Below are 55,921 nucleotides of genomic sequence, written 5' to 3' on the forward strand. Positions count from 1 at the left end.
CGGGTAACCTGGCCAGGTGACAGGCGTGGAAGAACCCCCGATGACCGGCCCGGACGAACCCACCGCGTTCCGGCTCGCCTACGTCCCGGGAGCGACGCCCGCGAAGTGGGTGCGGATCTGGCACGAACGGTTCCCGGACCTCCCGCTCACCCTCCTCCAGCTCCCCGGGGCCGAGGCGACCGCCGCCCTGCGGGGCGGGTCCGCGGATGCCGGCCTCGTACGGCTGCCGGTCGACCGTATGTTCTTCAGCGCCATCCCCCTCTACACCGAGACCACGGTCGTCGTCGTCCCCAAGGACCACGTCATCGCCGCGGTCGAAGAGGTGACCCTGGAGGATCTGGCCGACGAGACCGTGCTGCACCCCCTGGACGACGTCTTCGACTGGGAGCGGCCACCGGGCGAGCCCGCGTTCGAGCGCCCCGCGACGACCGAGGACGCGATCGAGCTGGTCGCGGCCGGTATCGGGGTGCTCGTCGTCCCCCAGTCGCTGGCCCGCCTGTACCACCGCAGGGACCTCACCTACCGGCCGGTCACGGACGCCCCCGAGTCCTCCGTCGCCCTGTCGTGGCCGGAGGAGGCGACCACGGACCTGGTCGAGGACTTCATCGGCATCGTCCGCGGTCGCACCGTCAACAGCACACGGGGCCGGACCGCCTCCCAGGACGAGGCCAAGGCGAAGACCAAGGCCAAGGCCGAGCCGAAGAAGCAGCAGCCCAGGCGCTCCGACGCGGCCGGCGGGCGACGAAAGCCGCCCGCCGCCAAGAAGGCCCAGGCCGCCCGGCGAGGCAAGCCCCGGCGCCGCTCGTAGGGCGGGTCCGGCGGGTCAGGACACGTGGGTCGCCTGCCCCGCCGCGCTGATCACTTTCTGTCCCGCGGCCTGGGAGAGCGGCTCGGGCGGACTGAGTGCAACCAGGCGCTCAGTCGCATCACCGCCACCCGCGGACCTCCCACGCCACCTCCAGCACCTCAGGCGCCCCGTGCAGCGCGGAGGTCACCTGCCCCGACTCCAGGTGAACCAGCAGCAGCTCGCCCTCGAAGAAGTGCCCACCGTCGTACGAACCCGTGCCGATGGCCACGAGCGGCACCTTCGGATGGAAGGCCACGCAGTGCGCGGGCCCCGCCGGTGCCGTCCCAGGACCACTGGAGGTACCCGGCGGCCGAGGGCTTCCCGATCTCGGCGCAGGGGCGGTCGCCGAGGACACGGCGGACGGACACCGGTGCGGACATGGGGTCGTCCTCGCTGATCAGACCACCCGCGTGACACCTTCCTGCCGGCCCCCGCCTAGGGTGCGGACATGACCACGCAGCCGTACCTCACCGAACTGTTCTCCCTCCAAGACCGCGTCGCCCTCGTCACCGGCGGCAGCTCGGGCATCGGCCGGGCCGTCGCGGGTGCCCTGGCCCGCGCCGGGGCGAGCGTCGTGGTGGTGGCCCGCACGGAGGCGGAGCTGGCGGTGACCGTCGACGAGCTGACCGCGGACGGCTGCCGGGCCGCCTGGGTCAGCGCCGACCTCGGCACCCGCGACGGGGTGCGCGCGGCGGCCGAGGAGGCCGTGCGGGCCTTCGGGGAGCCCGACATCCTCGTCAACTCCGCCGGGATCAACCTGCGGCCCCCGATGAGCGAGCTGACCGAGGAGGTGTGGGACACGACGATGGCCGTCAACCTGGAGGCACCCTTCCTGCTGGGGCAGCGTTTCGGTCCCGGCATGGCCGAGCGGGGCTTCGGACGGATCATCCACATCACGTCCCAGCAGGCGCACCGCGCCTTCGTGCAGAGCGGTGCCTACGGCGTCTCCAAGGGCGGCCTGGAGTCGCTCGCCCGGTCGCAGGCGGAGGCCTGGTCGCCGTACGGCGTCACCTGCAACACGCTCGTGCCGGGCTTCGTGATGACACCGCTGAACGCACGCCTCGCGAACGACCCCGCGAAGGTCGAGGCGCTCGCCGCCCGCACGATGGTCGGGCGCAACGGACTGGCCGAGGACTTCGAGGGCGCGGCGGTGTTCCTCGCGAGCCGCGCCTCCGCGTACATCACCGGCCAGTCGGTCTTCGTCGACGGCGGGCTGTCCGTGCACTAGCCCCCGGAACGTCCGCTACACGTCGAAATACAGCTCGAACTCATGCGGATGCGGGCGCAGTTGCAGCGGTGCGATCTCGTTCGTGCGCTTGAGGTCGATCCATGTCTCGATCAGGTCCGGGGTGAAGACATCACCTTGGAGGAGGTAGTCGTGGTCGGCCTCCAGGGCGTTGAGGACCGCCGGGAGGTCGGTCGGCACCTGAGGCACGCTCGCGTGCTCCTCGGGGGCGAGTTCGTAGAGGTCCTTGTCGACCGGTTCCGCCGGTTCCGTCTTGTTGCGGATGCCGTCCAGGCCGGCCAACAGCATGGCGGAGAAGGCGAGATACGGGTTGCAGGACGGGTCCGGGGCGCGGAACTCCAGACGTTTGGCCCGGGGGTCGGCGCCCGTGATGGGGATGCGGATGCAGGCGGAGCGGTTGCGCTGCGAGTAGACCAGGTTGACCGGCGCCTCGAAGCCGGGGACCAGACGGTGGTACGAGTTGACCGTCGGGTTGGTGAACGCCAGCAGGGACGGAGCGTGTTTGAGCAGACCGCCGATGTAGTGGCGGGCCGACTCGGACAGCCCGGCGTAGCCCTCCTCGTCGTAGAAGAGCGGACTGCCGCCCTGCCACAGGGACTGGTGGGTGTGCATGCCGGAGCCGTTGTCACCGAAGATCGGCTTCGGCATGAAGGTGGCGGTCTTGCCGTTCCGCCAGGCGACGTTCTTGACGATGTACTTGTACAGCTGGAGATCGTCCGCGGCGTGCAGCAGGGTGTTGAACCGGTAGTTGATCTCCGCCTGCCCGGCGGTGCCGACCTCGTGGTGCTGCTTCTCCACCAGGATGTGGCACTTGATGAGTTCGAGGGTCATCTCCGCGCGCAGGTCGGCGAAGTGGTCGACCGGCGGGGTCGGGAAGTAGCCGCCCTTGTAACGCACCTTGTAGCCGCGGTTGTCCTCCAGCGCACCGGTGTTCCAGGCGCCCGCCTCCGAGTCGATGTGGTAGAGAGCCTCGTTCTCCGAGGTCTTGAAGCGGGCGCTGTCGAAAACGTAGAACTCCGCCTCCGGGCCGAAGTACGCGGCGTCCGCGATGCCCGTCGACACCAGGTACGTCTCCGCCTTGCGCGCCACGTTGCGCGGGTCACGGCTGTACTGCTCGCCGGTCACCGGGTCGTGGATGAAGAAGTTGACGATCAGGGTCGCGTCCTTGCGGAACGGGTCGAGACGCGCCGTCGCCAGATCGGCGCGCAGCGCCATGTCGGACTCGTGGATGGCCTGGAAGCCCCTGATCGACGAGCCGTCGAAGGCCAGCTCCTCCTCGAAGTCGAAGATCTCCACCGGCACCGTGAAGTGCTGCATGATGCCCGGCAGATCACAGAAGCGCACATCCACGAACCTGACGTCCACGTCCGAGATGAACTTCCTGGCTTCCTCGACGTTCTGGAACATGCGACTCACCCTTCGCGGCGGATACGGCCGGGTGCCCTGCTGCGCACTGTAGGCACCGGAAGATGAGGGCGGAAGGCGCGCGGCGAATGGCACAATCGGCCCGTGGATCGGTGGATCCTCGAACGCGAGCCCGAGCTGACGCGACTGGCCGCGGCCGCCCGGGAGGCGGCAGCCGGTGCCGGTTCGGTGGCGCTCGTCCTCGGTGAGGCGGGCATCGGCAAGTCCAGCCTGGTGCGGGCCATGCCGGAGCGGCTGCCCGCGCACGCCCGGGTCCTCGTCGGCCAGTGCGACGACCTCGCCACCCGCCGCCCCCTCGGCCCGTTCCGCGACCTCGTCGGCAGCGTCGGAGCCGACCTCGCCCGGGCCGTCATGGAGGGCGGCGACCGCCACCGTGTCTACGAGGCCCTGTACGGCGAACTCGCCGGCACCCCGCACCCCGCGGTTCTCGTCGTCGAGGACGTCCACTGGGCCGACGAGGCCTCCCTGGACGCCCTGCGCTTCCTGGTCCGCCGCATCGAGGGACTGCCCGCGCTGCTCGTCCTGACCTACCGTGACGACGAGTTGAGCCGCGAACACCCCCTGCGCCACCTGCTGGGCCAAATCTCCCGTACGTCCCGCGTGCACCGGCTGCCCCTCGCCCGGCTGTCCCTGGACGCGGTGCGCGCCCTCAGCGCCTCCCGCCGGCTCGATCCCGCCCAGGTGTACGAAGTGACGTCGGGCAACCCCTTCTTCGTCGCCGAGATCGTGGCCGCGGGCGGCACCGGGGGAGTGCCCCCGACCGTCGTGGACGCCGTCCTGGCCCGGCTGCGCGGCCTGGACCCGGTCACGGTGGACGCGCTGGAACAGCTCGCCGTGGTGCCCTCCGCGGTCGAACGCCCCCTGGTCGACGCGCTGTTCAGGGACGGAGTCGCCGTACTGGCCGGCGCCGAGCAGCGCGGACTGCTCACGGTGGAGCCGGAACGGGTGGCGTTCCGCCACGAGTTGATCCGGCGGGCCGTCGCCGACTCCCTGCCCGCCGCCCGCCGCATCGACCTCAACCGCACCGTCCTCGCCGCGCTCGTCGCCCGGCCCGGCTGCGACGCCGCCCGCATCGTCCACCACGCCGACCAGGCCGGCGATCAGGACGCCATCGCCCGCTATGGGCCCGACGCCGCCCAGGATGCCGCCGATGCCGGCGCCCACCGCGAGGCCGCCGCCCAACTCCGGCTCGTGCTGCGCCAACGCGGCCGCTACGGCCCGGCCGACCTCGCCGACCTGCTCGAACGCTACGCCGTGGAGAGCTACACCATCGCCGACTCGGCCGCCGCCGTCACCGCCCAGCACGAGGCCGTCGCCCTGCGCCGCTCCCTGGGCGACATCCTCGGTCTCGGCGCCGACCTGCGCTGGCTGTCCCGCATCCACTGGTGGGCAGGCGACGCCGACCGGGCCCAGGAGGCCGCCCGCGAAGCCGTCGCCGTGCTGGAACACGCGGGCGACGACCGGCTCCTCGCCCTCGCCGTCAGCAACACCGCCCAGCTGCGCATGCTCTCCGACCGCTACGCCGAAGCCGTCGAACTCGGCGAGCGGGCCATCGCCCTGGCCCGCAAGGCAGACGACGCCGCGATCCTCTCCCACGCCCTGAACAACGTCGGCACGGCCCGCTGGCGCGGGGGCGACGCCGGCGGGCGGCGGCAACTGGAGGAGAGCCTGAAGGTGGCGCTCGCCGCGGGGGAGGTGGAACACGCCTGCCGCTCCTACGCCAACCTCATCTGGAACCTCCTCGACAACCTCCAGTACGCCGAAGCCGACCTGTTCCTGCCCCCGGCGATGGACCTCGCCGACCGCGCCGAACACCTCGGTTTCCTCACCTACCTCCAGGTCGAGCTGGCCGTACGGCGCCTGGCCGCCGCCGACTGGGAGGCCGCCGAGAAGCACGCCGAGTACGGCATGCACGACTTCGTGCCCGCCCGCTGCCCCGCCCTCACCGTCCTCGCCCGGGTCCGCGTCCGCTGCGGACGCCCCGGCGCGGGTGAACTCCTCGCCGAGGCCCGCCGGATCGCCGTACGCACCAGGGAACTCCAGCGCACCGGGCCCGTCGCCGCGGCCCTCGCCGAGGCGGCCTGGCTGCGCGGCGACCTCGCGGCCGTCACGGCGGCCGCGGCACCCGTCCACGCGCAGGCCGACCACCTGACCGGCATTCCCTACCGCGCCGAACTCGGCTACTGGCTCACCAAGGCCGGCCACCGGGTCCGGCTCGACGACTCGGAGCATCCCTACGCCCTCCAGGCCCGCGGCCTCTGGCGGCAGGCCGCCACCCGCTGGCTGGCGGTCGGCTGCCCCTACGAGCACGCCGTCGCGCTCGCCGAGAGTCCCGACCCCGCCGACAAGCTCACCGCGCTCACCAGCCTCGACGCCCTCGGCGCCGAGCCGCGGGCCCGGCTGCTCCGTACCGAGCTGCGCCGGATCGGCGTACGGCACGTCCCCCGCGGCCCGCTCGCCGCGACCCGGGAGAACCCCGCCGGGCTCACCCGGCGCCAGCTCCAGGGCATGCGGCTGCTGGCGGACGGCCTGACCAACGCCGAGATCGCGGCCCGGCTCGTGGTGTCGGTGCGGACCGTCGACAACCACGTGCGGGCCGTTCTCGACAAACTGGACGCCCCCACGCGACGGCACGCGGCCGACCGGGCGGCGCGGCTCGGACTGCTGGCGGAACACGAGGCGCCACCGCGTCCGGAGTGCGAAGCGCCGCCGCTTCCGGAGCGCGAGGGGCCGCTTCCGCACGCCGAAACCTAGGTACCCGGCGGACCCGAGCTGGGTGACGCACACGGATGTCCGGTCGATTGTGATGCGAGTAGAACGGGCGAATCGACCGGAAATTCCGAAACGGGGGATCGCATGTCCAGCACCGTCGCCCGCGCGGCACGCACCGAACTCACCGAACTCACCGGCTTCAAGGGTCAGTTGATCGGACCCGACGACACCGGCTACCCACCGGCCCGAAGCGTCTACAACGCGATGATCGACCGTCGGCCCGCCCTCGTGGCCCGCTGCGCCGACGCGGACGCCGTCGCCCGCGTCATCGGCTTCGCCCGCACCCACGACCTGCCCCTCGCCGTGCGGGGCGGCGGCCATCACGGCGCCGGTCTGGGCACCGTCGACGACGGCGTGGTCCTCGACCTGTCACCGCTGAAGACCATCGAGGTCGACCCCGACTCCCGCACCGTGCGCGTCGACGGCGGGTGCCTGTGGGGCGAGGTCGACCGCGCCACCAACGCCCACGGCCTCGCCACCCCCAGCGGCATCATCTCCACCACCGGCGTCGGCGGTCTCGCCACCGGCGGCGGACTCGGCCACCTCACCCGCAAGTGCGGGCTGACCATCGACAACCTGCTGGAGGTCGAGATCGTCCTCGCCGACGGGGAGAAGGTCGTCGCCAGCGGCTACGAGAACAGCGACCTGTTCTGGGCGGTCCGTGGCGGCGGCGGCAACTTCGGCGTCGTCACCTCGTTCCTGTTCCGGCTGCACGAGATCGGCACGGTGGTCGCCGGGCCCACCTTCTGGCCGGTCGAGAACAGCGCCGAAGTCCTCACCGCCTACCGGGACTTCATCCTGAACGCTCCGCGCGAGCTCAACGGCTTCTTCCTGCACGGCACCGTGCCGCCCGCTCCGCCGTTCCCCGAGGAGATCCAGCTCCGCAAGACCGCCGGCATCGTCTGGTGCCACACCGGCGGCGACCCCGAGGACGCCGCCCGCGAGATGGCGCCGCTGCTCGACGCGCTGCCCGCGCCGCTGCTGCACGCCCCCATGGTGCTGCAACACCCTGAACTCCAGTCGATGTTCGACGGGCTCTACCCGCCCGGCCACCAGTGGTACTGGCGCGCCGACTTCGTCGAGACCATCCCCGACGACGCCGTCGCCCTCCACGCCAAGTTCGGCGCCGAAGTCCCCACCATGCAGTCGACCATGCACCTCTACCCGATCGACGGCGCCGCCCACGACGTCGGCCAGGAGGAGACCCCGTGGGCCTACCGGCACGCCAACTGGGCGTCCGTGTACGCGGGAGTCGACCCCGACCCCGCCAACGCCGAGCTGATCAAACGCTGGACGGTGGACTACTTCGACGCGCTGCACCCGTTTTCGGCGGGCGGCGCCTACGTGAACATGATGATGGACGAAGGCCAGGAACGCGTCCGGGCCAGCTACCGCGGCAACTACGACCGCCTGGCCCGCATCAAGGCCGCCCACGATCCGGACAACGTCTTCCGCCTCAACCAGAACATCCAGCCGGCCCCGAAGCCGACGCACGAGGCGCGGCCGTAATCCGCGCGTCGGAGGCGGACCCGGGGTCCGGTGCGGTGCCCCGGCTGCGGGACGGGGCACCGCGTCGAGCTTGGCTGCGGGATGGGGCACGGCGTCGAGCCCTGGCTGCGGGAGGGGGCACCGTCGTGCCCGGGGTTCGCGTCCGGACGGGTCAGGACGTCCCGGACGAACGCGTCAGCCAGTCGTAGGCGGCCCGTGCCGTGAACTCCGCCTGGCCGCCGCGCAGGAGCAGTGAGGCGGTGGCGAACTCCGGGGCGTCGGCCTGGGCGGCGACGTAGGGGACGGCGATGCAGCGCATCCCGGCCGCGTGCGCGGCGGCGGCGCCCGGGGCCGCGTCCTCCAGGACCACGCAGTCGGCCGGAGCCGCGCCGAGCCGGCGGGCCGCCTCCAGGAAGACGTCCGGTGCGGGCTTGCCGCGCTCGACCTCGTCGGCGGAGACCACGGTGTGCAGGAACGCGCCCAGGCCGGTGCCGGCCAGGATCGCCTCGATGGCCTCCGGCGACGACCCCGAGGCCACGGCCATCGGGACCCCTTCGGTCGCCAGCAGCTCCACGAACTTGCGCATCTCGGGATACGCGGGCGTGGCGGCGCGTGCCAGCTCCAGGTAGCGGCGGTTCTTGGCGTCGAACACCTCCTCGACGGAGGCCGCGAGACCGTACTCCCGCTTCCAGATCCCGACCGTCTCCAGGGTGCTGATCCCGACGTACCGCTCGTGGTCCGCCCAGGTGTAGCCGGGGACGCCGTACTCGGCGAGGACCTGACGGCCGGCTTCGTAGTAGTTCGGCTCGCTGTCCACGAGCGTGCCGTCGAGATCGAAGATGACCGAGGTCGGGCCGAGCTTGCTCATGTCGCCCAGGATGCCAAAGATCAGCTCCGGGTCGCGCGGCCGATCGACTCCACCAGCGGCAGCAGCCGGTACGGCACCCGCTCGCGCAGCGCCACCTCGGTGCGGGTACGGACCACGCCCGGCAGGCTGATCACCTTCTGGATCACGTCCTCCAGATGCGCGTTGTCCCGCGCCACCACCCGCGTCAGCAGATCCCCGCCGCCCGCGATCGAGAAGGCCTCGACGATCTCCGGCACGGCGGCCAGCGCGTCGCCCACATCGTCGAGCCGTCCCTGGGTGACCTCGATGTGGACGAACGCCAGCACCGGGTGGCCGAGGGCGGCGGGAGACAGCGAGGGCCCCGTGCCGGTGATCACACCGTCCCGTTCCAGCCGGTCCAGGCGCGCCTGGAGGGTGCCGCGCGCGACGCCGAGAATGCGGGCGTACTCGCGCACGCTCGTACGCGGCTGCTCCAGCAGCAGCCGCAGGATGCGGGTGTCGAGCTCGTCCACGGCCATGCCGTCCGGCCTCCTGGTCTGTGGTCCGTTGGCCTGCCGCTGGACGGCGGCAGCCCTGGATGACTGTGCCAATGGCCCAGCATATGCGAGGCGACTTGAGCCAGTCGCGGGGCTGATGCTGCAATGAACCCGTCGATGGCGCTGCGGACCCCGCGGCGCCTTTTTCATGCCGGTATCCGAGAACGAAGAGACGCAGGGGGCGGGAAGCAGTGCTGAAGAGGGTGTTCGTGGCTCCGGACCCGGGCCGGGTGCGGCTGCGCTTCGCGGTGCGGGCCGTCGTCGGCATCGGGCTCGCGGTCGTCGTGTGCGGACTCGCCGGGCACTCCCTCGTCGGCGCCGTCACCGGCGGGCTCGCCGCGCTCCTCGCCCTGTTCACGGTCACCGACGCCACGGTCCGCGGCCAGGCGGTCACCACCGCGCTGCTGCCGGTCGTGGGCCTGCCGGTGCTCTCCGCCGCGGCCGCACTGCACGGCCACCCCGTCGCCCGTGACATCACCTTCCTGGCCGTGACCGGCGCCGGCGTGTACGCGCGCCGCTGGGGCCCGCGCGGGCACAGCCTCGGCGTGTTCGCGTTCATGACCTTCTTCGTCGCCCAGTTCCTGCGGGCCGGTACCGACCGGCTGCCCGAGCTGTACGCCGCCGTCCTGCTCTCCGTGGCCGTCGCGGCGGCCGTGCGCTTCGGCCTGTGGTGCTACGAGCGCCGGCTGCCCCCGCCCGCCGTGCCCGCCCCGCCCGCCGGGACCGGCCTCGCCCGGGTGACCACCCGCCAGGCCGTCCAGGCGACCGTCGGCGCGGCCTTCGCGCTCGTCGTGGGCCAGCTGGTGTCCGGGGACCGCTGGTACTGGGCCGTCGGCGCCACCTGGTGGGTCTTCGTCAACACCAGCTCGCGCGGCGAGACGCTAGTCCGCGGCTTCCGCCGGGTCCTGGGCACCGTGATCGGCATCGGCATCGGCCTGCTCGTCGCCGTTCCGCTGGACGGAGCGGGACTCCCGACGGCCGTGCTCCTCGCCGCCTGTGTCTTCGGGATCTTCTACACGGCCGCGGTCTCGTACACCTGGATGATGCTCTGCGTCACCGTCCTCGCCGAACTGCTCTACGGCCTCCTCGGCGTCCTCACCCCCGGACTGCTCGCGCTGCGCCTGGCGGAGACCGGCATCGGGGCGCTCGGCGCGGCCCTCGCCGTGCTGTTCGTGCTGCCCGTCACCACGCACACCACGACCGACGCCTGGATCCAGCGCGCCCTGCGCTGCGTCCACGCCTGCACCGCCGAGGCCGCCGCCCGGCTCGCCGGCACCCCGGACGCCGATCCGGCCCCGCGCGTAACCGAACTGGAGCAGCTGCTGGCCCGGGTACGGCTCTCCGTCGCCCCGCTGGTGCACCCGCTGAACCCGATGCTCGGCCGCAAGCGGCGCGCCCGCAGGGTCCTCGCTCTCCTCGACGACTGCGCCCGCGAGATCCGCGGCCTGGTGGCCGTCGCCGCCGATCCCGAGGCGTCCCACGACGCCCGCCTCGCCGCCGCCTGCTGGCGGGTGGAGGCCGCGGTGGAAGCCCTCACAGGCGGCGCGCACGGAACCCTGACGGTCACGGACCAGCCACCCGCCGAGGAACCGGCCCTGGCCCACCTGCACGGCCTGGAGCGAGCCCTCACCGCCCTGGCGACACCGCTGCGCACACCACCGGGTTCACGCCTGGTCGGAACCTGACGACGACCCCACCCCCGAGTGACGACCGCCCCGTCCCCGCCCCCGGCACCCCGACGACCGCCGCCACATCCAGCCGCACAGCGACTCCGCCCCGCTCCCGCGGGGGCGTAGCATCGTCCCCCTCCCGGGCGGATGTGGCGCTGCGGTCCGGTCGCGGGCGGGTGTGGCGCTGCGGTCCCGGTCCCAGGCGGGCGACGCCATGCTCGTCTGTCTCCGGGGCGCGGTCTATTGCTCGTCTGTCTCCGGGGTGCGGTCTGCGCCTGTGCGTCACCGGGGTGTGGTCCGCGCTCGCCCGTCACCCGGCCCCGCTCCACGCTCGCCCGTCGCCGGAGCGCGGCGCCGCGCCCGCCCTTCACCGGCCCGCCGCCTCCCGTCCCCCGCCGCGCCTCAGAAACCCGGAAGCACCCACCCCCGCGTACGCTGACCGCCCGACCTCCTCGCGTTCCCGCTCGTGCGCGCGCAGCGACACCGCTGCCGCGCCCCGCCGTGGCGGGGTGAAACCTTCGCCGGATGGTCTAGACCGCTGCTACCGTCACCTCCAACGGCTCGGGACCGAGAGGGGACAGCGGTGGCAGACGGTGACGGACGGCAGCGGAGGGCCTTCATCGGGTCGTTCACGGCGGCCGGAGGCCCCGGCATCGTGACGGCGGCGGTGGCCCCGGTAACCGGCGCGCTCACACTCCTGGGCAGCCTCGACGACCTCCCCGACCCCTCGTACCTGGCCCTGGCACCGGACGGGAACACGCTCTACGCGGTCAGCGAGACGGCCGAGGGCGCGGTGGCCGCCTACCGCGTCACCGGCAAGCGCCCCGAGCCCGCCGGACGCCCGGTACCGGTCGGCGCCGGCCCCACCCACCTCGGCCTCTACGACGGTCACGTGCTGACCGCCGACTACGGCTCCGGCAGCGTCACCGCCGTTCCGCTCCGCCCCGACGGCACCCTCGCCGGCCCCGCCTCCGGCGTCCTGCGGCACAGCGGCTCGGGCCCGCACACCCTGCGCCAGCAGGGCCCGCACGCCCACCAGGTGCAGGCCGACCCGAGCGGGCGGTGGGCCGTCAGCGTCGACCTCGGGACCGACTCGGTCCATGTGTGCACGCTGACCGACGGAACGCCCCACCCGCACCGCACGATCGCCCTGCGCCCCGGCTCCGGCCCACGCCACCTCGCCTTCCACCCGGACGGCACGCACGCCTACGTCCTCAACGAACTCACCCCGAGCCTCACCGTCTGCCGCTGGGACGCCGCGGAGGGCCTGCTGAAGCCGCTGACCGAGGTCCAGGTCCTGCCGGCCGCCCCGGCCGGGGACGCCTACCCCTCCGGGGTCGTCGTCTCGCCCGACGGCCGCTTCGTGTGGACCGCCACCCGCGGCGAGGACGTCCTGTCCACGTTCGCCGTCACCGGGGACGCGCTGCGGCTGGTCGCCACCGTGCCGTGCGGCGGCCACTGGCCGCGGGCGATCGCCGAGGCGGACGGGTTCCTGTACGCCGCCAACGAGCGCTCCGGCGACGTGACCTGGTTCGCCCTGGACCAGGAGACGGGCCTCCCGCGCCGGGCCGGTGCGGTACGGGTGCCCGCGGCATCCTGCGTGGTGTTCGCCTGAGGCCCCAGGCCCCAGGCAGCAGGCCCCCGCCCGCCGCCCCCACCTGGGCGTCCCGCATGCCGAAGGGCCCGCCTCCCGTGCCGGGAGCGGGCCCTTCGGCGGTGCCTGCGTCTGTCGTGCGCGCGCCTCAGCGCGTCGGAGCGCCCTGCGGCTGCTGCGGGGCGATGCCCAGCGCCGTCGTGTACTTCGCCAGCGCGAGCTTGCCGATCGCCGGGTAGGGGCCGAGCGCCTCGGCGGCGGAGCAGCCCGCCTCCTTGGCCGCCTCCTCGATCAGGCCCGGGTCGATCTCCGGCCCTATCAGGTACGGCGCCAGCGCCAGCTGCTGCGAACCCGAGGCCCGCAGCTGCTCGGCCACGGAGGCGATCGAACCCTCCTGGTCGAGGGCCGCCGCCATCACCGGCACGGCGAGGCGCGCGGCGAGCAGCATGCCGGTGATCCCGGCCGCCTGTACCGCCTCGTCACCGCCCACGGAGGCCAGGATGATGCCGTCCGCGGCGGTCGCCACGGTGAACAGCCGGGCCCGGTCGGCACGGGCCAGACCGGCCTCGGAGAGCCGCACGTGCAGCGCCTCGGCGAGCAGCGGGTGCGGGCCGAGCACATCGGTCAGGTCGGCCGCGACACGGCTGTCCATCACGGCCTGGCGGACCACCCGCAGCAGCGCGCTGTCCGGACCGGCCAGCAGCGGCACGACGACGGCGACGGGGCCCTCGGGCTCCTTGACCTCGACCCCCGCGGCCTTGGCCTGCTCGTAGCGGGCGGTGCGCTCCTCGGCGGCGTGCGTGAGCACGGTCTGGAGCGTGGGGAACTCCGCGTCGTCCCCGTCGAGGTAGCCGATGCGCGCGTCGAGGCCGGGGAGCTCGGAGCGGGCGATGCTCACGACCTCCTCGGCGAGGCCGCGCGTGGCGGCGCTCGGCGTGCCCGGTACCGCGAGGACGAGCGCGGGCGCGCCCTCGGGAGCCGCCAGCGGCTCGGGACGGCGGTGCCGTCCGGGCTGGCGGGGGCGCGGCATTCGTACTGGCAGGCCGGCGGGCCCAGTGGGGGAGCTCATGGCGCCGCATGTTACTGGCTAACTGGGCTTCCCTGTTCGGGGAGGGTGCAGGTGAGCGGTATCCGTCCGGTTTTGTCTGATGAGTTACGTACGGATCGGAAGCGGGCGCCGTGTCGGGATCAGTCGCCCGTTCCGGTCGTCACGTGCACCATCGACGCATCACTCGGCAGAGTGAGCGCCCCGGTCGCCAGGTCCGTCGCGATCCGCACCGCACCCTGCAAGGGGTCCCCGGCGGCCGTGACCCGGCGCGCGTGCGGCAGGCGTTTGGCCAACTCCTCCTCCAGGGGTACGAGGAGCGGGGCGCCCATCTTGAACAGCCCACCGGTGACCGCCACATGCGGTTCTCCGGTCGGCGGGCAGACCGCGGCGGCCGACTCGGCCATGTGGCGGGCCGCCGCGTGCAGGATGCCGGCGGCCACCGGGTCGCCGTCCGCGCAGGCGGCGACATGCGGCGCGAACGAGGCGAGGACGGCGGGCCGGTCGGGGCGCGGATAGAGCCGTCCCGGCAGCCCGGGCATGGGGCCGAACTCGCCCTCGGCGCGGGCCAGCAGCCCGGCGGAACCACCCTCTCGCCCGTCGTACGCCCGCAGGGCCGCCTCCAGCCCCGCCCGGCCGATCCAGGCACCGCCGCCGCAGTCGCCCAGCAGATGACCCCAGCCGTCCGCGCGACGCCAGCCCGTCAGATCCGTGCCCACGGCGATGAGTCCCGTACCGCCCGCGACCACGGCGCCCGGCCGCGGCCCGAGGGCGCCGACATAGGCGGTGACGGCGTCGGCGGCGAGCACGAGCGACACGACCCCGAACTCTCGCCGCAGCGCGCCCGGGAGTTCGGCGCGCAGGCCGTCACCGAGGCTGGACAGCCCGGCGGCCCCGACCACGGCCGTGCCCGGCCGGGCCACCCCCGTCTCGGCGGCCAACTCGCGCACCATCGGTACCAGTTGTTCCATCAGATGCGCGGCGTCGATGCCCCGCGCACCGGTCCGCACCGGCATCCGTGACTCCCGCACCCCCAGCACACCGCGCTCCGCCGTGCCGACGACGGCCCGCAGGCCGGAGCCGCCCGAGTCGACGGCGAGGATTCCGTGGGCGCCCGCGCCTGTGCCCGTCACGGCAGGCGCCAGTCCACCGGTTGCCCTCCCTGCCGGACCAGCAGGTCGTTGGCGCGGCTGAAGGGACGCGAGCCGAAGAAGCCGCGGTCCGCCGACATGGGGGAGGGGTGGGCCGACTCCACGGACGGCAGGTCGCCGAGGAGCGGACGCAGATTGCGGGCGTCGCGGCCCCAGAGAATCGACACCAGCGGCTTGCCCCGCCCGGCGAGCGCCCGTATCGCCTGCTCGGTGACCTCCTCCCAGCCCTTGCCCCGGTGTGCGCCCGGCTTGCGCGGGGCGGTGGTGAGCGCTCTGTTGAGCAGCAGCACGCCCTGCTGGGTCCATGGCGTCAGATCGCCGTTGGAGGGCTGGGGCAGACCCAGGTCGGTGTTCAACTCGCGGTAGATGTTGATCAGGCTGCCGGGCAGCGGACGCACCTCCGGCGCGACCGAGAACGACAACCCCACCGCGTGTCCGGGCGTCGGGTAGGGATCCTGTCCGACGATCAGGACGCGAACCTCGTCGAAGGGCTGCTGGAAGGCCCGCAGGACGTTGGGCCCGGCCGGGAGATAGGTGCGTCCCGCGGCGATCTCCGTGCGCAGGAAGTCGCCCATCTCGGCGATCCGTCCGGCGACGGGTTCCAGGGCCTTCGCCCAGCCCGGTTCGACGATTTCATGCAAGGGTCGTGGTGCCACGGGCGTCACCCTACTGCCGTACGGGCAGCGGCGATCAACCGGTGGCCAAGGCCCGGCGGTCCCCCCTCGTGGCTCATCCGATCACCGCGGCCCGCACACACAGCACGTCCGGCAGATGAGCGGCCAACTGCTGCCAGGTGTCACCGTCGTCGGCCGAGGCGAACACCTCTCCGTTGCGGTTGCCGAAGTACACGCCGGCCGGGTCCGCGTCATCGGTGCAGAGCGCGTCGCGCAGCACGGTGCCGTAGTGGTCGCCCTGCGGCAGTCCCGCGGACAGCGGCTCCCAGCTCTTGCCCGCGTCCGTCGTACGGAACACCCGGCACCGGCGGTCGGCGGGCACGCGGTCCGCGTCGGCGTTGATCGGGAAGACGTACGCCGTGTCGCCGCGGCGCGGGTGGGTGGCCATCGCGAAGCCGAAGGTGGACGGCAGACCTTCACCGATGTCGGTCCAGTGCGCGCCCGCGTCGTCACTGCGGTAGACGCCCCAGTGATTCTGCAGATACAGCCGGTCGGGCGTGGCCGGGTCCTGGGCGACCTTGTGCACGCACTGGCCGAACTCCGGGTCGGGATCGGGCAGGAACACCGCGGAGACACCGGAGTTGGAGGGCGCCCAGCTCGCGCCGCCGTCGGACGTCCGGAACACCCCGGCCGTCGACACGGCGACCGTGACGGCCCCGGGATCGCGCTTGTCGGTGACCACCGTGTGCAGCCCCTCCCCGCCGCCGCCCGGCACCCACTTGGACCGGGTCGGGTGCTCCCACAGCGGACGGACCAGCGTGAACGACTCCCCACGGTCCTCGGAGCGGTACAGCGCGGCCGGTTCCGTGCCCGCGTACACCACGTCCGGTTCCGCGGCCGCCGGATGCAGCTGCCACACCCGCTCCAGTGAAGCCCCGGTGTCCTTGGGGAACTTGACGGCGGGCTGAGCCGGTTCGGTCCAGGTGCGGCCGAGATCGTCGGAGTGGAACACCGACGGCCCCCAGTGCGCACTGTCGCCGCCCGCGAGCAGCCGCGGCCGCTCGCTCCGGGTGTCGATCGCCACCGAGTACACGGCCTGCGCGTTGAAATACGGACTCTCGTCGAACTCCCAGGTGCCACCCCGCCTGCGTCCGATGAACAGGCCCTTGCGGGTCCCTACGGCGAGCAGTACTTCGGCCATGCCGGCCACCTCCGCGACGTCGTCGTCCCAGATATGTCTCAGATATCGGCCAGTCTGCACCCAGCCACTGACAGTCACCCCTGGAATGGGCTCCGCCGCAGGTCAGGGCGGTGATGGTAGCTCGTGCCGGCGATCCGTGGGCCGCTTTCGCGAAGACCGGGCCGAGTGCGCGGGGTGCGTGCGACGGTCGGGTCGGGGCATTCGCCGTGAGTACCTCGGAGGCGATCCCCGTATGGAAGGGCGGCCCGGCATGTTCGTGCGTTCATGAGGAGGAAGCCTTCGATGGCGTTCCGTGGACCGAAGGTGTGGCTGTGGCGTTGGCGGCGCAATCCGCTGCGGCGTCGCGCCGACAAGGTGGAGGCCTGGCTCGTGCTCGGTGCCTGGCTGCTCACCGTCCTCGCGGGAGTGTCCGCCGGACTGGCGGCGAGCCGGTCCGTCGAGGGCACCCTCGCCCGGGAGCGCGTCGAGTGGCGGCAGGTGGAGGCCCTGCTCGTGGCGAAGGCGCCCGGCACCTTCGCCGGACAGACCGGGACCGCGAGCAGCGACCAGGTGTGGGCGAAGGTGCGCTGGGCGGCCCCCGACGGCTCCTCGCGCACCGGTCAGGTGCGCGTCCGTCCCGGCAGCGCCGCCGGCACCCCGGTCGCCGTCTGGACCGACACGGAGGGCCGCCTCGTCACCCGCCCCGCCACCGCGGCCCAGGCCCACCTGCGGGCCGCGCTGATCGGGGCCCTCGTGGGCGTGAGCGCGGCGATCGTGCCGTTCGTCGCCGGCCGCACGCTCTGCGGACGCCTGGAACGCCGACGGATCGACCAGTGGGACGCGGAGTGGGCACGGTTCGGACAGCAACGGGGACGGACGGCGGGCTGAGCCGCGGGCGCCCGCGGCACACCACAGGCGGTGCGGCGCGCGCACGGCACGCGCCCGAGGTGCCGCCGGCTTGCCGCGACGCCTTGGGTGCGTGCCGTGCAGGCGGCGCGCCACCTTCGGTGTGAGCCGCGAGCTCGCCGCGCCACCCTCGGTGTGAGCCGTGCGCGTGCCGCGCCACCCTCGGTGCGTGCCGCGGGCGCCCCGTTGATGCCCTCGGCGGTCAGTCGGTGCCGTGCGCGAGTACCTCCCGGCAGGTTCGCAGCAGCCGCTCGTCGGAGAGGATCGCCAGGGGTGCGTACCCCTCGGACGGGGCCGTGTGCCGCTGCGGGGCGGCAAGCTCCGCCCGGAGCAGGTCGTGCAGCGGCGCGCCCGTCGGCCCCATGGCCGCGACGCACTCGGCGACGGGCTGCCGGAGGGCCGGTGTCCCCGTCCAGGCGTCGCGCAGCAGCGGAACCACCAGGTCCGCCTCCCGCTCGCCGCCGATCCGCCACAGGGCACACGCCGCCGTTGTCCGCCCCCATACGTTCGGCTGCCCGGCCAGGCGCCGGAGCCCGGCGACCGCCGGCGTGCCCGCCGCCCCGAGACGGGCCAGCACCTCGGCCGCACCCCGCTGCGCGACGACGTCGCCGTCGGCCGTCAGCAGCACGCGGAGGACCGCATCGGCGTCAGCCGCCAGCGTCCAGAGCGCCGCCGCCGCCTCGACCGCGTTCTCCCCGTCCAACAGCCCCCGCACCACGGGGATCGCCTCCACGGCCGCGGCGCCGAACGCGCCGAGCGCGCGCAGGGCCGCACCGATGACGACGGACCGCATCCGGTGCTCCGGCAGACCGGCCGGCAACCGCAGGATCAGCGGCACGCTCTCCGTGTCGCCCAGCTCCGCGAGCGCCGACAGCAGCGCCACCGCGCGGTTGTGCACGTCGGGAGCGTCGAGGGCAAGGCCCGCGAGACTGTCCCGCAGCGCGGGGGCCAGCGGCGCGGCGGCCGCCCCCAGGTGGACCACGACCTGCCCCAGGTCATAGGGAGCGCCTGGGACGGCAAGGAGTTCCGCCAGGACCGGCACCGCGCGCGGATCGCCGCTTCTGGCCAGTGCGCGGAGCGGATCGCCCAGGGTCGGAGCGCCGTGCTCCCAGCGCCGCACCCACAGGTCGGGGCGGGACGTCACCAGGGCGTGCAGATCGTCGGAGGCGGGCGCGGCCAGGTGGTGGAGGTCCTCCAGGACCGAGGTCGCGGCATGCCGCAACTGGTCCTCCTCTGCAGCCAGTTGGGCGCCGATGAGGGCAACGGACGTGCTGTAGTCGGCCCGCCAGTCGCGGAACAGGCTCGCGGACATCCACAGCGCGTTGCACCGGTCGGTCGGGTCCGCGCTCGTCAACTGCCCGTTCAGCAGGGCGATCCGGTCGGTCACCCGGCCGCCGAGCGAGGTGTGCAGCGTCCGCAGCAGCTGGGAACCCTCCTCGTCCGACGGGCGCAGTCGACGCAGCCGGCCGACCAGCGTGTTCGTGTCCGGACGGCCGGGTTCGCACACGGGGCCGCGGCGGTGCTCGGAACGCTCCCGCAGCAGTCCGACGACCGTGCCCACCAGGTCGGCGGGCAGCCGGTCCGGTGCGCAGCCCGCCAACTGCCCCAGCGCGGCCAGTCGTTGACCGGGGCCGTGGGGTGCGGCACCGAGGGCCGTGAGAAGCTCCACCGCCTCCGCCGCGGGTCCGGGACGGCGGCGGGCCAGGAAGCCGAGGGCCTCGGTCAGCGCGAGCAGGACCCGGTCGTCCCGCTCCACCGCGATCCGCTCGCGCAGCAGACCGAGCACCCGCTCCGGCCGGTCGAGGAACCGCACGACGGCGCCGGCGGCGGTCCGGCGTACCCCGGGGTCCGGGTCCCCGGTCAGCCGGGCGAAGGCCTCTGCGCCGGCACGGACCGCTACCCGCGCCATGGCGTAACGTCCGTCCGGGCCTTCGTACGCCTCCCCGTCGCCGCCGATGCTGGCGAGGAGTTCCACGATTCCGCCCCGCTCGCGCACCTCTTCGCGCTCGGCGAGCGCGAAGAGAAACGGAACGCAGGCGAGCGTCGAGTCGTACACATCCCCCTGGTGGTGCACGGCGCCGTACATCCCGTCGAGCGCGATCTCCCGCTCGGCGGGGTCCGCGGAGGCCAGCCCCCGCAGGAGGCCGGGAACGTCCTCCGCGCTCCCGTAGGCATGCCGCATCGAAGCCCAGTCGACCTCGTCGATCCCCGTGAACACGCTGCCCTCCCCAGGCGTAGTGCCAAGTGATCCCGAGTCTGCACCACGGCACTGACAACGAAGAGGAATCACAGGGTGACGGTCTGTCGGCCATGCCGACATTGGCCGATCAACGGCTCCCGGCAGTCGGCCGAGGACGCGCGATCAGCCGGGAACACGCAATGAATCGCGAGGTCGTGCGCTCGGCAGGGAACACGGGAACACGCGATCAGCCAAGAACTGGCGGTCAGTCGAGAACACGGGATCAGCCGAGAACTGGCGATCAGCCAGGAACACGCGATCAAGCAAGGGCGTGCACTCAGCGAGGCCGGTCAGCTGGCACCGGGCAGCGCCCGCTCCAGGATCGCCCCCAGGTCCGCCGAGTCGGGCAGCGTGCCGAAGGCGTGCCCCCAGTCGCCGCCCAGCCGGGTCGCGCAGAAGGCGTCGGCGATCGCGGGCGGGGCGTGCCGGACCAGGAGGGAGGCCTGGAGGGTGAGCGCCATCTGCTCCACCAGTCGCCGCGCCCCGGTCTCGGAGCCGCCCCGCACCAGGTCCTCGAGCCGGCTCACCGCGGCGTCCAGTCGCGGGTCCGCCCCCTGCGCCAGGGCCAGTTCGCCGAAGAACGCCTCGGCGGTCCCGGGCTCCCGCGTCAACGCGCGCAGCACATCGAGGGCGTTGACGTTCCCCGAGCCCTCCCAGATGGACAGCAGGGGGGCCTCGCGGTAGTGCCGGGGCATGCCGGAGTCCTCGACATAGCCGTTGCCGCCGAGGCATTCCAGCGCCTCCGCGGTGAAGGCCGGGCCCCGCTTGGTCACCCAGTACTTGCCGACCGCGGTGGCGATCCGCCGGAACGCCTGCTCACCGGCGTCCCCGCGCACCGCCCGGTCGGCCGCGCCGGCCAGCCGCAGGGTCAGGGTGGTGGCGGCCTCCGACTCCAGGGCGAGATCGGCGAGAACGTTGCGCATCAGCGGCTGATCGACCAGCCGGGCCCCGAACGCGCTGCGGTGCCGGGCGTGGTGGCCCGCCTCGACGAGCGTCTTGCGCATCAGCGCGGCCGACATCATCACGCAGTCGAGCCGGGTGCAGTTGACCATCTCGATGATGGTCTTCACGCCCCGCCCCTCCGGCCCGACCAGCCAGGCCACGGTCCCGTCGAACTCCGGCTCCGAGGAGGCGTTCGACCGGTTGCCGAGCTTGTCCTTGAGCCGCTGGATGCGGAAGGCGTTGCGGCTGCCGTCGGGCAGGACGCGCGGCACCAGGAAGCAGGACAGCCCGCCTTTGTCCCCGTGAGGGGCTGCCTGCGCCAGCACCAGGAACACGTCGCACATCGGCGCCGACGTGAACCACTTGTGCCCGCGCAGTGTGTGGACGCCCGGCTCGGCGGTGGGCGTGGCGGTGGTCGAGTTGGTGCGGACGTCGGACCCGCCCTGCTTCTCGGTCATCCCCATGCCCGCCAGCAGACCGCGCTTCCGCGTGGGCACGCGCAGGCCGGGGTCGTACTCCCGGCCGGTCAGCAGCGGTTCGTAGACCTTCGCGAGGTCCGGCTGGTGACGCAGCGCCGGGACGGCGGCATAGGTCATCGAGGTGGGGCAGCCGTGCCCGGCGTCCGTGTGGCCCCACGCCAGCCCGCCCGCCGTACGCGCGACATGGGCACCGGGCCGGGCGTCCGCCCAGGGTGCGCCGGCCAGTCCCTCGGCGACCGCGGTCCGCATCAGGTGGTGCCAGCTCGGATGGAACTCCACCTCGTCGACGCGGTGGCCGTACCGGTCGTGCGTGCGCAGCTCGGGCTCGTGGCGGTTGGCGAGCTCGGCCCACTCCTGCGCCTCGGCGCTTCCGGCCAGCCGTCCGAGCCGTCGTACGTCCTCCTCGGCCCAGTCGGCGCCCTCGCGGCGCAGCCCCTCCAGCAGGGCCGTGTCGTCGGAAGCGTCGTACGGGGCCAGGGGCGGGGGCTGGTTGATCACGTCGTGCGTCGCGTGTGTGGAGGCCATGGACCGAGTGTTGCACTATTCCTGCGGTCGCAGCAATCATGCAATACGACATACAGTACGTGACCATGCGGACGAACACGACGGCTCGAGCCGAGGGGCCGCCCGAGGAGCCGCCCGAGGAGCTGGAACTGCGCCCGCTGTCCGCGCGCTCGGTCGTCCTGAGCCTGCTGCTGGGGGCGCATCCGCCCGAGCTGCCGGTGAAGGAACTGGTGCGCCGCGTGGAGCCGTTCGGCGTCGGCGGCTCCACCGCGCGGGCCGCGCTCAGCCGGATGGTGGCCGCCGGCGACCTGCGGCGCACGGACGCCGTCTACCGGCTCAGCGACCGGCTCCTGGAGCGGCAGCGGCGCCAGGACGACGCCGTACATCCCCGCACGCGCGCGTGGGACGGCGACTGGGAGATGCTCGTCGTCACCGCGACGAGCCGTGGCCCCGCCGAACGGGCCGACCTGCGCACCCGTCTGACCGCCCTGCGGCTGGCCGAGCTGCGCGAGGGCGTCTGGCTGCGCCCCGCCAACCTGTGCCGTCCGCTGCCGGCCGACCTGGACCGGCTGGCCGAGCGCTGCACCGCCCGCCCCGCCCGCCCCGCGGGTGAACTGGCCGCGTCCCTGTGGCCGCTCGACGCCTGGGCCGCCACCGGAAGGGCCCTGCTCGCCCACGCCTCGCGCGCGGATCGCCCCGCGGAGCTCTTCACCGCCTTCGCGGCGGTCGTACGGCACCTGCTCGCCGACCCCGTCCTGCCTGCCGGGCTGCTGCCGGGGGACTGGCCGGGACAGGCGCTGCGGGCCGCCTACGCCGACTACCGCCGCGGGCTGGGCACATGATGCGGCGGCCGTGCGAAGCGCCGTGCGGGGACGCTTCGTACGGCCGCCTTCACCGTGGGGGGACTACTTGTAGGTGATGTCGGACGTCGCGTACTTGCAGTACGTGCCGTCGGGACCGGAGCCGTTGGTGGTCGGCTCCTTGCCCGTGTTGTTGCCGATGTACTTCTGGCAGGGGACGATCTTCTTGCTGGAGTCTCCGACGATCGTGATGCCCCTCAGGGTCGCGCTGTCGCCGTAGTTGGTGTTGATGCCGACGAGCTTGCCGCCCTTGTAGGTCGCCTCGATGGTGTTGAGGTTGATCGTCCGCTTGTACTGCGTCGAGCAGTTGCCGCACGAGCGCACGAACGTACCGAAGTTCTTCACCGCGAAGTTGGAGACGTTGAGCGTCCCGGCGCCGTTGAACTGGAACACCTTGTCGCTGGCTTCCTTCGCGCCGCCACCGGAGATGGTGTAGACGTTCGACGAGGAGGAGCCGCGGAACGTCGCCGCGTCCTCGCCGACGTCCTCCCACCAGACGTTCTGCAGCGTGCAGCTGCCCTCGCAGTGGATGCCGTCCGCCGCGGGTGCGCCGATGATGACGTTCTTCAGAACGGTGCCGGCGGCCAGCTTCAGGATCGGGCCCTGGTCCTCGTCCTGGTTGTCGCTGCCCAGGTCGCCCGTGCCGTAGAGGCGCTTCATCCCGTAGTCCTTGGTGCCGGACAGGGAGATGGTGGAGGAGACCGCCTGGCTGCCGTTGGCCGTGGGCCAGGTCGCGGCACTCGCCGTCGGCGTATTGAGTGCCATGATCATGCCAATCGAGAGGCCGAGTGCGGCCGTGGCGCCGGTCAGGGCGCGTCCGCGGGTGCGGGGAGGTGGTGAAGAAGTCATGTCCCGATTCCTTCTTCCTGTTGGGGGGTGGTCGCGAACATGTACATGAATGACGTTCGTCATTCAGAACAGAGTGCGCGTACATCGTGACCTTTTGTGCGGCTGGCCGCATCAGTCGGTCACGCTGCTGAACGGAACGTAGGGGGCAAGCGCTTTCTAGTCAACGCTTTGCGCAGAAGAGATCCGGGTGCCGCTGGTCGTGGCCCGGATCGCCGCGCGGAAAGCGTGGGAGCGCTTCCATGACGGCCATGTGCATGCCACCATTCCTGTTGCTCCCCTCAGCGATGCCCCCACGAGCCGTCATCACGAAGGGACCCACCGTGTCCGCCACTGTCGGCACCATCGCGAGGAGACCGCTGCGCGCGGTCCTTGTCGCGCTCCACGGAATGCTGGTGGCCTTGCTCGCCGCAGCGCTCCTCACCGCACCTCCGGCCGCCGCGAAGGAGGCCGCTCCGACCGCCACGCTCACCGAGATCACGAACTTCGGTGCGAACCCCAGCAACCTGCAGATGTACCTGTACGTCCCGGCGACCGTCACCGCCGACCCGGCCGTCCTGGTGGCCGTTCACTACTGCACCGGCTCCGGCCCGGCGATGTACTCCGGCACCGAGTACGCCTCGCTGGCGGACCAGTACGGGTTCATCGTCGTGTACCCGTCCGTCACCCGGGCCAGCAAGTGCTTCGACGTCGCCTCGCCGCAGGCGCTCAAACGCGGCGGCGGCAGCGATCCGGTCGGCATCAAGTCGATGGTCGACTGGACGGTCGCCACCTACCACGCCGACACCAGCCGCATCTTCGCCACCGGCATCTCCTCCGGCGCGATGATGACCAACGTCCTGCTCGGCGACTACCCGGACGTCTTCGCGGCGGGCGCGGCCTTCTCGGGCGTGCCGTTCGGCTGCTTCGCCACCACTGACGGCTCCGAGTGGAACAGTGCCTGCGCGCAGGGCACGGTCAGCCACACCGCGCAGGAGTGGGGCGACATCGCCCGCGCCGCCTACCCCGGTTACAGCGGCCCCCGGCCACGCATGCAGCTGTGGCACGGCACCGCCGACGACACGCTGCGCTATCCCAACTTCGGCGAGGAGATCAAGCAGTGGACCAATGTGCTCGGGGTGAGCCAGACTCCGGCCGCCACCGACTCGCCCCGGTCCGGCTGGACCCGCACCCGCTACGGCGGCACCGGTGACCGTGCCCCCGTGGAGGCGATCAGCCTCCAGGGCGTCGGCCACAACCTGTACAGCTACGGCGTGATGGGGCCGATGGCCGTGCACTTCTTCGGCCTCGACGGCGGTGGCACCGTGCCCCAGCCGCCCGCGGGTCCCTGCAAGGTGACCGTGACGACCAACGCCTGGAGCACCGGTCTGACCGCCTCCGTGACCGTCACCAACACCGGCACGACCACGGTCGACGGCTGGCAGCTCGCCTTCACGCTGCCCGGCGGGCAGACGATCACCAACGGCTGGAACGCCACGTACGCGCCGAGTTCCGGCCCGGTGACGGCGACGAACGCCTCGTACAACGCGACGCTCGCCCCGAACGCGAGCGTCAGCATCGGTTACCAGGCGACGCACACCGGGAACAGTGCGGCGCCGGGCTCCTTCAGTCTCAACGGAACGGCCTGCACGGTCGGTTGACGCATTCCGGCCGCAGGCGCCGTCAGTACGGCAGCAGTCGCCCCGACGGTGTCCTGCGGTCGATCGTCTCGTCCCGGCGCGGGGCGGGCCGGCGGATGACTCGGATGCGGGTCTGACCCTTCATGACGCCCTCCTCATGCCTGATACCAACAGCCTCGCTGTCGCGGGCGCCCGGCACATCGTGCCTGGGAAGGCATTACCCCTGACCTCGGGGGAGCAACCGCGGCGGTCGCGCTACTTCTCCGGGACGACCGGACGGCACCGGGACCTACGCCTGAGGTCCCGGTCCTCCCGGTGCGCGGCCCGAGGTCTCAGACCGACCGGTGGTACTGGTCCGGCACGTGCACGTCCCCGCCCAGCCGGCGCGCGGCCTGCCGCGCCCAGGACGGGTTGCGCAGCAGTTCACGGCCCAGCAGTACGGCGTCCGCCTCGCCGTTGACCAGGATCTTCTCGGCCTGTTCGGGCTCGGTGATCAGACCGACCGCGGCGACCGGCAGCGTGGTCTCGGCCTTGACGCGGGCCGCGAAGGGCACCTGGTAGCCGGGGCCGATCGGCATCCGGACGCCGGCGGCGTTGCCGCCGGTGGAGACGTCGAGCAGGTCGATGCCATGGGCCTGGAGATCGGCGGCGAACCGGACGGTGTCGTCCGGCGTCCAGCCGCCCTCCTCCAGCCAGTCCGTCGCCGAGATGCGGAAGAACAGCGGCTTGTCGTCCGGCCACACCTCCCGTACGGCGTCCACGACTTCGAGCGCGAAGCGGGTGCGGTTCTCGTACGAGCCGCCGTAGGCGTCGGTGCGGTGGTTGGAGTGCGGGGAGAGGAAGTTGCCGATCAAGTAGCCGTGGGCGCCGTGGATTTCGGCGATCTCGAAGCCGGCCGCGAGGGCCCGGCGGGCGGCGTCCGCGAACTGGCCGACGACCTGCTGGATCTGAGTGACCGTCAACTCGGCGGGTACGGGGTGCTGGTCGTCGAACGCCACCGGGCTCGGCGCGGACGGCTGCCAGCCGAGCCCCTCCGGCCCGACCGGCGCGCCGCCCTTCCAGGGCCGCTCGGTCGACGCCTTGCGCCCGGCGTGCGCGAGCTGGATGCCCGGGACGGTGCCCTGCCCCACCAGGAAGCGGGTGATCCGGCGGAACGCCTCGACCTGGGTGTCGTTCCAGATGCCGAGGTCGTACGGCGAGATCCGGCCCTCCGGGCTCACCCCCGTGGCCTCGACGATGACCAGGCCGGTGCCGCCCGCCGCCCGCGCCGCGTAGTGCGCGAAGTGCCAGTCGTTGGGCGCCCCGGTGTCCGGGCCCTCGGGTGCCGCGGAGTACTGGCACATCGGCGGCATCCACACGCGGTTCGGGATCGTCAGGTCGCGCAGGGTGTAGGGCTCGAAGAGTGCGCTCACGGCGGGCTCCATTCGTCACGGGACCGGTGGTCGACTCGTACGATAGGCATCGTAGTACGGCGGATGTCAAACTACGAAGGGTTTCGTACAATGGGGTTTCCCGAACGCTTCCCGAAGAGGTGGAACCGCCGTGACCTCGCCCGCCGCCGTCAGCAGCCGCGACCTCCCGCATCCGGCCCGGGACGAGATCCGGCTGGAGCCGATCCTGCACGCGCTCTCCGACCCGATGCGCCTGGCGATCGTGCGTGAGCTCGCCGCCGTCGGTGACGAGCTGACGTGTTCGCAGTTCGAGCTGCCGGTCACCAAGTCCACCACCACGCACCACTTCCGGGTGCTGCGCGAGGCGGGGGTGATCCGGCAGATCTACCGGGGTACGTCGAAGATGAACGGACTGCGCAAGGACGACCTAGACGACCTCTTCCCGGGACTGCTCGACGCCCTGCTCGGTGCCGCCGACCGGCAGGCCGTCCGTCTCGGCTGACGCGGGCGGCCCGGCCGGACCGGCGGCGGACCCGGCGGGCTCGGCGGAAGCGGACTTCGACGGCAGGTGGTTGAAGAGCAGGTTCAGCACGATCGCGGTCAGGCAGCCCGCGCTGATGCCGCTGTTCATCACGGTCTGGAACCAGTCGGGGAACTTCTCGTAGACCGCCGGCACACCGACCGGGAGCATGCCCATCGCCACCGAGACGGCCACCACCGTCAGGTTGTTGTTGCCCTTGAAGTCGACGGTCGCGAGGGTCCTGAGACCGCTCGCGGCCACCGTCCCGAACATCACCAGACCCGCACCGCCGAGCACCGGCGCCGGTATCGCCGCCACCACCGCGCCCAGCTTGGGCAGCAGGCCGAGGAGCACGAGGATGCCTCCCGCCGCGGCGACCACCCAGCGGCTGCGCACCCGGGTCATGCCGACGAGGCCCACGTTCTGCGCGTACGCCGTGTAGGGGAAGGTGTTGAAGACACCACCGAGGACGGTGGACAGACCGTCGGCGCGCAGACCGTCCGCGAGGGCGCGCGGCTCGACCCTGCGGTCGGTCATCTCCCCGACCGCGATCAGGTCACCGGTCGTCTCCGTCATCGTCACCAGCGCCACCACCAGCATCGACGCGATCGCGGACGCCTCGAAGGCCGGCGCCCCGAAGTGGAACGGCGTGCTGATCCCGAGCCAGTCGGCGTCCCCGACCCCGTCGAAGTCCGTGAACCCGAACGGCACCGCCACCGCGAGTCCCACCACGATGCCGATCAGTACCGCGATCCGGCTGAGGAAGGCGGGCGCGAACCGCTGCACGCCCAGCACCACCAGTAGCACGAACAAGGCCAGGCCGAGATTCTTCGGCTCCCCGAAGTCCGCCGAACCGGCTCCGCCCGCGGCCCAGTTGCCGGCCACCGGCAGCAGCGAGAGGCCGATGATCAGGATCACGGTGCCCGTGACGAGCGGCGGGAAGAAGCGGAGCAGCCGGCCGAAGACGGGTGCGAGCAGCATGATCGCCAGCCCCGCGACGATCACCGACCCGTAGATCGCGGGGAGACCGCCGCCGGTCGTGCCGATGAGCACCATGGGGGAGACGGCGGCGAACGTGCAGCCCTGCATGATCGGCAGACGCACACCGAAGCGCCAGAAGCCGATGCACTGGATGAGGGTCGCGACGCCGCACACCAGGAGGTCGGCGGTGATCAGATAGGCCAGATCCGCGGGCGACAGTTTCATCGCGCTGCCGACGATCAGGGGGACGGCGACGGCGCCCGCGTACATGGCGAGCACGTGCTGGAGGCCGAAGGCGAGAAGGTGACGGGTGGGTGGGACTTCGTCGACAGGGTGCGTGGTCATGGGTGGGACCGTAGGCTCCTTGAACAGATTGTTGATTTCGGGGGTGTTGCGGGTTCGTTTCCCGGTGCGGGCCGGATGCGGCCGGCCGCGCCCACGCGGCGGAGCGGCACAGCGATACGGCCCCGCGCGCCTCAGCGGACGATGCCGTGCGCGGCGTTCAGGAGTGACTGCCAGTCCGGGAGCTTCACCGTCGCGCGTCCCAGAGACGCACCCAGTGCCGCCTCCGCCCGCTCGATCGACTGCCAGCCCGCCCACTCCACCGGCTCCGCCCCCTCGGCTCGCATCGCCGCCAGCGGATCCTCCCGCCGCTCCTCCCGGGCGAGCGCGTCCGCGTCTTCCAGCAGCGACGTCACCGTCTCCTTCGCGCACGGCCGGTTCGTGCCGATGACCCCCGTGGGGCCCCGCTTGATCCAGCCCGCCACGTACTCGCCGGGCGCCACCACGCCCTCGCGCAGCACGCGCCCGGCGAGATGCGGCACCGTGTCGCGTTCCGTGTCGAACGGCAGGCCCTCCAGCGGTACTCCGCGATAGCCCACCGAACGCAGCACCAACTGGGCCTCGATGACCTCGTACCGCCCCGTGCCGGTCACGCCGCCGCTCCCGTCCGGGACCGTCCGCTCGAAGCGCACCGCGCCCACCCGCCCCGCGTCGGCGAGGAGTTGGACGGGGCGCAGGAAGAAGCGCAGACGGATGCGGCGCGGGGCAGGGCTCGCCGGTGCCCCGGCCCAGCCGCGCAGCACCTCCACGTTGCGGCGCTGGGCGGCGGGCAGCGACGAGGGGTCCAGGTAGGCCGGATCGAGCGCCAACTCGTCCTGATCCACGGTGGCTTGCGCCCCCGGGAGTCCGCCCAGCTCGCGCAGCTCCTTGGTGGTGAACCGGGCCTGCGAGGGGCCGCGGCGGCCCACCATGTGGACGTCCGTCACCCGGCTCGCGGCCAGCGCGGTGAGGGCCGGCTGCGGCATGTCCGTCGGGCTGAGCTCGGCGGCTCCCCGGGCCAGCATCCGCGTCACGTCGACCGCGACGTTTCCCACGCCGATCACCACGGCCGAGCGGGCCGCGCGGACGAAACCGTCGTCGACGGCGTCCGGATGGGCGCTGTACCAGGAGACGAACTGGGTCGCCGAGAAGCTGCCCGGCAGCTCCTCGCCGGGAATCCCCAGGTGGCGGTCGGTGGCGGCGCCCACGCAGTACACGACGGCGTGGTACAGCTCCCGCAGCCGGCTGGTCGGCACTCCTCCGGCGCCGATCCTGACCCCGCCGAGGAAGCGGATCCGGTCGTGCTCCAGGACCGTGCGCAGGTTGTTCTGGAGGGACTTGATCTTCTCGTGGTCGGGTGCCACGCCGTAGCGGACGAGTCCGTAGGGGCACGGCAGACGGTCCAGGACGTCGACGTACACCGCGGGGTCGAGCTGGACGAGACTCTGGGCGGTGTAGCACCCGCTCGGCCCGGAGCCGACGACGGCGACACGAAGCACGGCGGTACTCCTTACCCGTGGGGTCAGAGCAGATCGCTGATGTCTCCAGCATCGCACCGTCGCTGCTGCGCTGACAGGGTGCTGTACGCGCCAGGGGGCGCGTGTCCGTTGGTATGGAAAGTGATCATGCGGTTACGTTGCGTATGTGCTAGAAGCATCGTTTCTTAATCTTTCTGATCGTTGTCCGACGGACGGTGCGGTGTCCGTGTGGCCCGCGTGGGAAGTGCAGGAGGCCGACGGCGCCACCGCGTGGTTCCACGTCCGGCTCGCGTTCACCGATGGAGCCCGGGTCGACGTGCTGGCCGTGGTGTGCGACGGCTGTGCCTCGCTGGAGGACGTGCGGGCCCAGCCGGCGCTGTCCCTGGACGACCTGGCGGTCCTCGCCGACTGGATCGAGGGCCCGCTCTTCGAGGCGTGCGGCATCGAACCCGAGCCCGAGGAGGGTGAGCCGGCCGTCTCGCGGCGGGCCCGGCCCGCCTGGCCGCGGGGTGTCGAGGGGCGGTGGCTGATCGCGCAGGAGTACCGGGCCGCTCAGGAGGAGGGCGTCGACCCGGTGCTCGCGGTGATGTGCGCGACCGGGCGCAGCCGCCGCAAGTCGCTCAGGATGATTGCGCAGGCGCGTGACGCCGGATACCTGACACCACGTCACGCGCGGCGCTGAGCACGCCTGTACGGTTCTACAGCAGGTCCCGCATCCGGGAGATCTCGCTCGTCTGCTGGGCGACCACGTCGTCGGCCATCTCCTCGATGCGGATGTTGTTGCCCTGTCCCTTCACGTCCGTGGCCATGGTGAGCGCCCCTTCATGATGGGTGATCATCAGGGTGAGGAAGAGCTGGTCGAAGGCTTTGCCCTCGGCCGCCTCCAGCTTCTTCAGCTGCGCCTCGGTGGCCATGCCCGGCATCGAGGCGTGGTCGTGCGTCCCGGCCTTCGGGTCCTTGCCGTACGACGTCAGCCAGCTCTCCATGGCCTCGATCTCCGGCCCCTGGGCCGCCGCGATGCGCTCGGCCAGCTTCTTGACCTTGCCGGACCCGGCGCGGTCCGGGACGAGTTCGGTCATCTCCAGGGCCTGGGTGTGGTGCACGATCATCATCCGGGCGTACGAGACGTCCGCCGCGTTGGGGGAGTCGTCCTCGGCGCGCTGGTCCGCGGCCTCCTCGGCGGACAGGGTGCGGTTCACCTCGCCGGGCTCGCCCGGCGCGATCACCGAAGGGCCGGTCGCCGCAGCCGACTTGGTGTCCGAGTCGGAGTCGCAGGCCGCGAGGCCGAGCATCACCAGAACGGTCACCGTGGCGACGGACGCGCGGCGGATGAGCACAACGACCTCCTGTGGCAGGCGTGGTGAGGGGCACCTTGTGAGTGCCGTGACTGTCCTAGCACGCTTCCGCGGATTATCGAGCAGAAAACTTCATTGCGATTCTGTTGCCCCCTGTTGGTGTGTGCATGGTCAAGACCATACTTCGGTGGTGTGTGAACCGTTCCGAGGCGAACGGCACCAGGGAGGAAACAGTGATCCTGAAAGATCCCCGAACCCGACACAGACGCCTGGGAGTTGTCGCCGCCGCGACCGGACTCCTCGCGGCCCTGCTGACGGCGGTCCCGGCGGCCGCCACCCCCGACCCCGGGGACGGCACGGCGGCTTCCGGCAAGGAGGTGTCCCGGAGCACCGAGGCCCAGGTGCGGGCCGCGATCGCCGACGGCGCGATACCCGGACAGGACGAGGTCGTCCACTCCGACAACATCGAGCACCTCGTCAACGTCCCCAAGGACGCGCTGCCCGGCACCAATTCGGACCTGGCCTTCCAGGGCCGGTACGCCTTCGCGGGCAACTACGACGGCTTCCGCATCTTCGACATCAGCAACCCGAAGGCGCCGAAGACCGTCGCGCAGGTCCTGTGCCCAGGCTCGCAGAACGACGTCTCCGTCTCCGGCAACCTGCTGTTCCTGTCGACCGACTCCTCGCGCAGCGACAGCAGTTGCAACAGCACCACACAGCCCGCGACCGAGAAGTCCTCCTGGGAGGGCATGAAGGTCTTCGACATCAGCGACAAGACCAACCCCAAGTACGTCGCCGCCGTCGAGACCGCCTGCGGCTCGCACACCCACACGCTCGTGCCCGAGCGCAAGAACGTCTACATCTACGTCTCCTCGTACTCGCCCAACGCCGCCTACCCCGACTGCCAGCCGCCGCACGACGGCATCTCCGTCATCAAGGTGCCGCGCAACGCCCCCGAGAAGGCGGCGGTCGTGGGCTTCCCGGTGCTGTTCCCGGGGGAGGGCCCGGACGGCGGCGGCAACCCGGGCGCACCCACCAACCCCGGCGTGTCCAAGACCACCGGCTGCCACGACATCACCGTCCTGCCCTCGAAGGACCTCGCGGCGGGCGCCTGCATGGGCGACGGCATCCTGTTCTCCATCGCGGACCCGGAGCACCCGAAGGTCATCGACCAGGTGCAGGACAATGTGAACTTCGCGTTCTGGCACTCGGCGACCTTCAACCAGAAGGCCGACAAGGTCGTCTTCACCGACGAGCTGGGCGGCGGCGTCGGAGCCACCTGCAACGCCACGGTCGGCCCGAACCGCGGCGCCGACGGCATCTACGACATCGTCGGCAAGGGTGACAAGCGCAAGCTCGTCTTCCGCAGCTACTTCAAGATCCCGCGCCACCAGGCCGACACCGAGAACTGCGTCGCCCACAACGGCTCGCTGATCCCGGTCAAGGGCAAGGACATCATGGTCCAGGCCTGGTACCAGGGCGGCGTCTCCGTCTGGGAGTTCACCGACTCCTCGAAGCCCAGGGAGATCGGCTACTTCGAGCGCGGCCCGCTGACCACCGACACGCTCACCGTCGGCGGCTCCTGGTCGGCGTACTACTACAACGGCTACATCTACTCGAACGACATCGCCAAGGGCTTCGACGTCCTGAAGCTGAGCGACCGGCGCACCGACCCCGCGAAGTGGGTCCGCCTCCCGGAGCTCAACACCCAGACGCAGCCCGACTACTTCGACTGACCGCCAGGGCCGTGCTCCGGTGCGGCCCCGGTCGCGAAGAACCGCGACAGATCCGTGTCGCCCGTCCCGCCGGACGCCGCCCCGGTGTCCGGCGGGGCACCCGACTCCCAGTCCAGCCGGTAGCGTTTGAACAGTTCGGCGCGCAGCACCGGCAGCGGCATCGGCACGCCCGGCACCAGCGCGGCGTAGACCGAGCCCATCAACAGGGCCCGCAGCATGGGGTAGTCGGCCTCGGGGTCCTGCGAGCCGTTGCGTACGACGGTGTCCCGCAGCAGTTCGGCCAGGCGCCGCTGCTCCGGACAGGGCAGAAATCCCTCGGCCTGGAGCAGCCCCGCCATGTGCTGGCGCATCAGCACCGGCCGGTCCCGGGCCAGGCCCAGGATCGCGTCGATGGCCCGCGCCAGCCGCTCCCGGCCGTCCTCGGTGCGCGGCTCCCGCTCCAGCGCCTCCTCCAGCGTGCGGTGCATCAGCCGGTGCACCGCGGACTGCACCAGCTGGCGCTTGCCGGGAAAGTAGTACGACACCAGTCCGCGTGCGGAGCCTGCCCGGTCCGCGATGGCGCCGAGGGTCGTCGCCTCGTACCCGTGCTCGCTGACCACCTCGACCGCCGCCTGGAGCAGCCGCTCGCGGGATCGTCGCCGCAATTCTTCATTGACCGAGGCGCTGCGCGGGGACATGCTTAACTCCTGCGTTGACTGGCTGCCAGCCAACTATACTCAGCGCGTCCGGTTCGGCCGCTGAAACGGCTGGTCAGGGCTGCCGTCTGTCTCGGGCGACGCGGGGGATCGTCCGAGACGGACGGCTCTTTTCGACCCAGTGGTGGCCTGAGGCTACTTACTGGCCGGTCGTTCCGCCGACTTTCCGGGCGTTCCCGCCCCTGTCCACGAGATCCAGCACCGGCAGCAGCCCGTCCGGCCGCTCGGTCACCGGCAGATGATCCACGAAGTGCACGGCACACCCCAGGGCGGCGGCCCCGCCGTCCGCCCGCCGGTCGTCGCCGACCATGAGCGTCCCGCGCGGGTCGGCCCCGAGGTGGGCGCAGGCGGCTGCGAACAGCCGGGTGTCGGGCTTCTGGACGCCGTGCTCGTACGACAGGACGTAGGCGTCGATGTAGGGATCGAGGCCGTGCTCCCGGAACACCGGCCGCAGATCCCACCCGATGTTGCTGACGACCCCGATGCCGATGCCGCGCTCGCGCAGTGCCCGCAGCACCTTGCCGGCGTCGGGGTAGGGCCGCCAGGCGGCCGGAGACATGTGGCGGTCGTAGAGCCGGTCGTGCAGCGCCGGGTCCGGCAGCGGCACCTGCCGCGACAGCCCGGTGTACGCGGCCCGGTGCAGCTCGGCACTCTGGTCCCGCGTCCGCCACGCCTCGGTCATGTCCTCCGGCACCCGCACCGGAGCCGCGCCACCGGGCAGCGCCCCCGCCGCCTCCAGGGCCCGCGCCGCCGTGACGACCTCCGACTCGGGCAACGCGATCCCGGCCTCGGCGAGCCCGCCCCGCAACCAGGACTCGGCGGACTCGATACGGAAGAGGGTCCCGGAGAAATCGAACAGTACGGCGATCATGCGGAAGATCCTACGAGCCGACGTTCCACTCCAGGGGCAGATCGCCGCCGCAGAACACACAGACGAAATCGCTCTCGCGCACGACGGAACACGCGCGGCAGCCCTCGTAGCGCCGGAAGACCACCTCGTGGGTGAAGCCACCGGGACGCCCTGCACCCGCCCCGTCCAGCGCGCGGGCGACCGCCTGCCATGACTCCAGGTCCGGGCAGTAACCGGTCGTCTGGTTACTGACCTCGCCCACGTGGGGCCGTCCGGGCGTATCTCACGCCGGTCGGCGCCCGTGCACCAGTACCGCCACCGCCACCAGCAGCGCCCCGAGCAGCCAGCCGCCGACGACGTCCGAGGCCCAGTGGACGCCCAGCCAGATGCGGGTGAGGCCGACGCCCAGGACGGAGACGACGGAGAGCGTGACGGTCGTGCGCCACAGGGCGCGGCCCGCGCCGTGGTGGTGCAGCAGCCACAGGAGCAGGCCCAGCACGACCGTGGCGGTCATGGCGTGCCCCGAGGGGTAGGCCGCGAAGTGGGCGGAGTCGACCGGGTCCGGCCAGACCGGGCGGGGGCGGTCCACCGCCGCCTTGAGCACCTGCTGGACCGCCGTCCCGAGCGCGGACATGACCGCCAGCCACCCCGCCGTCCACCACGCCGACCGCCGCCACACCAGCCACACCACGACCACCGCGCACAGCAACCGCATGGTCCACGGGTCCCACACCCAGTCCGTGAGGATGCGGAACGCGTGTGTCAGCTCGGGTTCGTCGACCGCCCACCGGTGCGTCGTGTCGGCGATGTCGCCGTCGAGGCTCATCAGAGGGTGCCAGCGCACCGCGACCAGCGTGAGGAGCAGTACGGAGCACACGGCCAGGACTCCGGCCGCGCGGACGGTGATGCGGTGGTCCGGCGGGCTGGGCGGGGCGTCGACGGGCGGGGAGTGCATACTGCGATCCTCGCCGACCAGTGGGGCCGGAGGCCAATCCCGCTTCTCCGGGGGTCGGTCAGCCCAGGGCCCGCAGCGCCGGTACGAACGCCACCAGCAGCGGCACCACCGGAACCAGCGCCGCCGTGGCCGTCAGCCCCAGCCGCCGCGCCGCCGTCAGCCGGTCCGGGGGAGTGAGGAGGCGGCGGACGCGCTGCGGCACGTGGGCGTGCGGGGCCGGGCCGGGGCCGAACACGCCCCGGTCCTCGTTGAGTTCCACCAGCGCGAGCGCCGTCGTCAGCCGCCCGAAGCGGCGCGATGCCATGTCGTCCGCGGCGAGTTCGACCAGCCGGTGCATCTCGTCGCGGAACGCGGCGAAGACCGGCACCTGCGGAAACCCGCCCGCCAGCGCCGAGGAGCAGTGCAGCAGCCAGTCGTGCCGGGCCTGCGCGTGCCCCTCCTCATGGGCCAGCAGCGCATCGAGCTGCCGGCCCTTCAAGCGCCGCAACGCGGCCGTGGTGACGACCAGTTGGGGCGCCGAGCCGGAAAGCCACCAGGCGTCGGGGCGCTCGCCCTCCAGGACCACGAGACGAGCGGCGTAGCCCTCCTCGCCGGGCAACCGCGGGGCACGTACCAGGAGTTCGGCCCTGCGCAGCCGACGCCGGGCCCGCGCCCGCACGATCTCCCGCACCAGCATCGCCGCGCTCCACACCCCACCCAGCGCCAGCGTCACCGCGGTCGTCGCCGCCCACGTGCCGCCCGCTCCGAGTGCGTAGGCCTCCACCACCGCATGCGGCGCCGGCGCGAACACATGACCGCGCACCGCCTGCCAGGCGGCCGCGGCGCTGAGCGTCATCGACAAGGCGCAGCACAGCAGTACGGCCGCCACCACGCACTGCCACACCCACAGCGCGACCACCGGCTCCCGGTCCGGCCAGTCGGCCCGGGCGAGCAGCCGGGGGGCGACGACGGCGGCCAGCGCGCCGAGCAGCAGCAGTGCCGCGGGGACCATCATGGGAGCACCCTATGAGCGGCGTGCGGCCCGCGGGTACGGCATCCCGCGGCAAGTGACGCAGGACACGGCGGCGGCCGAGGGCGCGTCCCGGTGTGAAGCCGTGCAACATCTCGGCGCACAGATGCTGACCGCGCGGTGTGGTGCCGCTCGTCTCTCGGCCCGGAGCCGCTCACATCATCGCCAGCATCGCCACCATCGCCATCCCCATCGACAGCCGGCACGCCCGCGCCACTTCGGGCCGGTCGCCCCATCCGGCCGCCACGGCCACGGCCCCGCCCCCCGACATGACCGGCATCAGCCGGATGCCGGAGAGCAGCACGTAGCCCGTGAAGTAGAGGAGCAGCGCCCCTGTCACCGCGGGAATCCCGGCGCCGCCGTGATGGCCGGGGGCGCCCGCCATCACGACCGCCATGTAGACCATCGCCGACGCCCCCACCAGGTGGTGCAGATGGTGGGGGCTCGTCCGCGCGGCCCACACGGCCCGCAGGGCGGCGGCCCCGAAGACGATCGCGTACCCCGTCCAGGTCCACGACGGCGGTGTGAACACCGCGGCCGGGACGGCCATGGCGGCCATGCCGAAGCCCATGAGTGCCTCGCCGCCCGCCGCGCGGCGCTGCTCCTCGACGTCGCTGCGCATCCGCAGCAGGCAGTAGGCCCCGGTCGCCGCGCACAGCGCCACCAGCAGCCAGCCGGGCGAAGCCGGTCCGTGCACACGCGCCTCCCCGTTCGACGGTCGGACGGGGAGGGGATGCCCGGGCCGCGCGGCGCGCACGCAAGCGCAAGGGTGTACACGGGGAGCATTCGGCGGAGCACGGGAGGTCAGCGTGTATCGTTTACAGGTAAAACACCTGTTAATCTTGTGGCTATGAGCAGTGCCACCCCCGCCCCCGCCCCGTCACGCATCCGGCGCCTCCCCCTGGCCGGCGTCCTCCGCCTCGGCCGCCCCTCCGACATCTGGTTCAAGCCCGCCCTGAGCGTGGTCGCCGCGGTCGCCCCGCCCAATCTCACCCTCCTCGCGCTCGGCCGCCTCGACCTGGCGATGTACACGATGGCCGGGTCCCTGTGCGCGCTCTACGCCCACCACCGCCCCTACCGCGCCCGAGCCGCCATCCTGGCCAGGGTGGTGCTCGGCATGGTCGGCGGCCTCGCCGTCTCCCTCGTCGCCGCCTCGCTCACCACCAGCGCGGCCGTTCTGGTCGCCGTCGGGGCCCTGCTGGCCGCCGTGCAGAAGGCGCTGTGCGACGCGACCCGCGTCGGCCCGCCCGGCAATGTGGTCCTCACCTTCATCACCTCGGCCTCCCTGTTCGCCCCGCAGACCCTCGGCCAGGTGCCCGGCCACCTCGCCCTCGCGCTCGCGGCCGGCGGCTGGGCCTGGGTCGTCGCCATGGCGCCCGGCCTGGTCCGGCCGCACGGCCCGGAGCGGAGGGCCACCGCCCACGCCCTGAACGCCACCGCCGCATACGTCGAGCAGCGGGACGACGCGCGTTCCAGGGCCGCCGCGGGCGCCGCGATCCAGGCCGCCTGGCAGTCCCTGCTGTCCGCCGGCGCCCGCACCGCGACCCGCCGCGCCCTGGACCGGCTCGTCGTCCGTGCCGAGGTCGCCCTCGCCGCACCCGCCGACGCCGACCCGCGGCACCTGCGTGCGTGGGCCCGCGACCTGCGCGGCACCGGACCGGTCCCGTGCACCGGGGAGGACGGCGAGCTCCTCGGCATCGACGCCGAACTCGCCGTCCCCGCGGTCCCGTTGCGGCGCCGGCTCGGCCCGCTGACCCCGCTCGCCGTGCGCACCGCCACCGGCTGCGCCCTCGCCGGATACGCCTCCCTGGCCCTCGGCGTCGGCCGCCCGTACTGGGCCCTGGTCACCGCCGCCTCGCTGTACCAGGCCAACCTCACCCTGACCTGGAGCCGGGGTGTCCAGCGGGTCGTCGGCAACCTCGTCGGCGTCCTGCTCTTCGCGGCAGTCGTCCCGCTCGCCCACCTCGCCCCGGTGGCGCTGGTCCTGCTCTGCCTCGTCTTCAACTTCGGTGCCGAGGCGCTCATCGGCCGCAACTACTGGCTCGGCAGCGTCTGCGTCACCCCGATGGCGCTGCTCATCACCGAGTTCGCAGGCTTCCAGGAACCCGGCCGGCTGATCACCGAGCGGGTCGCGGACACCGTCGTCGGGGCGCTGGTCGGCTTCGCCGCCGCCGTCGCCGTCACCAACCGCCGCGCGGGCAGCCGTATCGAGCAGACGCTGACCGCCGTGGAGCGCGCCCGCGAGCGCGCCGCCCGCCTTCTCGCGGAACCGCGGTCCGACGACCCCCGTGCCCTGGAGTCCGCCCGCCGCGCCCTCGCCGCCGAGCTGGTGGAGCTGCGGGCCGCCGTGGAGGCGGCGTCCGGTGAGTGGTGGCAGGGCGCCCTGCCCCAGGAGCGGGTCGTGCGCGCCGAGCAGGCCGGACACCGTACGCTCGCCGCGACGGTACGGCACCAGGCGGTGCGGAGCGCGACGACGGAGGGCACACGGCCATGACGGAACCGAACGGACGGCAGGCGGACGCGACCGGGGGCGACACCGTCTCCGCGGTCGTCCGGCAGTGGCAGGCCGTCCACCCCGGTCTCGACACCGGCCCCATGGAGATCATCGGGCGGGTCAACCGCTGTGCCGCCCTCCTCCAGCAGGCCGAGGACGCCCCGCTGCGCCGGGCCGGACTCAGCCGCCCCGAGTTCGACCTGCTCGGCGCGCTGCGCCGCACCGGCCATGAGCTGACGCCGGGCGAACTGGCCCGGGAGACCTTCTCCTCGGGCGCCGCGGTCACCAAGCGCCTCAAGCAGCTGACCGAGCGCGGTCTCGTCGAACGCCGCGGGGACACCCGTGACCGCCGGGTGGCCCACCTCCGCCTCACCGACGCCGGCCGCGAGGTCGTCGACGGCATCCTGCCCGAGCAACTCGCTTACGAGACCGCCGTCCTCGCCGTCCTCGACCCGGACCGGCAGGGCGAACTCGCCGCTCTGCTGGGTGAGTTGCTGGGGCAGTTGGAGGGCCGCCTGGGGGCGCTGCGCGCCTGAGCGGCGCGTCCGGAACATGCGGGCGGCGTCCCGCCATTGACGTTCGCCTTGCCGTACGCCACCGGCGGCAAGGCCGTCGACGGAGTGGGCCGCGGCCCCGGCAACGCGCTCACCCTGACGGTGACGGCGGACCGCCCCGGCCGCCACGCGCTGACCAGGGCGCCAACACCGTCACGTTCACCTCGGACGAGCTCCCCGACTTCGTCGGCGCCACGAAGCACGCCCACGGTCAGCGCCCCGCCCACGCCCCGGTGATCGGCTCGGTGACGGTGACACCGCTGTCCCGAGGACGGGGGGCCGCCCCTAGAGCACCTCCGTCGCTGTCCGCCGGTGACCTGAGCGGCGGTCGTCGATGTCCTCCCAGCGGTCGCCGTAGATGTTCCGTACGACGGCCGGTTCCCGGACGAAGTCGTGCGGGAAACCGAGCGGCACCGCGCTCACCTCGCCGAGGCGCGCGACCGCGTCGGCGTCGAGGCGGACGCCGACACAGCCGAGGTTGTCGGCCAGCTGGTGCTCCTTGGTGGCCGCGACGATCGGCACGACGTTCCCGGGCCGCTGGAGCAGCCAGGCCAGCGCCACCTGGGCCGGGCTCCAGCCGCCCTGCTCGGCGATGTCCAGGACCGCGGTGATGGCCTCCTCCTGCCGCGGGTCAGGCTTGTCGCCCCAGCTGTCGAGGCAGCCCGGCTCACCACGCCGGTACTAGCCGGTGAGCTTTCCGGCCGCGAGCGGTGCCCACGCGAACACCGCCTGCCCGAACGCCCGCGCCTGAGACAGCAGTTCGCGCTCCGGTGTCCGCTCCAGAGCGAGCTCGCTCACGCCCAGGCCGGTCTTGCCGAACAGTGTGTACCGCACGATGAGTTCCCCTTCAGGCAGGTCGTCGTGCGTACGACGCCAGGAGGTGGAGCTCGCTCCAACGCAAGCCGCGCGGCTCGGCCCCGGAAGCGGTCTTCAGATGCCCGGGCGGAAGCGGATCGGGTGGTCCTCGGGCACCTCGACCAGGACGATCCGGGTCCCGTCCGGATCGGCGATCCACATCTCGATCAGCCCCCAGGGCTCCGTCACCGGTGCCCGCAGGATCTCGACGCCCCTGGCCGTGAGCTCCTCGTGCGCGGCGGTCACGTCCGCGACCTGCATCCACAGCCGCAGGGCCGGTGAGGGCGACGCCTCCGAGCGCCCGGAGACCTCCAGGAAACCGCCGCCGAGGAAGTAGACGGTGCCGCGTTCCGGGCCCGTTCCGAACTCGCGGTAGACGGCGAGGCCGAGCTGCTCGCCGTAGAAGTGCCGGGACCGTTCCGGATCGACGGGGTGGATGAGGGTCCGGCCGCTCAGTACGTGCACCATGCGGCGGAGCCTAGCGGGAGGGTTACGCTCGTCGGTGCCTGTGTCGCGCCCGAGACTGGAGAAGCGCCCGATGACCCGTCCCATGACCGCCGGACTCACCTTCCGCGATGCCACCGACGCCGACGTGGACGCGCTGGTCGCGCTGATCGAGTCGGCGTACCGCGGGGACTCCAGCCGGGTCGGGTGGACCACCGAGGCGGACATCCTGGAAGGGCAGCGGACCGACCCGGAGGGCGTGCTCCAGGTCATCAAGGCGCCCGACAGCCGGCTGCTCACCGTCGAGCGCGAGGGCCGGGTGGTCGCCTGCTGCCAGCTCGAACACCGCGGTGACCACGCCTACTTCGGGATGTTCGCCGTGAGCCCGCAGCTCCAGGGCGCCGGCCTCGGCAAGGTGATCATCGCGGAGGCGGAGCGGACGGTGCGGGAGGCATGGGGCGTCACGGAGATGCACATGACGGTGATCTCCGTACGCGACGACCTCATCGCCTGGTACGAGCGCCGCGGCTACCGCCGTACGGGCCGGATGACCCCGTTCCCGTACGGCGACGAGCGCTTCGGCATCCCGCAGCGCGACGACCTGCAGTTCGAGCTGCTGGTCAAGCCGCTCGCATAATCGTTACGCCGTGAAGCGGGCGGTGCGTTTGATCTCCGGGTAGTCGGTGGTCGCACCGTCCAGCTGAAGGGCGCGGACGAGACGCAGGTGGTCCTGCGTGTTCACCACCCAGCCGATGATCCTCAGGTCCGCCTTGCGGGCGTGCTCGACGATCTCCAGGGTGATCCGGCGGATGTTCAGGCAGACGGTCGCTGCGCCGGCCTCCAGCGCGCGCTCCACGATGTCGGTGCCGTACCGGCTGCCGATCAGCGCGGTCCGTACGCCCGGCACCAGGCGGGAGACCTCGGCGATCGCCTCGTCGTGGAACGAGGACACCTCGACCCGGCCCACCAGATCCCGCTTGAGCATGACCTCGGCCAGCGCCCGTGCTGCCGCGATGTCCTTGATCTCGGCCTGGAGCGGCGCCCGCACCGCCTCCAGGACCTCCTCGAAGACGGGGACCTTCTCGCCGCGGCCCGCGTCCAGGGTGCGCAGCTCGGCGAGCGTCTTCTCCGCGATCGGACCGGTCCCGTCGGTCGTGCGGTCCACGTCCGTGTCGTGCATGACGACGAGGGCCCCGTCCTTGCTGAGATGCAGGTCGAGTTCGATGACGTCGAAGCCGGCCTGCTGGGCGGCGACGAAGGAACGGAGGGTGTTCTCGGGTTCGAGACCCATGACTCCGCGATGACCGATGGTAAGGAAGTTCAAGGTTCAACTCGCTTCCGTCGACGGCGGCTCGGCTTCCGCAGCCTAATGGCCTCGCCCGGTGATGAACCCCTGCGTACACGGGGGATCGGGGTGGCGCGAGGGGCGGACCTGGCCGTGACCGCGCCCGCCGGTCACCCTGGGGTGGGCGAGTCCCGCGGGCATTGACCGCTCATGCCCTCAAGAGGATCACGTATACCCGCGTCTGGCGCCTTCATGGCTTTCCGCAGGAAAAAGTTTCGTGACCATGTGAGGGCGCAGGATAATTTGCGGAGCCCCCTCTTGCTGGCAGGAACCTCGAACACATACGGTGTCCTTACGCGAGGTTCTCCCGTGGAGGATGGGACATGACGGAAATTCTTGTGCAGGCGGCTATGGGGGAGCAGGTTCCTCCCGCGACCAGGGTGGTGGATCACCCGGCGTGGCCCGTGCTCAAGGGTGCCGTGGAGCGGATCAGGCCGTGGCAGTCCAAGGACGGGTCCATCGACTTCTCCGCCGAGGGTGCCCCGGAGCGTGCGGCGGCCGAGGCCGCGGTGCGCGAGGTGGCCGATGCCGTCGAGGAGCTGTCTCCGCTGCTCCCGCACGACCGCGCCTACCACGAGGCCCTGGTCAAGGACCTCCAGCGGTGGGCCGAGAGCGGTTTCGAGGTGCCGGACTTCCTGGACTCGCTGCTGGCCTTCCAGCCCGCCCAGGGGCGCGCGGACGGGCTCCAGCACCTGGTCGTCTTCCCGATGTACACGCAGAACGGCAACCCCGACCGCAATCTCGAAGCGGTGGTGCTGCGCATGGTGTGGCCGGAGTGGCTGGCCGAGCTGGAGCGCACGCGCTACGACAACCCGCTGTTCTGCGGCATCAAGTTCGAGGACTTCACGGCCGGTTACGACACCAACTCCGCCGTGCTCTTCCCCGAGACGATCGCCGTGCGCGAGGCGCCGGAACGATTCTCCTGGGGTGGCATCTTCTGCGACCGCGAGGCCGCCCGCTTCCGCCGGGTGACCGACGCCGCCGTCGACATCCTGGGCCTGGAGCTGCCCGAGGACATCGCCGCGATGGTCCACGACCAGAAGCGCTGCGAGGAGGCCTTCGTCCTGTGGGACATGGTCCACGACCGCACCCACAGCCACGGCGACCTGCCCTTCGACCCGTTCATGATCAAGCAGCGCCAGCCGTTCTGGATGTACGGCCTGGAGGAGCTGCGCTGCGACCTCACCGCCTTCAAGGAGGCCGTGAAGCTGGAGGCCGACGGCGTCCCGCAGGCCCGTGACGTGCAGTACGCCGTCCTCTTCGACCGCATGTTCCGCTTCCCGGTCACCGGTGAGCGGGTGCGCAACTACGACGGCCTCGGCGGCCAGCTGCTCTTCGCCTACCTGCACAGGCACGACGTCGTCCGCTGGACCGACAACAAGCTGCACATCGACTGGCAGCGCGCCCCGCAGGTCACCAACCAGCTCTGCGCCGACATCGAGCAGCTCTACCGCGACGGCATCGACCGCCCGAAGCTCGTCCACTGGTTCGCCGGGTACGAGCTGGTCTCCACCTACCTCGCCCCGCACCCCGGCTCCAAGTGGGCCAAGGGTCCGGACGCCCTGGACCTGACCCAGCCGCCACGCAAGCTCGTCGATGACGTGCTTCCGGACGAGTTTCCGCTGAGCATGTTCTATGAGGCCCTCTCCAAGAAGCTGAAGAACGTGATCGCCGACACCAAGGGCATCCGTGCGGAGAGCGCCGAGCAGGTCGCCGCGTGAACGAGCGCGGTACCGGGAACACTGCACGGCAAGCTCAGGAGGCGAAGAACATGGCGGGGAACGGAGCTCTCAGCGGTGCGGTGATCGCGGTGGCCGGCGCGGGCGGTCCCGCCGGCCGCGCGACCCTGCTGCGGCTGGCCGAGGCCGGGGCGACCGTCGTCGGCGCGGACAACGACCCCGAGCGGCTCGCGGAGGCGGTGAGCGCGGCCCGTGACGCGGGCGGCGGCGCCACCGTCACCGGGGAGCCGGTCGACCTGCTCGACCTGGAGTCCACACGCGACTGGGCCGCCCGTATCGAGAAGGACTTCGGCCGGGTCGACGGCGTCGTCCACCTCGTCGGCGGCTGGCGCGGCAGCGAGACCTTCATCAAGACCAGCCTCGACGACTGGGACTTCCTGGAGCTGCTGCTCATCCGCACCGTCCAGCACACCTCCCTCGCCTTCTCCGAGGCGCTCCAGCGCAGCGACCGCGGCCGCTACGTCCTGATCAGCGCCGCCGGGGCGACCAAGCCCACCGCGGGCAACGCCGCCTATGCCGCCGCCAAGGCCGCCGCCGAGGCGTGGACGCTCGCCATGGCAGACTTCTTCCGCAAGGCCGGGGCCGGCGAGGAGCTCACCTCCGCCGCCACGATCCTGGTGGTCAAGGCCCTGGTGCACGACGCCATGCGCGCCGAGCGACCCAACGCCAAGTTCGCGGGCTTCACGGACGTCAAGGACCTGGCCCAGGCCATCGCCGAGGTCTGGGAGAAGCCCGCCGGAGAAGTGAACGGAAACCGTCTGTGGCTCACCGAGAAGCCGTGACCGCTGCGCACCGTGACGCGGTGAACCCGCCGAAGACCGACGCCCGGCGCCACCACGACCCGGACACCCGGGGCTTCGCCAGCGACAACTACGCCGGCGCCCACCCGGAGGTGCTCGCCGCCCTGGCACTGGCCAACGGCGGGCACCAGGTCGCCTACGGCGAGGACGACTACACCGAGAACCTCCAGGCGATCGTCCGCAGCCACTTCGGTCCCACGGCAGAGGCGTTCCCGGTGTTCAACGGCACCGGCGCCAACGTCGTCGCGCTCCAGGCGGTCACCGACCGCTGGGGCGCGGTGATCTGCGCCGAGAGCGCCCACATCAACGTCGACGAGGGCGGGGCGCCGGAGCGGATGGGCGGCCTGAAGCTGCTGACCGTCCCCACTCCCGACGGCAAGCTCACCCCCGAGCTGATCGACAAGCAGGCCTGGGGCTGGGAGGACGAGCACCGGGCGATGCCGCAGGTCGTCTCGATCACCCAGAGCACGGAGCTCGGCACGCTCTACACGCCGGACGAGATCCGCGCCATCTGCGACCACGCCCACGCGCACGGCATGAAGGTGCACCTGGACGGCTCCCGCATAGCCAACGCGGCCGCGTCCCTGGACGTCCCCATGCGGACGTTCACCAACGCGGTCGGCGTCGACATCCTCTCCCTCGGCGGGACGAAGAACGGCGCGCTGTTCGGCGAGGCGGTGGTCGTCATCAATCAGGACGCCGTCAGCCACATGAAGCACCTGCGCAAGCTGTCCATGCAGCTCGCCTCCAAGATGCGCTTCGTGTCGGTGCAGTTGGAGGCGCTGCTCGCCAAGGACCTGTGGCTGCGCAACGCCCGCCACGCCAACGAGATGGCCCAGCGCCTCGCCGAGGGCGTCCGTGCCGTGCACGGCGTGGAGATCCTCTACCCGGTCCAGGCCAACGGCGTCTTCGCCAAGCTCCCGCACGACGTGAGCGTCCGCCTCCAGAAGCGCTTCCGCTTCTACTTCTGGGACGAGGCCGCGGGCGTGGTCCGCTGGATGTGCGCCTTCGACACGACCGAGGACGACGTGGACGCGTTCGTAGCGGCGCTCAAGGAGGAGATGGCGCACTAGCGGTCCAGCATGCAAGTCTGCATAGATATACGGTCACCCGGAAAAGAATTGACTGCCGGGTGATCGTATTCCTATGCTCTGCGGCCATGGAGCTGATCCAGAACACCCCTGACCTGTCCGCGTATCTCGCCGCCGACGAGGCCATCGACCACGATCACCCGCTGGTCCGGGAGGCGGCCGCCCGTCTGGCCCGACAGGCCGAGGACTCGTATGCCTATGCGCGACTGGCTTTCGAGTTCGTGCGCGACACCATCCCCCACTCCGCCGACAGCGGGGACCTGCGTGTCACCTGGCGGGCCTCCGACGTCCTGGAGCAGGCAACCGGCATCTGCTACGCCAAGTCCCACGCCCTGGCGGCCCTGCTGCGGGCCGAGGACATCCCGACGGCTCTGTGCTACCAGCGCCTGGCCCACGACGACGGCAGCGGGCACGCCGTGCACGGACTGGTCGCCGTGCGCTTCAACGGGAAGTGGCACCGGCAGGACCCGCGCGGGAACAAACCGGGCGTGGACGCGCAGTTCTCCCTCGACGGTGAGCGGCTGGCATGGGTGCCCGACCCTGAGTCCAATGAGGTGGACTATCCGGTCCTGTATGCTGAACCTCACCCGGCCGTCCTGAGCGTCCTCAGAGCCGCCCCCGACCGGTCGTACCTGTGGAAGACGCTCCCCACCGAACTCTGAGGCAGGCGATGACCTTCTCCCTCACCGTGTCCGACGAGGTCCGCGCCCTCGCGCCCGGTTTCACGCACCTCGCGATCGAGGCGCACGGCCTCGTCAACGGACCGAGCACCGAGGCCAGTTCGGCGCTCCTCGACGACGCGGCCCGCCGTCTCGCCGTACGCCTCGACGGGCGTGCGCCGCACGAGGACCCGCACATGGCGGCGTGGCGCGAGGCGTACACGGCGTTCGGGTCGAAGCCCTCCCGCACCCGCAACTCCGCGGAGGCGCTGGCGAAGCGGGCCCTGGCGGACGGCGGACTGCCCCGGATCAACCTGCTCGTCGACGTCTACAACGCCATCAGCGTCGCCCATCTGATCCCGGTCGGCGGCGAGGACATCGACCGTATCCAGGGCGGGATGCGGCTCGTGCGGGCGAGCGGCGACGAGGATTTCGTGACGGTCGCCGGAGGCGAGGAGGCCGTCGAGCACCCCGAGGCCGGCGAGGTGGTGTGGCGCGACGAGCTGGGGGTGACCTGCCGCCGCTGGAACTGGCGCCAGGGCCCGCGCACCCGGCTCACCGAAACGACGGCTTCCGGCATCTTCCTCCTTGAGAGCCTCGCCCCGATGCCGGTCGCCGAGGTCGAGCGGGCCGGTGCCGAACTCGCCGAGCTGCTGGAGAAGTTCAGCCCCGGTGCGCGCGTCGAGGTGCACGGCCCCGACCCGGTGCGCCCGTGATCCGCCGCGGTCGTTAACCTCCCCGGTATGCATGACGGGGGAACAGAGGAGAACAGCGCCGGCGCGGACATCGCGGCCGGCGACCACGAAGGGCCCACGCGGCCTCTCGCCCGGCTGAGGAAGCACTGGCTGCTCACCTCGGCCGTGGCGCTGGCCCTGCTGGGGACGGGCACGGCGGTGCCGATCGTCCTCGCGGACTCCGGGGACGACACGCCCTGCCAGGAGATCCCGGCCGCGACGCGTGCCCTCGCGAAGGACCCGGCCGCCGCCACCCGCGCCCTCGATCCCGGCGACGACCTGTCCCGGTACGACGCCGTGCGGGCCCTGCTGGTCCACGAGAATCCGTGCGGGGACGGCGGAGAGGTGCTCGGGCAGGTCGCCGAGGCGGCCACCCGGGCCGCGGCCGACGGCGGGCGCCACACACTCGCCCAGGCGCGTGCCGCCTACGCCGTCGTCGCCGCCTACGAGGACGAGCCCGTGCCCCGCGGAGCGGCACCCGGCGTGGCCCGTGTCCTCGCCGAGTACGTGGTGGACGTGAACCGCTTCCTGAGCGCCGACCGCGAGGCGTACAGCCCGGCCGTGGACGCCGTGGCGGCGGCACCGGACGACACCGGCTGGACGACGTACGGCCGCTTCCTGGCGCCTGGGGAGGCGCACGCCGACTTCGAGCACAGCCGGCCCTACTCGGACGTACGGGCGGACCCGGAGGACCTGATCGGCCAACTGGCCGCGGACCCGGAGGCGTTCGCGATCCTCTACGACGCCGAGCGCGCGTACTTCGCGTACTACCTCGAACGCCTGACCAGGAACGGCGCCGACCCCGACTACCACCCCGGCAAGGAGAAGGACGGCGCCCCGAAGTCGGCCACGACCTGGACCGACATCGACCTGGAGCATCTCACCGACCGCATCGGCGCCCTGATGAGCCACCGGGCGCTGTACGCCAGGGACGGCACGATCCCCGATCTCGCCGCCTTCGACAAGGCGGTACGGCGGCACACCCGTGGCGCCTACCGGGCGGCCGACCGCCAGGTGAGCAGCCGGCCGCCGATGGGGGACATCGCCGAGCGGCCGGTCTCCGGAGCAGTGAGCGGGGACCTGATGGACGGGCGGCACCAGTTGTTCACCGTCCTGGACGCCTGGACGAAGACGCGGAGCGTGCCGACGGAACGCGCGGCACAGCTCCGGCAGTTGATCGACGACCGGTACGTCCGGGCACTCTGGCTGACGCGGTACTGAACGAGCTCAGCCGGCGAGGCGCAGCCCCGTGCAGCCCCGCTGTTCGGCCTGCGCCTCGGTGAAGGCCGCGAACAGCTTCCGCTGTCCGGCCTTCCCGACGCCGGGCACGTCCTTGTCGGCGCTGAGGGCGAAGTTGGCGGCCTCGCCGTCGCAACGCGCCGTCGCCGTGCGGGAGCCGGGCTCGCGTCGCTCCTGCTCGGCGACCAGGCGGTTGCTCCAGTCGCCGTACCAGGCGGCGAACCACAGCCGGCCCTCCCACTTGCCGGAGTCGGCGTCCCGGGCGTACAGATCGCAACGCCCCACCGGACCGGCGTCGTTCATGAGGACCGCCACCCGCCACCGGGAAGCGTCGAGCGCCCCGGACCTGAGCGCCCAGCCGCAGGCGGTGTCGCCGGCGTCGGCCAGCGGCACCGTCCTCGGCCGCTTCTGCGGATCGGCCGGCGCGGCGTCCCCGCCGGGTGCCGTGAGCGGTTCGGCGCCGCAACCGAGGCGGTCGGAGGCGGAGTTGGTCAGCGCCACCGCGGTCTCGTAGGCGGCGGGCGTCCCCCACCGGGTGTCCCGGCCGAGTTGGGTGCGCACCAGCAGCTTGCGCTGCCGGCCCTCGTCGTCCTCGCCCAACCCGGGGCAGGGTACGAGGAACTGGAGGGCGCCGAACTTGTCGATGAAGCCCGGCAGTCCGTCCGGCATCGGCGCCACGTCGTCGAAGCCGGTCTCGGGCAGGACGGTCATGAACTCGCGGTCCAGGTCGTCCCGTCGGGTGTACGCCTCGGTCGACAGCAGCCGGTCGTCGCGCACGTCGTCGCCCTCGAACCGGAGGGCGCAGCCGTAGTCGCCCAGCTCCTCATGGGTCGCCGCCGCCGCGTCCGCGAAGTGGTCGCCGTCGCGCCCCAGTTCACGCACCGCGTCGACGGGCAGGGCGCCGTCGCAGGCCGTGCGCAGCAGCCACCAGTCGTGCACGTACGGGGTGGCCGCCCAGCCGCCCACGCCCAGCACGACCGCAGCCGTCACCGACACCTTGACCCAGCGCCGCATTCTCCGCCCCCGTAGCACGTCCGCCCGTTACGGGCGGGACCCTACCGGTCGTGCGGCGGGGGCGGGCGGCGCGGGGCGGGCGATCGCGCGTCGCCCGCGATCCTCAACGGCTCTCGGCGGCCTTGACCTGCTCCGGAGTGGGCGCCGTACCACCGAGGTGGGCCGGTATCCACCAGGTGTCGTCGGCGTCCTTGGGGCGCACCGGGTAGGCGCGCTGGGCGGCCTCCAGGAGCTCCTGGACACGCTCGCGCAGCTGACGGGTGATCGCGCCCGCGTACTTGTCCTTGGGCGCCGCGACCGGCTCGCCGACCCTGATCGTGATCGGGGTGTGGCTGCGCTTGAAGTTGCGTGGGTGGCCCTTGGTCCACAGCCGCTGCGTGCCCCAGAGCGCCATCGGGATCAGCGGGACGCCCGCCTCCTGGGCCAGGCGCGCGGCACCCGACTTGAAGGACTTGAGCGTGAACGACTGGGAGATCGTGGCCTCCGGGAAGACCCCGACGATCTCGCCCGAGCGCAGCGAGCGCAGCGCGTGCTGGTAGGCCGCCTCGCCCTGCTTGCGGTCCACGGGGATGTGCTTCATCCCGCGCATCAGCGGACCGGAGATCTTGTGCCGGAACACGGACTCCTTCGCCATGAAGCGCACGAGGCGCTTCTGGGGGAGGGCCGCCAGTCCGTCGAAAATGAAGTCCAGGTAGCTGATGTGGTTGCTCACCAGCACGGCGCCGCCAGAGCGCGGGATGTTCTCCGAACCCTTGCAGTCGATCTTCAGGTCCCACGCCTTGAACAGGGTGAGGGCGAGGCCGACGACGGGCCGGTAGACAAGCTCTGCCATGGACGGGGTGGACCCTTCCTTCTCTGCCTGGGAAAGGGGGCTCCCGGCGGGAAAGTTACGACACCGTAGGTTTACGGCATCTCGCAGATCGTGCCCCAAGAACGGGCGGGTGGCCAGTCCTGGTGCCCGTGAACGGCGAGATCCTTGTCACGTCGGTCACTTGATCCACCTCGTGCTTTTACGTCGCCTTTACTGCGCGCGGACCGTCATGCGCCGCACGAGCAGGTACATCTCGCACCCCAGGCAGTACCCGAACGCGGAGTTCAGGAACGCGGCCGCGAGGGCGGCCCCGGTCGCGCCGAGTCCGAGCCACTGCGGTCCGACGCCGTACCCGACCAGACCCAGGACCGCGAAGGCCAGGCCCACCGCCTGCGCGAACCGCGGAGGTTCGGGCGCTTCGAACTCCCGCGGCGGGCCGATGCGGGGCCGCACGGCCTTCCGGAACAGCCAGCCGTACGGCGAGCGCCCCACCCCGCCCGCGGCACCCAGCGCGAACGCCAGGGTCTGCCAGGCCAGGAGCCATATGCTGCCGGTGATCAGTACGACCGCCAGTACTAGGGTCGTCACGGCCGCCCCGAAGCGCGGTCCTCTCACGTCGATGTCCATGAATCAAGCATTCCGCATGGAGTGCCATGGGGGGAGGCGGGAATCTTTGCAGTCTCGTGAACGCTGGAGCTGGGTGATGACCGGAGTCGTGGTGTGTGTACTGGTGCTCGCCGCGGCGAGCGTCTACGGAGTGCTGCACAGGCAGCGGAGCGGGAGAGTGCGGGTGCGCGGGCGCGACGACGACAAGCGGCTCGGCGCGGCCGAACTGGGCGCGGAGTTGGGGCGGCGTGCCACCCTCGTCCAGTTCTCCAGCGCCTTCTGCGCGCCCTGCCGGGCCACCAGGCGCGTCCTCGACGAGGTGGCCGGCCTGGTGCCCGGGGTCGTCCACGTCGAGATCGACGCCGAGGCCCACCTGGACCTCGTACGCAAGCTGGACATCCTCAAGACGCCGACCGTGCTGGTCCTCGACGCCCAGGGCCGCGTGGTGCGCCGCGCCACCGGGCAGCCGCGCAAGGCGGACGTCATCGCGGCCCTCGGCGAGGCCGTGTGACGGTGAGGCACCTCCCATATCCCGGGACGTACTTGACTGTGCGCGCCACCTATCGTCAGCCTGACCGTATGCCTTCGGAACTCCTTCTCTTCGGGCGGGTCCACGTCGACCTCGCCCGCACTGCGAGCGCGCGCTGTCCGGGCTGTTGAGCAGCCACGGACGCACCTGCCCCGCCTCGCAGAAGGACGACTCCATGACGGCCACCCCGGACCTCCGCACTCCCCAGCTCGCCTCCCCGGACCTGTTGCGCTCCGTCTTCCGACGGCACGCGGCGGGCGTCGCCGTGATCACCGCCCGTGGTGCCGGCGGCCCGGTCGGCTTCACCGCCACCTCGCTCACCTCGGTCTCCGCCGAGCCCCCGATGCTGTCCTTCGGTGTCGGCACCGGCGCCTCCAGCTGGCCCGCGATATCCGGGACCGACCACGTCGGCGTCCACATACTCGGCGAGCACCAGCAGGAGCTGGCCGCCACCTTCGCCCGCAGCGGCGCCGACCGCTTCGGGGCGCCCACCGGCTGGCGCGAGGGCCCCGAGGGCGTTCCCGTCCTCGACGACGTCCTGGCCTGGCTGGTGTGCCGGGTCGTCGCGCGCGTGCCCGCCGGGGACCACCGGATCGTGCTCGCCGAGGTGCTCCTCGGCGACCCGGCCGGACCGGGCCGTCCGCTCCTGTACCACCAGGGCGGATTCTGCGGCCTGCGCGACTGACGCGCCCGCGCCGCGGCCCTTGGGCCCTGCCGCTGCGGGACCGTCGAGTTCCGATTACGCTGCGTTGCAAAGGTCACAGTTCAAAGCGCTTGCTTAGCGGGAAAGAACTGGGTGTACTGACGAGTAATATTTCGTTCGGAGCGCGGGCCGCCCCGATCGGGATCGGCCGCTTGGGGCGCCTATGCTGCCTGCAAGTAGGCAGCACAGAAATGTCGACGCAGCAGTAGGAGAGCCGGCGTGAGCTTGAGGATCGTTGTCACCGTGAAGTACGTGCCCGACGCCACCGGCGACCGGCACTTCGCCGATGACCTGACCGTCGACCGGGACGACGTGGACGGTCTGCTCTCCGAACTGGACGAGTACGCGGTCGAGCAGGCGCTGCAGATCTCGGAGAACTCCGACGACGACGTCGAGGTCACGGTCCTGACCGTCGGCCCCGAGGACGCCAAGGACGCGCTGCGCAAGGCGCTGTCGATGGGCGCCGACAAGGCGATCCACGTCGAGGACGACGACCTGCACGGCACCGACGCCATCGGCACCTCCCTGGTGCTCGCCAAGGCGATCGAGAAGGCCGGCTACGACATCGTGATCTCCGGCATGGCCTCCACCGACGGCACCATGGGCATCGTCCCCGCGCTGGTCGCCGAGCGTCTCGGCGTCCCGCAGGTGACCCTGCTGTCCGAGATCTCCGTCGAGGACGGCACGGTCAAGGGCCGCCGGGACGGCGACGCCGCCTCCGAGCAGCTGGAGGCCTCGCTGCCGGCCGTCGTCTCGGTCACCGACCAGTCGGGCGAGGCTCGTTACCCGTCCTTCAAGGGCATCATGGCCGCCAAGAAGAAGCCGGTGGAGTCCTGGGACCTGGAGGACCTGGAGATCGAGGCCGAGGAGGTCGGTCTCGCGGGTGCCTGGACCAAGGTCGAGGACGCGGCGGCGCGTCCGGCGCGCACCGCGGGCACGATCGTCAAGGACGAGGGCGAGGGCGGCAAGCAGCTCGCCGAGTTCCTCGCGGGCCAGAAGTTCATCTGAGCCCGAGTTCGCCGACCGCCCCTCATCTGATCCAAGCAGGAGAGCATTCCCATGGCTGAAGTTCTCGTCTACGTCGACCACGTGGACGGTGCCGTCCGCAAGCCCACCCTGGAGCTGCTGACCCTCGCCCGTCGCATCGGCGAGCCGGTCGCGGTCGCGCTGGGCAACGGCGCCGGTGACACCGCCGCCGCCCTCGCCGAGCACGGCGCGGTGAAGGTCCTCACCCACGAGGCCGCCGAGTACGCCGACTACCTGGTCGTTCCGAAGGTCGACGCCCTCCAGGCCGCCGTCGAGGCCGTCTCCCCGGCCGCCGTCCTCGTCCCGTCCTCCGCCGAGGGCAAGGAGATCGCCGCCCGTCTGGCGCTGCGCATCGGTTCCGGCATCATCACCGACGCCGTCGACCTGGAGGCCGGCGACGAGGGCCCGGTGGCCACCCAGTCGGTGTTCGCCGCCTCCTTCACCACCAAGTCCCGTGTCTCCAAGGGCACCCCGGTCATCACGGTCAAGCCGAACTCGGCCGCCGTGGAGGCCGCCCCGGCCGCCGGTGCCGTCGAGGCGCTGGCCGTGACCTTCTCCGCCGCCGCGACCGGCACCAAGGTGGTCTCGCGCACGCCGCGTGAGTCGACCGGCCGCCCGGAGCTGACCGAGGCCGCGATCGTGGTCTCCGGTGGCCGTGGTGTCAACGGCGCCGAGAACTTCGCGATCATCGAGGCGCTCGCCGACTCCCTCGGTGCCGCTGTCGGCGCCTCGCGTGCCGCGGTGGACGCCGGCTGGTACCCGCACACCAACCAGGTCGGCCAGACCGGCAAGTCCGTCTCGCCGCAGCTCTACATCGCCTCCGGCATCTCCGGCGCGATCCAGCACCGCGCGGGCATGCAGACCTCGAAGACGATCGTGGCGATCAACAAGGACGCCGAGGCCCCGATCTTCGACCTGGTCGACTACGGCGTGGTCGGCGACCTCTTCGATGTCGTCCCCGCCCTCACCGAGGAGGTCAAGGCCCGCAAGGGCTGATCCTCGCTCTGGGGTGTACGAGGCCCCCGCGACCGTTCTTCCGGCGGTCACGGGGGCCTCGGCCTATCCCAGGGTCAGGGACGCCTGCACCGGCAGATGGTCGCTCGGGAACTGCCCGTCGACGGCGAAGGTGTTGATCGAGGCCCGGTGGACCCGCACCCCCGGCGTGGCCAGGATCCAGTCGATGCGCTCGCCGTCGGGCGTGAGCGGCCGGTAGCCGTGGAACGTGCCGTACGCGTCGCCGCGTTCGGCGGCCGCGTCCCAGGTGTCGACGAGCCCCGACGCGATGAGGTGGTCGTAGGCCTGGTTGTCGTGGGCCGCCGCGTTGAAGTCGCCGGTGACGACGACCGGTAGCGAGCGGTCGAACGCGGCGATTCCCTTGGCGATGAGGAGTGCCGCGCGCTCGCGCGCGTACTGGCTCACATGGTCGAGGTGGGTGTTGAGGACGTAGAACTCGCGACCGTCGTCGCCCTGGTCGCGGAAGCGGGCCCAGGTGACGATCCGGGGGAGCGAGGCGCCCCAGGTGTTCGAGCCGATCGTGCGCGGGGTGTCGGAGAGCCAGTAGGTGTCGTGTTCGAGCGGGGCCAGGCGCCGGGTGTCGTAGAAGACGGCGGTGGACTCGTCGTGGCTGCCGCCCTCGCGGCCGGTGCCGATCCAGGCGTAGTGCGGTCCGAGGTCGGCGTGGATGTCCAGCAGTTGCTGGTAGAGGCCCTCCTGGGTGCCGATGAAGGCCGGGGCCTCGCGGCGCAGGAGACGGCGCATCACCGGGCGGCGGACGGCCCAGCTGTTGGGCTCGACGGCACTGGCGTAGCGAAGGTTGAAGGTCATGGCGTCGAGCCGGCGGCCGGCCGGCCGGGCGGCGGAGGCGGGCATCGTGGCCATCAGGGGCAAGGTGAGCGCGGTGGCCACCACGGTTCTCAGTCCCATGCGACGCGTCATTCTGTCGGTGTCCGGCATGTAATCCCCTCCCGTCGGATCAGGATGAAGGGGGCGACCGGTGCGCGAAAGAGGGCGTGGCGGGACCGGAGTGCAGGGAGGGGAGGGGCGGCTCATGCTGTGGACGGGGTGTTGACCAGCGGGAAGATCCACGGCTAACTTCGTTCTACGGATTGTTGATTCCGTAGTGCGGAAAACAGGAGGGTGTGGCATGGGTCAGCAGGAGCAGGTGGCGACGAGCCTCGCGGGCGCCGTCAGCGAGGAGATCAGCGCCTCCCTCGCACCGGTCGACGCCGAGCTGGAGCGCCGCTACCCCGGCGACCCCGGCACCCGCCAGCCCGTCCACACCGTCTACGTCCCCGGCAACGTCTTCGCCGCCGACACCCTCCGCTCCTGGGGCGACCAGGCCCTCGCCGCCCTCGACGAGCACGCCCCGGACGCCGCTTCCTTCGCCGCCGTGCTCGGACTGTCCGACGCACTCGCGGAACCGGTCTACACGCGCGTGCGCGCCAAGCTGGAGCGCGAGCCGATCGAGGACCTGCGGGTCGACTTCGAGGACGGCTACAAGGGCGCCGACGAGGACCAGGACGCCGCCCGCGCCGCCCGTCTCGTCGCAGACGCGTACAAGAACGGCACCGCCGCCCCGTACATGGGCATCCGCATGAAGTGCATGGAGGCCCCGGTCCGCGACCGCGGCATCCGCACCCTCGACGTCTTCCTCACCGGCCTGATGGAGACCGGCGGACTGCCCGACGGCCTGGTCCTCACACTGCCCAAGGTCACCTATCCCGAGCAGGTCACCGCGATGGTGCGGCTCCTGGAGCAGTTCGAGAAGACCCGCGGGCTCACCCCCGGCCGGATCGGCTTCGAGATCCAGATCGAGACCAGCCAGGCCATCCTCGCCGCCGACGGCACCGCCACCGTCGCCCGCATGATCGACGCCGCCGAGGGCCGCGCCACCAGCCTGCACTACGGCACCTTCGACTACAGCGCCTGCCTCGGCGTCTCCGCCGCCTACCAGGCCAGCGACCACCCGGCCGCCGACCACGCCAAGGCGATCATGCAGGTCGCCGCCGCCGGCACCGGCGTCCGCGTCTCCGACGGCTCCACCAACGTCCTGCCGGTCGGCACCACCGAGAACGTCCACGAGGCATGGAAGCTGCACTACGGCCTCACCCGCCGCGCCCTGGCCCGCGCCTACTACCAGGGCTGGGACATGCACCCCGGCCACCTCCCCACCCGGTACGCGGCCGTGTTCGCCTTCTACCGCGAGGGCTTCGAGGCCGCCGCCAAGCGCCTGGCCGC

The 55,921-nt window shown here is 72.1% G+C and carries 52 protein-coding genes and 2 pseudogenes (1 of these 54 cut by a window edge); 26 read left to right on the forward strand and 28 right to left on the reverse strand.

Features of this window, described 5'->3' with window-relative positions; translation table 11 throughout:
- The first annotated feature begins 40 nt into the window (after window positions 1-40).
- On the forward strand, window positions 41-808 hold the full coding sequence (locus tag DI272_RS42825; protein WP_109500523.1) for a LysR family substrate-binding domain-containing protein: 768 nt from the start codon (window positions 41-43) through the stop codon (window positions 806-808).
- Window positions 809-926: 118 nt separating this feature from the next.
- Here the strand turns inward: DI272_RS42825 and DI272_RS44820 are convergent, their stop codons facing one another.
- Entirely contained in the window at window positions 927-1,076 is a 150-nt protein-coding gene (locus DI272_RS44820) for a hypothetical protein (protein WP_181387486.1), read from the reverse strand.
- Between the two features lie 219 nt (window positions 1,077-1,295).
- Between DI272_RS44820 and DI272_RS42830 the strand changes: the two genes are divergently transcribed.
- The gene (locus DI272_RS42830; RefSeq protein WP_109500524.1) at window positions 1,296-2,075 is read left to right on the forward strand and encodes an SDR family NAD(P)-dependent oxidoreductase; all 780 of its coding nucleotides are present in this window, start codon (window positions 1,296-1,298) and stop codon (window positions 2,073-2,075) included.
- Window positions 2,076-2,090: 15 nt separating this feature from the next.
- Here the strand turns inward: DI272_RS42830 and glnA are convergent, their stop codons facing one another.
- The gene (glnA, locus tag DI272_RS42835) at window positions 2,091-3,500 is read right to left on the reverse strand and encodes a type I glutamate--ammonia ligase (protein WP_109500525.1); all 1,410 of its coding nucleotides are present in this window, start codon (window positions 3,498-3,500) and stop codon (window positions 2,091-2,093) included.
- A gap of 102 nt (window positions 3,501-3,602) precedes the next feature.
- Between glnA and DI272_RS42840 the strand changes: the two genes are divergently transcribed.
- Both DI272_RS42840 and DI272_RS42845 read left to right on the forward strand, forming a co-directional pair.
- A complete protein-coding gene (locus DI272_RS42840; protein WP_109500526.1) occupies window positions 3,603-6,272 on the forward strand; it encodes an AAA family ATPase in 2,670 nt (889 codons plus the stop codon).
- A 102-nt stretch (window positions 6,273-6,374) separates the two neighbouring features.
- Window positions 6,375-7,799, forward strand: a complete 1,425-nt coding sequence (locus tag DI272_RS42845; RefSeq protein WP_109500527.1) for an FAD-binding oxidoreductase — start codon at window positions 6,375-6,377, stop codon at window positions 7,797-7,799.
- A gap of 151 nt (window positions 7,800-7,950) precedes the next feature.
- On the opposite strand, the gene DI272_RS42850 is transcribed toward DI272_RS42845, so the two are convergent.
- Together DI272_RS42850 and DI272_RS42855 are read right to left on the reverse strand one after the other, a co-directional pair.
- On the reverse strand, window positions 7,951-8,646 hold the full coding sequence (locus tag DI272_RS42850; protein WP_109500528.1) for an HAD family phosphatase: 696 nt from the start codon (window positions 8,644-8,646) through the stop codon (window positions 7,951-7,953).
- Between the two features lie 20 nt (window positions 8,647-8,666).
- A complete protein-coding gene (locus tag DI272_RS42855; RefSeq protein WP_109500529.1) occupies window positions 8,667-9,143 on the reverse strand; it encodes an Lrp/AsnC family transcriptional regulator in 477 nt (158 codons plus the stop codon).
- Between the two features lie 209 nt (window positions 9,144-9,352).
- Between DI272_RS42855 and DI272_RS42860 the strand changes: the two genes are divergently transcribed.
- Both DI272_RS42860 and DI272_RS42865 read left to right on the forward strand, forming a co-directional pair.
- Complete coding sequence (locus tag DI272_RS42860) at window positions 9,353-10,846, forward strand: FUSC family protein (RefSeq protein ID WP_109500530.1); 1,494 nt, start codon at window positions 9,353-9,355, stop codon at window positions 10,844-10,846.
- 568 nt (window positions 10,847-11,414) lie between these two features.
- The gene (locus tag DI272_RS42865; RefSeq protein ID WP_109500531.1) at window positions 11,415-12,446 is read left to right on the forward strand and encodes a lactonase family protein; all 1,032 of its coding nucleotides are present in this window, start codon (window positions 11,415-11,417) and stop codon (window positions 12,444-12,446) included.
- Window positions 12,447-12,573: 127 nt separating this feature from the next.
- Here DI272_RS42865 and DI272_RS42870 read toward each other — a convergent pair whose 3' ends face one another.
- From DI272_RS42870 to DI272_RS42885, 4 genes are all read right to left on the reverse strand, one after another.
- On the reverse strand, window positions 12,574-13,494 hold the full coding sequence (locus DI272_RS42870; protein WP_109500532.1) for a sirohydrochlorin chelatase: 921 nt from the start codon (window positions 13,492-13,494) through the stop codon (window positions 12,574-12,576).
- Window positions 13,495-13,613: 119 nt separating this feature from the next.
- Window positions 13,614-14,603 carry an N-acetylglucosamine kinase gene (locus tag DI272_RS42875; protein WP_109500533.1) on the reverse strand — a complete coding sequence of 330 codons (990 nt, stop codon included), beginning with the start codon at window positions 14,601-14,603 and terminating at the stop codon, window positions 13,614-13,616.
- Window positions 14,600-15,277: a uracil-DNA glycosylase gene (locus DI272_RS42880; protein ID WP_109500534.1), complete on the reverse strand. Its 678-nt coding sequence runs from the start codon at window positions 15,275-15,277 to the stop codon at window positions 14,600-14,602. Before DI272_RS42880 ends, DI272_RS42875 begins: the two co-directional genes overlap by 4 nt.
- Before the next feature lie 73 nt (window positions 15,278-15,350).
- Window positions 15,351-16,436 (reverse strand): sialidase family protein, encoded by a 1,086-nt coding sequence (locus tag DI272_RS42885; RefSeq protein ID WP_109500535.1) that lies wholly within the window; start codon window positions 16,434-16,436, stop codon window positions 15,351-15,353.
- A 282-nt stretch (window positions 16,437-16,718) separates the two neighbouring features.
- On the opposite strand from DI272_RS42885, the gene DI272_RS42890 reads away from it, so the two are divergent.
- Window positions 16,719-17,303, forward strand: a complete 585-nt coding sequence (locus DI272_RS42890) for a hypothetical protein (RefSeq protein WP_109500536.1) — start codon at window positions 16,719-16,721, stop codon at window positions 17,301-17,303.
- A gap of 220 nt (window positions 17,304-17,523) precedes the next feature.
- Here DI272_RS42890 and DI272_RS42895 read toward each other — a convergent pair whose 3' ends face one another.
- Window positions 17,524-19,539 carry a HEAT repeat domain-containing protein gene (locus DI272_RS42895; protein ID WP_109500537.1) on the reverse strand — a complete coding sequence of 672 codons (2,016 nt, stop codon included), beginning with the start codon at window positions 19,537-19,539 and terminating at the stop codon, window positions 17,524-17,526.
- A gap of 311 nt (window positions 19,540-19,850) precedes the next feature.
- Window positions 19,851-21,506 (reverse strand): DNA alkylation response protein, encoded by a 1,656-nt coding sequence (locus DI272_RS42900; protein ID WP_109500538.1) that lies wholly within the window; start codon window positions 21,504-21,506, stop codon window positions 19,851-19,853.
- Between the two features lie 65 nt (window positions 21,507-21,571).
- On the opposite strand from DI272_RS42900, the gene DI272_RS42905 reads away from it, so the two are divergent.
- The gene (locus DI272_RS42905) at window positions 21,572-22,327 is read left to right on the forward strand and encodes a PaaX family transcriptional regulator C-terminal domain-containing protein (RefSeq protein WP_109501337.1); all 756 of its coding nucleotides are present in this window, start codon (window positions 21,572-21,574) and stop codon (window positions 22,325-22,327) included.
- Window positions 22,328-22,390: 63 nt separating this feature from the next.
- On the opposite strand, the gene DI272_RS42910 is transcribed toward DI272_RS42905, so the two are convergent.
- Window positions 22,391-23,194: a pectate lyase gene (locus DI272_RS42910; RefSeq protein WP_109500539.1), complete on the reverse strand. Its 804-nt coding sequence runs from the start codon at window positions 23,192-23,194 to the stop codon at window positions 22,391-22,393.
- Between the two features lie 386 nt (window positions 23,195-23,580).
- Between DI272_RS42910 and DI272_RS42915 the strand changes: the two genes are divergently transcribed.
- Window positions 23,581-24,831 (forward strand): PHB depolymerase family esterase, encoded by a 1,251-nt coding sequence (locus DI272_RS42915; RefSeq protein WP_258314935.1) that lies wholly within the window; start codon window positions 23,581-23,583, stop codon window positions 24,829-24,831.
- 311 nt (window positions 24,832-25,142) lie between these two features.
- Here DI272_RS42915 and DI272_RS42920 read toward each other — a convergent pair whose 3' ends face one another.
- Entirely contained in the window at window positions 25,143-26,222 is a 1,080-nt protein-coding gene (locus tag DI272_RS42920; RefSeq protein ID WP_109500541.1) for an NADH:flavin oxidoreductase/NADH oxidase, read from the reverse strand.
- 130 nt (window positions 26,223-26,352) lie between these two features.
- On the opposite strand from DI272_RS42920, the gene DI272_RS42925 reads away from it, so the two are divergent.
- Complete coding sequence (locus DI272_RS42925) at window positions 26,353-26,703, forward strand: helix-turn-helix transcriptional regulator (protein WP_109500542.1); 351 nt, start codon at window positions 26,353-26,355, stop codon at window positions 26,701-26,703.
- Here DI272_RS42925 and DI272_RS42930 read toward each other — a convergent pair.
- Both DI272_RS42930 and DI272_RS42935 read right to left on the reverse strand, forming a co-directional pair.
- Window positions 26,629-28,047 (reverse strand): nucleobase:cation symporter-2 family protein, encoded by a 1,419-nt coding sequence (locus tag DI272_RS42930; protein ID WP_109500543.1) that lies wholly within the window; start codon window positions 28,045-28,047, stop codon window positions 26,629-26,631. The genes DI272_RS42925 and DI272_RS42930 overlap by 75 nt on opposite strands.
- A gap of 131 nt (window positions 28,048-28,178) precedes the next feature.
- On the reverse strand, window positions 28,179-29,522 hold the full coding sequence (locus tag DI272_RS42935; protein ID WP_109500544.1) for an FAD-dependent oxidoreductase: 1,344 nt from the start codon (window positions 29,520-29,522) through the stop codon (window positions 28,179-28,181).
- Window positions 29,523-29,721: 199 nt separating this feature from the next.
- Here DI272_RS42935 and DI272_RS42940 point away from each other — a divergent pair, with 199 nt between their 5' ends.
- Entirely contained in the window at window positions 29,722-30,183 is a 462-nt protein-coding gene (locus DI272_RS42940) for a DUF6214 family protein (RefSeq protein ID WP_109500545.1), read from the forward strand.
- Window positions 30,184-30,199: 16 nt separating this feature from the next.
- Here DI272_RS42940 and DI272_RS42945 read toward each other — a convergent pair whose 3' ends face one another.
- Window positions 30,200-30,793, reverse strand: a complete 594-nt coding sequence (locus tag DI272_RS42945; RefSeq protein ID WP_109501338.1) for a DUF305 domain-containing protein — start codon at window positions 30,791-30,793, stop codon at window positions 30,200-30,202.
- A gap of 236 nt (window positions 30,794-31,029) precedes the next feature.
- Between DI272_RS42945 and DI272_RS42950 the strand changes: the two genes are divergently transcribed.
- Window positions 31,030-32,532 carry an LVIVD repeat-containing protein gene (locus DI272_RS42950; protein ID WP_375138100.1) on the forward strand — a complete coding sequence of 501 codons (1,503 nt, stop codon included), beginning with the start codon at window positions 31,030-31,032 and terminating at the stop codon, window positions 32,530-32,532.
- Here the strand turns inward: DI272_RS42950 and DI272_RS42955 are convergent.
- The 6 genes and pseudogenes from DI272_RS42955 to DI272_RS42980 all read right to left on the reverse strand — a co-directional run bounded on the left by DI272_RS42955 (window position 32,520) and on the right by DI272_RS42980 (window position 36,738).
- Window positions 32,520-33,209, reverse strand: a complete 690-nt coding sequence (locus DI272_RS42955) for a TetR/AcrR family transcriptional regulator (RefSeq protein WP_109500547.1) — start codon at window positions 33,207-33,209, stop codon at window positions 32,520-32,522. The two genes, DI272_RS42950 and DI272_RS42955, sit on opposite strands and share 13 nt — an antisense overlap.
- Window positions 33,210-33,366: 157 nt before the next feature.
- Window positions 33,367-34,098 (reverse strand): HAD family hydrolase, encoded by a 732-nt coding sequence (locus DI272_RS42960; protein WP_109500548.1) that lies wholly within the window; start codon window positions 34,096-34,098, stop codon window positions 33,367-33,369.
- A gap of 10 nt (window positions 34,099-34,108) precedes the next feature.
- A pseudogene (locus DI272_RS42965) lies at window positions 34,109-34,339 on the reverse strand (hypothetical protein); the annotation flags it as partial.
- Between the two features lie 21 nt (window positions 34,340-34,360).
- A complete protein-coding gene (locus DI272_RS42970; RefSeq protein ID WP_109500549.1) occupies window positions 34,361-35,032 on the reverse strand; it encodes a phosphatase PAP2 family protein in 672 nt (223 codons plus the stop codon).
- A 58-nt stretch (window positions 35,033-35,090) separates the two neighbouring features.
- On the reverse strand, window positions 35,091-36,026 hold the full coding sequence (locus tag DI272_RS42975) for a M56 family metallopeptidase (protein ID WP_109500550.1): 936 nt from the start codon (window positions 36,024-36,026) through the stop codon (window positions 35,091-35,093).
- A 169-nt stretch (window positions 36,027-36,195) separates the two neighbouring features.
- The gene (locus tag DI272_RS42980; RefSeq protein WP_109500551.1) at window positions 36,196-36,738 is read right to left on the reverse strand and encodes a DUF5134 domain-containing protein; all 543 of its coding nucleotides are present in this window, start codon (window positions 36,736-36,738) and stop codon (window positions 36,196-36,198) included.
- Window positions 36,739-36,891: 153 nt separating this feature from the next.
- On the opposite strand from DI272_RS42980, the gene DI272_RS42985 reads away from it, so the two are divergent.
- Together DI272_RS42985 and DI272_RS42990 are read left to right on the forward strand one after the other, a co-directional pair.
- Window positions 36,892-38,535, forward strand: coding sequence for an FUSC family protein (locus DI272_RS42985; RefSeq protein ID WP_181387489.1), 1,644 nt, complete (start codon window positions 36,892-36,894; stop codon window positions 38,533-38,535).
- Window positions 38,532-39,071 (forward strand): MarR family winged helix-turn-helix transcriptional regulator, encoded by a 540-nt coding sequence (locus DI272_RS42990; protein ID WP_109500553.1) that lies wholly within the window; start codon window positions 38,532-38,534, stop codon window positions 39,069-39,071. The genes DI272_RS42985 and DI272_RS42990 overlap by 4 nt, the downstream gene beginning before the upstream one ends.
- A gap of 303 nt (window positions 39,072-39,374) precedes the next feature.
- Here DI272_RS42990 and DI272_RS43000 read toward each other — a convergent pair.
- Window positions 39,375-39,875, reverse strand: a pseudogene (locus DI272_RS43000) (aldo/keto reductase); the annotation flags it as partial.
- Between the two features lie 144 nt (window positions 39,876-40,019).
- Window positions 40,020-40,412, reverse strand: coding sequence for a VOC family protein (locus DI272_RS43005; protein ID WP_109500554.1), 393 nt, complete (start codon window positions 40,410-40,412; stop codon window positions 40,020-40,022).
- A gap of 70 nt (window positions 40,413-40,482) precedes the next feature.
- Between DI272_RS43005 and DI272_RS43010 the strand changes: the two genes are divergently transcribed.
- Window positions 40,483-41,025: a GNAT family N-acetyltransferase gene (locus DI272_RS43010; protein WP_258314848.1), complete on the forward strand. Its 543-nt coding sequence runs from the start codon at window positions 40,483-40,485 to the stop codon at window positions 41,023-41,025.
- Between the two features lie 3 nt (window positions 41,026-41,028).
- On the opposite strand, the gene DI272_RS43015 is transcribed toward DI272_RS43010, so the two are convergent.
- Window positions 41,029-41,712 carry a glycerophosphodiester phosphodiesterase family protein gene (locus DI272_RS43015; RefSeq protein ID WP_109500556.1) on the reverse strand — a complete coding sequence of 228 codons (684 nt, stop codon included), beginning with the start codon at window positions 41,710-41,712 and terminating at the stop codon, window positions 41,029-41,031.
- 344 nt (window positions 41,713-42,056) lie between these two features.
- On the opposite strand from DI272_RS43015, the gene DI272_RS43020 reads away from it, so the two are divergent.
- The 6 genes from DI272_RS43020 to DI272_RS43045 all read left to right on the forward strand — a co-directional run bounded on the left by DI272_RS43020 (window position 42,057) and on the right by DI272_RS43045 (window position 47,977).
- Window positions 42,057-43,454, forward strand: a complete 1,398-nt coding sequence (locus DI272_RS43020) for a DUF6421 family protein (protein WP_109500557.1) — start codon at window positions 42,057-42,059, stop codon at window positions 43,452-43,454.
- A 50-nt stretch (window positions 43,455-43,504) separates the two neighbouring features.
- Window positions 43,505-44,254, forward strand: coding sequence for an SDR family NAD(P)-dependent oxidoreductase (locus tag DI272_RS43025; RefSeq protein WP_109500558.1), 750 nt, complete (start codon window positions 43,505-43,507; stop codon window positions 44,252-44,254).
- A 20-nt stretch (window positions 44,255-44,274) separates the two neighbouring features.
- Window positions 44,275-45,345 (forward strand): low specificity L-threonine aldolase, encoded by a 1,071-nt coding sequence (locus DI272_RS43030; protein WP_109501339.1) that lies wholly within the window; start codon window positions 44,275-44,277, stop codon window positions 45,343-45,345.
- A gap of 86 nt (window positions 45,346-45,431) precedes the next feature.
- A complete protein-coding gene (locus tag DI272_RS43035; RefSeq protein ID WP_109500559.1) occupies window positions 45,432-46,025 on the forward strand; it encodes a transglutaminase family protein in 594 nt (197 codons plus the stop codon).
- 8 nt (window positions 46,026-46,033) lie between these two features.
- Window positions 46,034-46,738, forward strand: coding sequence for a B3/4 domain-containing protein (locus DI272_RS43040; protein ID WP_109500560.1), 705 nt, complete (start codon window positions 46,034-46,036; stop codon window positions 46,736-46,738).
- Between the two features lie 27 nt (window positions 46,739-46,765).
- Entirely contained in the window at window positions 46,766-47,977 is a 1,212-nt protein-coding gene (locus DI272_RS43045) for a hypothetical protein (protein WP_109500561.1), read from the forward strand.
- 6 nt (window positions 47,978-47,983) lie between these two features.
- Here the strand turns inward: DI272_RS43045 and DI272_RS43050 are convergent, their stop codons facing one another.
- The 3 genes from DI272_RS43050 to DI272_RS43060 form a co-directional block, all read right to left on the reverse strand.
- Window positions 47,984-49,009, reverse strand: a complete 1,026-nt coding sequence (locus DI272_RS43050; protein ID WP_109500562.1) for a hypothetical protein — start codon at window positions 49,007-49,009, stop codon at window positions 47,984-47,986.
- Between the two features lie 103 nt (window positions 49,010-49,112).
- Window positions 49,113-49,841 (reverse strand): lysophospholipid acyltransferase family protein, encoded by a 729-nt coding sequence (locus tag DI272_RS43055; RefSeq protein WP_109500563.1) that lies wholly within the window; start codon window positions 49,839-49,841, stop codon window positions 49,113-49,115.
- Between the two features lie 189 nt (window positions 49,842-50,030).
- On the reverse strand, window positions 50,031-50,447 hold the full coding sequence (locus tag DI272_RS43060; RefSeq protein ID WP_109500564.1) for a DUF4395 domain-containing protein: 417 nt from the start codon (window positions 50,445-50,447) through the stop codon (window positions 50,031-50,033).
- 76 nt (window positions 50,448-50,523) lie between these two features.
- On the opposite strand from DI272_RS43060, the gene DI272_RS43065 reads away from it, so the two are divergent.
- The 4 genes from DI272_RS43065 (at window position 50,524) to DI272_RS43080 (ending at window position 53,680) form a co-directional block, all read left to right on the forward strand.
- Window positions 50,524-50,937, forward strand: a complete 414-nt coding sequence (locus DI272_RS43065) for a thioredoxin family protein (protein ID WP_109500565.1) — start codon at window positions 50,524-50,526, stop codon at window positions 50,935-50,937.
- A gap of 193 nt (window positions 50,938-51,130) precedes the next feature.
- Complete coding sequence (locus DI272_RS43070; RefSeq protein ID WP_109500566.1) at window positions 51,131-51,640, forward strand: flavin reductase family protein; 510 nt, start codon at window positions 51,131-51,133, stop codon at window positions 51,638-51,640.
- A 237-nt stretch (window positions 51,641-51,877) separates the two neighbouring features.
- A complete protein-coding gene (locus tag DI272_RS43075) occupies window positions 51,878-52,666 on the forward strand; it encodes an electron transfer flavoprotein subunit beta/FixA family protein (RefSeq protein ID WP_109500567.1) in 789 nt (262 codons plus the stop codon).
- 51 nt (window positions 52,667-52,717) lie between these two features.
- Complete coding sequence (locus tag DI272_RS43080) at window positions 52,718-53,680, forward strand: electron transfer flavoprotein subunit alpha/FixB family protein (RefSeq protein ID WP_109500568.1); 963 nt, start codon at window positions 52,718-52,720, stop codon at window positions 53,678-53,680.
- A 63-nt stretch (window positions 53,681-53,743) separates the two neighbouring features.
- On the opposite strand, the gene DI272_RS43085 is transcribed toward DI272_RS43080, so the two are convergent.
- A complete protein-coding gene (locus DI272_RS43085; protein ID WP_109500569.1) occupies window positions 53,744-54,637 on the reverse strand; it encodes an endonuclease/exonuclease/phosphatase family protein in 894 nt (297 codons plus the stop codon).
- A 190-nt stretch (window positions 54,638-54,827) separates the two neighbouring features.
- Here DI272_RS43085 and DI272_RS43090 point away from each other — a divergent pair, with 190 nt between their 5' ends.
- Window positions 54,828-55,921, forward strand: partial view of a DUF6986 family protein gene (locus tag DI272_RS43090; RefSeq protein ID WP_109500570.1) — the 5' portion only. It continues 196 nt past the right edge of the window; 1,094 of the gene's 1,290 nt are visible here — the first part of the coding sequence; its start codon is at window positions 54,828-54,830; its stop codon lies off the right edge, out of view.

Source organism: Streptomyces sp. Act143, assembly GCF_003143935.1.
Lineage (GTDB): Bacteria > Actinomycetota > Actinomycetes > Streptomycetales > Streptomycetaceae > Streptomyces.

Bases quoted from the DNA above. Each gene is read 5' to 3' on its own strand.
- DI272_RS42825 (WP_109500523.1), top strand. From the start codon at position 41: ATGACCGGCCCGGACGAACCCACCGCGTTCCGGCTCGCCTACGTCCCG.
- DI272_RS42830 (WP_109500524.1), top strand. From the start codon at position 1,296: ATGACCACGCAGCCGTACCTCACCGAACTGTTCTCCCTCCAAGACCGC.
- glnA (WP_109500525.1), bottom strand. From the start codon at position 3,500: ATGTTCCAGAACGTCGAGGAAGCCAGGAAGTTCATCTCGGACGTGGAC.
- DI272_RS42845 (WP_109500527.1), top strand. From the start codon at position 6,375: ATGTCCAGCACCGTCGCCCGCGCGGCACGCACCGAACTCACCGAACTC.
- DI272_RS42850 (WP_109500528.1), bottom strand. From the start codon at position 8,646: ATGAGCAAGCTCGGCCCGACCTCGGTCATCTTCGATCTCGACGGCACG.
- DI272_RS42855 (WP_109500529.1), bottom strand. From the start codon at position 9,143: ATGGCCGTGGACGAGCTCGACACCCGCATCCTGCGGCTGCTGCTGGAG.
- DI272_RS42870 (WP_109500532.1), bottom strand. From the start codon at position 13,494: ATGAGCTCCCCCACTGGGCCCGCCGGCCTGCCAGTACGAATGCCGCGC.
- DI272_RS42885 (WP_109500535.1), bottom strand. From the start codon at position 16,436: ATGGCCGAAGTACTGCTCGCCGTAGGGACCCGCAAGGGCCTGTTCATC.
- DI272_RS42890 (WP_109500536.1), top strand. From the start codon at position 16,719: ATGGCGTTCCGTGGACCGAAGGTGTGGCTGTGGCGTTGGCGGCGCAAT.
- DI272_RS42900 (WP_109500538.1), bottom strand. From the start codon at position 21,506: ATGGCCTCCACACACGCGACGCACGACGTGATCAACCAGCCCCCGCCC.
- DI272_RS42905 (WP_109501337.1), top strand. From the start codon at position 21,572: ATGCGGACGAACACGACGGCTCGAGCCGAGGGGCCGCCCGAGGAGCCG.
- DI272_RS42910 (WP_109500539.1), bottom strand. From the start codon at position 23,194: ATGACTTCTTCACCACCTCCCCGCACCCGCGGACGCGCCCTGACCGGC.
- DI272_RS42915 (WP_258314935.1), top strand. From the start codon at position 23,581: ATGCTGGTGGCCTTGCTCGCCGCAGCGCTCCTCACCGCACCTCCGGCC.
- DI272_RS42930 (WP_109500543.1), bottom strand. From the start codon at position 28,047: ATGACCACGCACCCTGTCGACGAAGTCCCACCCACCCGTCACCTTCTC.
- DI272_RS42945 (WP_109501338.1), bottom strand. From the start codon at position 30,793: ATGCTCGGCCTCGCGGCCTGCGACTCCGACTCGGACACCAAGTCGGCT.
- DI272_RS42955 (WP_109500547.1), bottom strand. From the start codon at position 33,209: ATGTCCCCGCGCAGCGCCTCGGTCAATGAAGAATTGCGGCGACGATCC.
- DI272_RS42960 (WP_109500548.1), bottom strand. From the start codon at position 34,098: ATGATCGCCGTACTGTTCGATTTCTCCGGGACCCTCTTCCGTATCGAG.
- DI272_RS42970 (WP_109500549.1), bottom strand. From the start codon at position 35,032: ATGCACTCCCCGCCCGTCGACGCCCCGCCCAGCCCGCCGGACCACCGC.
- DI272_RS42975 (WP_109500550.1), bottom strand. From the start codon at position 36,026: ATGATGGTCCCCGCGGCACTGCTGCTGCTCGGCGCGCTGGCCGCCGTC.
- DI272_RS42985 (WP_181387489.1), top strand. From the start codon at position 36,892: ATGAGCAGTGCCACCCCCGCCCCCGCCCCGTCACGCATCCGGCGCCTC.
- DI272_RS42990 (WP_109500553.1), top strand. From the start codon at position 38,532: ATGACGGAACCGAACGGACGGCAGGCGGACGCGACCGGGGGCGACACC.
- DI272_RS43005 (WP_109500554.1), bottom strand. From the start codon at position 40,412: ATGGTGCACGTACTGAGCGGCCGGACCCTCATCCACCCCGTCGATCCG.
- DI272_RS43010 (WP_258314848.1), top strand. From the start codon at position 40,483: ATGACCCGTCCCATGACCGCCGGACTCACCTTCCGCGATGCCACCGAC.
- DI272_RS43020 (WP_109500557.1), top strand. From the start codon at position 42,057: ATGACGGAAATTCTTGTGCAGGCGGCTATGGGGGAGCAGGTTCCTCCC.
- DI272_RS43025 (WP_109500558.1), top strand. From the start codon at position 43,505: ATGGCGGGGAACGGAGCTCTCAGCGGTGCGGTGATCGCGGTGGCCGGC.
- DI272_RS43035 (WP_109500559.1), top strand. From the start codon at position 45,432: ATGGAGCTGATCCAGAACACCCCTGACCTGTCCGCGTATCTCGCCGCC.
- DI272_RS43040 (WP_109500560.1), top strand. From the start codon at position 46,034: ATGACCTTCTCCCTCACCGTGTCCGACGAGGTCCGCGCCCTCGCGCCC.
- DI272_RS43045 (WP_109500561.1), top strand. From the start codon at position 46,766: ATGCATGACGGGGGAACAGAGGAGAACAGCGCCGGCGCGGACATCGCG.
- DI272_RS43050 (WP_109500562.1), bottom strand. From the start codon at position 49,009: ATGCGGCGCTGGGTCAAGGTGTCGGTGACGGCTGCGGTCGTGCTGGGC.
- DI272_RS43055 (WP_109500563.1), bottom strand. From the start codon at position 49,841: ATGGCAGAGCTTGTCTACCGGCCCGTCGTCGGCCTCGCCCTCACCCTG.
- DI272_RS43060 (WP_109500564.1), bottom strand. From the start codon at position 50,447: ATGGACATCGACGTGAGAGGACCGCGCTTCGGGGCGGCCGTGACGACC.
- DI272_RS43065 (WP_109500565.1), top strand. From the start codon at position 50,524: ATGACCGGAGTCGTGGTGTGTGTACTGGTGCTCGCCGCGGCGAGCGTC.
- DI272_RS43070 (WP_109500566.1), top strand. From the start codon at position 51,131: ATGACGGCCACCCCGGACCTCCGCACTCCCCAGCTCGCCTCCCCGGAC.
- DI272_RS43080 (WP_109500568.1), top strand. From the start codon at position 52,718: ATGGCTGAAGTTCTCGTCTACGTCGACCACGTGGACGGTGCCGTCCGC.
- DI272_RS43085 (WP_109500569.1), bottom strand. From the start codon at position 54,637: ATGCCGGACACCGACAGAATGACGCGTCGCATGGGACTGAGAACCGTG.